At 42.4% G+C, this 57,671-nt stretch carries 53 protein-coding genes and 4 tRNA genes (1 of these 57 running past the window's edge); 25 read left to right on the top strand and 32 right to left on the bottom strand.

The features are described from left to right. The 4 genes from P0M11_RS08495 to P0M11_RS08480 all read right to left on the bottom strand — a co-directional run. Nucleotides 1–1,056, bottom strand: partial view of a glycosyltransferase family 4 protein gene (locus P0M11_RS08495; RefSeq protein ID WP_275625272.1) — the 5' portion only. It extends 168 nt beyond the left edge of the window; the window shows 1,056 of its 1,224 coding nt (coding positions 1–1,056); it begins with the start codon at nucleotides 1,054–1,056; its stop codon lies off the left edge, out of view. Nucleotides 1,057–1,102: 46 nt separating this feature from the next. Continuing rightward, nucleotides 1,103–1,176 (bottom strand) — tRNA-Arg (locus tag P0M11_RS08490). A gap of 48 nt (nucleotides 1,177–1,224) precedes the next feature. Then, nucleotides 1,225–1,299: transfer RNA gene (locus tag P0M11_RS08485), tRNA-Pro, on the bottom strand. Nucleotides 1,300–1,319: 20 nt separating this feature from the next. After that, nucleotides 1,320–1,404: transfer RNA gene (locus P0M11_RS08480), tRNA-Ser, on the bottom strand. 134 nt (nucleotides 1,405–1,538) lie between these two features. Between P0M11_RS08480 and P0M11_RS08475 the strand changes: the two genes are divergently transcribed. The 6 genes from P0M11_RS08475 (at nucleotide 1,539) to P0M11_RS08450 (ending at nucleotide 8,199) form a co-directional block, all read left to right on the top strand. After that, nucleotides 1,539–2,567, top strand: coding sequence for an N-acetylmuramoyl-L-alanine amidase (locus P0M11_RS08475; protein WP_275625271.1), 1,029 nt, complete (start codon nucleotides 1,539–1,541; stop codon nucleotides 2,565–2,567). A gap of 92 nt (nucleotides 2,568–2,659) precedes the next feature. Further along, nucleotides 2,660–4,057 carry an aspartate ammonia-lyase gene (aspA, locus tag P0M11_RS08470; protein WP_275625270.1) on the top strand — a complete coding sequence of 466 codons (1,398 nt, stop codon included), beginning with the start codon at nucleotides 2,660–2,662 and terminating at the stop codon, nucleotides 4,055–4,057. Between the two features lie 9 nt (nucleotides 4,058–4,066). Next, nucleotides 4,067–4,954, top strand: a complete 888-nt coding sequence (locus P0M11_RS08465; protein ID WP_275625269.1) for a glycosyltransferase family 2 protein — start codon at nucleotides 4,067–4,069, stop codon at nucleotides 4,952–4,954. Nucleotides 4,955–5,022: 68 nt separating this feature from the next. Beyond that, nucleotides 5,023–5,505, top strand: a complete 483-nt coding sequence (locus P0M11_RS08460) for a transposase (protein ID WP_275625268.1) — start codon at nucleotides 5,023–5,025, stop codon at nucleotides 5,503–5,505. 1 nt (nucleotide 5,506) lies between these two features. Further along, nucleotides 5,507–7,165 carry an amidohydrolase family protein gene (locus P0M11_RS08455; RefSeq protein WP_275625267.1) on the top strand — a complete coding sequence of 553 codons (1,659 nt, stop codon included), beginning with the start codon at nucleotides 5,507–5,509 and terminating at the stop codon, nucleotides 7,163–7,165. Beyond that, nucleotides 7,162–8,199 carry a hypothetical protein gene (locus P0M11_RS08450; RefSeq protein WP_275625266.1) on the top strand — a complete coding sequence of 346 codons (1,038 nt, stop codon included), beginning with the start codon at nucleotides 7,162–7,164 and terminating at the stop codon, nucleotides 8,197–8,199. The genes P0M11_RS08455 and P0M11_RS08450 overlap by 4 nt, the downstream gene beginning before the upstream one ends. A gap of 3 nt (nucleotides 8,200–8,202) precedes the next feature. Here the strand turns inward: P0M11_RS08450 and P0M11_RS08445 are convergent, their stop codons facing one another. Next, the gene (locus P0M11_RS08445) at nucleotides 8,203–9,687 is read right to left on the bottom strand and encodes a lipopolysaccharide biosynthesis protein (protein ID WP_158063447.1); all 1,485 of its coding nucleotides are present in this window, start codon (nucleotides 9,685–9,687) and stop codon (nucleotides 8,203–8,205) included. Nucleotides 9,688–9,951: 264 nt separating this feature from the next. Between P0M11_RS08445 and ribB the strand changes: the two genes are divergently transcribed. After that, nucleotides 9,952–11,076 carry a 3,4-dihydroxy-2-butanone-4-phosphate synthase gene (gene ribB / locus P0M11_RS08440; RefSeq protein WP_275625265.1) on the top strand — a complete coding sequence of 375 codons (1,125 nt, stop codon included), beginning with the start codon at nucleotides 9,952–9,954 and terminating at the stop codon, nucleotides 11,074–11,076. A gap of 9 nt (nucleotides 11,077–11,085) precedes the next feature. Further along, nucleotides 11,086–11,853: a nucleoside triphosphate pyrophosphohydrolase gene (gene mazG / locus P0M11_RS08435; RefSeq protein WP_275625264.1), complete on the top strand. Its 768-nt coding sequence runs from the start codon at nucleotides 11,086–11,088 to the stop codon at nucleotides 11,851–11,853. A gap of 84 nt (nucleotides 11,854–11,937) precedes the next feature. Here the strand turns inward: mazG and P0M11_RS08430 are convergent, their stop codons facing one another. The 18 genes from P0M11_RS08430 to P0M11_RS08345 all read right to left on the bottom strand — a co-directional run bounded on the left by P0M11_RS08430 (nucleotide 11,938) and on the right by P0M11_RS08345 (nucleotide 29,006). Further along, a complete protein-coding gene (locus P0M11_RS08430; RefSeq protein WP_158063451.1) occupies nucleotides 11,938–12,357 on the bottom strand; it encodes a DUF779 domain-containing protein in 420 nt (139 codons plus the stop codon). Nucleotides 12,358–12,427: 70 nt separating this feature from the next. Further along, a complete protein-coding gene (locus P0M11_RS08425) occupies nucleotides 12,428–13,936 on the bottom strand; it encodes an aldehyde dehydrogenase family protein (RefSeq protein WP_275625263.1) in 1,509 nt (502 codons plus the stop codon). A gap of 300 nt (nucleotides 13,937–14,236) precedes the next feature. After that, nucleotides 14,237–15,616 (bottom strand): NADH-quinone oxidoreductase subunit N, encoded by a 1,380-nt coding sequence (locus tag P0M11_RS08420; RefSeq protein ID WP_275625262.1) that lies wholly within the window; start codon nucleotides 15,614–15,616, stop codon nucleotides 14,237–14,239. Nucleotides 15,617–15,631: 15 nt separating this feature from the next. Beyond that, entirely contained in the window at nucleotides 15,632–17,125 is a 1,494-nt protein-coding gene (locus P0M11_RS08415) for an NADH-quinone oxidoreductase subunit M (protein WP_275625261.1), read from the bottom strand. A gap of 2 nt (nucleotides 17,126–17,127) precedes the next feature. Further along, nucleotides 17,128–19,041 carry an NADH-quinone oxidoreductase subunit L gene (gene nuoL / locus P0M11_RS08410; RefSeq protein WP_275625348.1) on the bottom strand — a complete coding sequence of 638 codons (1,914 nt, stop codon included), beginning with the start codon at nucleotides 19,039–19,041 and terminating at the stop codon, nucleotides 17,128–17,130. Between the two features lie 6 nt (nucleotides 19,042–19,047). Further along, on the bottom strand, nucleotides 19,048–19,377 hold the full coding sequence (gene nuoK / locus P0M11_RS08405; protein WP_275625260.1) for an NADH-quinone oxidoreductase subunit NuoK: 330 nt from the start codon (nucleotides 19,375–19,377) through the stop codon (nucleotides 19,048–19,050). Nucleotides 19,378–19,381: 4 nt separating this feature from the next. Then, nucleotides 19,382–19,879 (bottom strand): NADH-quinone oxidoreductase subunit J, encoded by a 498-nt coding sequence (locus P0M11_RS08400; protein ID WP_275625259.1) that lies wholly within the window; start codon nucleotides 19,877–19,879, stop codon nucleotides 19,382–19,384. A gap of 1 nt (nucleotide 19,880) precedes the next feature. Continuing rightward, nucleotides 19,881–20,429 carry an NADH-quinone oxidoreductase subunit I gene (locus P0M11_RS08395; protein WP_158063457.1) on the bottom strand — a complete coding sequence of 183 codons (549 nt, stop codon included), beginning with the start codon at nucleotides 20,427–20,429 and terminating at the stop codon, nucleotides 19,881–19,883. 47 nt (nucleotides 20,430–20,476) lie between these two features. Further along, a complete protein-coding gene (gene nuoH, locus P0M11_RS08390) occupies nucleotides 20,477–21,538 on the bottom strand; it encodes an NADH-quinone oxidoreductase subunit NuoH (protein WP_275625258.1) in 1,062 nt (353 codons plus the stop codon). 49 nt (nucleotides 21,539–21,587) lie between these two features. Continuing rightward, nucleotides 21,588–22,598 (bottom strand): 2Fe-2S iron-sulfur cluster-binding protein, encoded by a 1,011-nt coding sequence (locus P0M11_RS08385; protein ID WP_275625257.1) that lies wholly within the window; start codon nucleotides 22,596–22,598, stop codon nucleotides 21,588–21,590. Between the two features lie 87 nt (nucleotides 22,599–22,685). Then, the gene (nuoF, locus tag P0M11_RS08380) at nucleotides 22,686–24,044 is read right to left on the bottom strand and encodes an NADH-quinone oxidoreductase subunit NuoF (protein ID WP_158063460.1); all 1,359 of its coding nucleotides are present in this window, start codon (nucleotides 24,042–24,044) and stop codon (nucleotides 22,686–22,688) included. Nucleotides 24,045–24,117: 73 nt separating this feature from the next. Then, nucleotides 24,118–24,627: an NAD(P)H-dependent oxidoreductase subunit E gene (locus P0M11_RS08375; protein WP_275625256.1), complete on the bottom strand. Its 510-nt coding sequence runs from the start codon at nucleotides 24,625–24,627 to the stop codon at nucleotides 24,118–24,120. Between the two features lie 99 nt (nucleotides 24,628–24,726). Continuing rightward, a complete protein-coding gene (locus tag P0M11_RS08370) occupies nucleotides 24,727–25,950 on the bottom strand; it encodes an NADH-quinone oxidoreductase subunit D (protein WP_275625255.1) in 1,224 nt (407 codons plus the stop codon). Nucleotides 25,951–25,975: 25 nt separating this feature from the next. Further along, nucleotides 25,976–26,470: an NADH-quinone oxidoreductase subunit C gene (locus tag P0M11_RS08365; protein WP_158063463.1), complete on the bottom strand. Its 495-nt coding sequence runs from the start codon at nucleotides 26,468–26,470 to the stop codon at nucleotides 25,976–25,978. 35 nt (nucleotides 26,471–26,505) lie between these two features. Continuing rightward, complete coding sequence (locus tag P0M11_RS08360) at nucleotides 26,506–27,063, bottom strand: NADH-quinone oxidoreductase subunit B (protein WP_158063464.1); 558 nt, start codon at nucleotides 27,061–27,063, stop codon at nucleotides 26,506–26,508. 65 nt (nucleotides 27,064–27,128) lie between these two features. Then, nucleotides 27,129–27,500 carry an NADH-quinone oxidoreductase subunit A gene (locus P0M11_RS08355; RefSeq protein WP_275625254.1) on the bottom strand — a complete coding sequence of 124 codons (372 nt, stop codon included), beginning with the start codon at nucleotides 27,498–27,500 and terminating at the stop codon, nucleotides 27,129–27,131. Between the two features lie 189 nt (nucleotides 27,501–27,689). After that, nucleotides 27,690–27,878 (bottom strand): hypothetical protein, encoded by a 189-nt coding sequence (locus P0M11_RS08350; protein WP_158063466.1) that lies wholly within the window; start codon nucleotides 27,876–27,878, stop codon nucleotides 27,690–27,692. 3 nt (nucleotides 27,879–27,881) lie between these two features. Further along, entirely contained in the window at nucleotides 27,882–29,006 is a 1,125-nt protein-coding gene (locus tag P0M11_RS08345; protein ID WP_275625253.1) for a GNAT family N-acetyltransferase, read from the bottom strand. A 124-nt stretch (nucleotides 29,007–29,130) separates the two neighbouring features. Here P0M11_RS08345 and P0M11_RS08340 point away from each other — a divergent pair, with 124 nt between their 5' ends. Beyond that, complete coding sequence (locus tag P0M11_RS08340; RefSeq protein ID WP_275625347.1) at nucleotides 29,131–29,823, top strand: zinc metallopeptidase; 693 nt, start codon at nucleotides 29,131–29,133, stop codon at nucleotides 29,821–29,823. Here the strand turns inward: P0M11_RS08340 and P0M11_RS08335 are convergent. From P0M11_RS08335 to rbfA, 8 genes are all read right to left on the bottom strand, one after another. Further along, on the bottom strand, nucleotides 29,820–30,422 hold the full coding sequence (locus P0M11_RS08335; protein WP_275625252.1) for a YigZ family protein: 603 nt from the start codon (nucleotides 30,420–30,422) through the stop codon (nucleotides 29,820–29,822). The two genes, P0M11_RS08340 and P0M11_RS08335, sit on opposite strands and share 4 nt — an antisense overlap. A 2-nt stretch (nucleotides 30,423–30,424) precedes the next feature. Beyond that, on the bottom strand, nucleotides 30,425–31,444 hold the full coding sequence (ribD, locus tag P0M11_RS08330) for a bifunctional diaminohydroxyphosphoribosylaminopyrimidine deaminase/5-amino-6-(5-phosphoribosylamino)uracil reductase RibD (protein ID WP_275625251.1): 1,020 nt from the start codon (nucleotides 31,442–31,444) through the stop codon (nucleotides 30,425–30,427). Between the two features lie 58 nt (nucleotides 31,445–31,502). Continuing rightward, complete coding sequence (locus P0M11_RS08325; protein ID WP_275625250.1) at nucleotides 31,503–32,024, bottom strand: hypothetical protein; 522 nt, start codon at nucleotides 32,022–32,024, stop codon at nucleotides 31,503–31,505. 17 nt (nucleotides 32,025–32,041) lie between these two features. Continuing rightward, nucleotides 32,042–34,093 (bottom strand): DUF349 domain-containing protein, encoded by a 2,052-nt coding sequence (locus P0M11_RS08320; protein WP_275625249.1) that lies wholly within the window; start codon nucleotides 34,091–34,093, stop codon nucleotides 32,042–32,044. A gap of 143 nt (nucleotides 34,094–34,236) precedes the next feature. After that, complete coding sequence (locus P0M11_RS08315; protein ID WP_275625248.1) at nucleotides 34,237–34,971, bottom strand: shikimate dehydrogenase; 735 nt, start codon at nucleotides 34,969–34,971, stop codon at nucleotides 34,237–34,239. Between the two features lie 66 nt (nucleotides 34,972–35,037). Continuing rightward, entirely contained in the window at nucleotides 35,038–36,810 is a 1,773-nt protein-coding gene (locus P0M11_RS08310; protein WP_275625247.1) for an endonuclease, read from the bottom strand. 60 nt (nucleotides 36,811–36,870) lie between these two features. After that, nucleotides 36,871–38,082 carry an ABC transporter permease gene (locus tag P0M11_RS08305; RefSeq protein WP_275625246.1) on the bottom strand — a complete coding sequence of 404 codons (1,212 nt, stop codon included), beginning with the start codon at nucleotides 38,080–38,082 and terminating at the stop codon, nucleotides 36,871–36,873. Between the two features lie 8 nt (nucleotides 38,083–38,090). Then, nucleotides 38,091–38,453 (bottom strand): 30S ribosome-binding factor RbfA, encoded by a 363-nt coding sequence (gene rbfA, locus P0M11_RS08300; RefSeq protein ID WP_158063475.1) that lies wholly within the window; start codon nucleotides 38,451–38,453, stop codon nucleotides 38,091–38,093. A 208-nt stretch (nucleotides 38,454–38,661) separates the two neighbouring features. Between rbfA and mce the strand changes: the two genes are divergently transcribed. From mce to P0M11_RS08240, 12 genes are all read left to right on the top strand, one after another. Next, entirely contained in the window at nucleotides 38,662–39,060 is a 399-nt protein-coding gene (mce, locus tag P0M11_RS08295; protein ID WP_275625346.1) for a methylmalonyl-CoA epimerase, read from the top strand. A gap of 74 nt (nucleotides 39,061–39,134) precedes the next feature. Further along, nucleotides 39,135–39,208, top strand: a tRNA-Ile gene (locus P0M11_RS08290). 86 nt (nucleotides 39,209–39,294) lie between these two features. Then, nucleotides 39,295–40,158 (top strand): hypothetical protein, encoded by an 864-nt coding sequence (locus P0M11_RS08285; RefSeq protein WP_275625245.1) that lies wholly within the window; start codon nucleotides 39,295–39,297, stop codon nucleotides 40,156–40,158. 119 nt (nucleotides 40,159–40,277) lie between these two features. Then, nucleotides 40,278–40,553: a helix-turn-helix domain-containing protein gene (locus P0M11_RS08280; protein ID WP_275625244.1), complete on the top strand. Its 276-nt coding sequence runs from the start codon at nucleotides 40,278–40,280 to the stop codon at nucleotides 40,551–40,553. Between the two features lie 119 nt (nucleotides 40,554–40,672). Beyond that, entirely contained in the window at nucleotides 40,673–41,947 is a 1,275-nt protein-coding gene (locus P0M11_RS08275) for a DUF3987 domain-containing protein (protein WP_275625243.1), read from the top strand. 94 nt (nucleotides 41,948–42,041) lie between these two features. Continuing rightward, the gene (locus P0M11_RS08270) at nucleotides 42,042–43,250 is read left to right on the top strand and encodes a site-specific integrase (protein ID WP_275625242.1); all 1,209 of its coding nucleotides are present in this window, start codon (nucleotides 42,042–42,044) and stop codon (nucleotides 43,248–43,250) included. Between the two features lie 90 nt (nucleotides 43,251–43,340). Beyond that, nucleotides 43,341–44,219 carry an ATP-binding protein gene (locus tag P0M11_RS08265; RefSeq protein WP_275625241.1) on the top strand — a complete coding sequence of 293 codons (879 nt, stop codon included), beginning with the start codon at nucleotides 43,341–43,343 and terminating at the stop codon, nucleotides 44,217–44,219. Beyond that, nucleotides 44,197–45,279, top strand: coding sequence for a DUF3871 family protein (locus P0M11_RS08260; RefSeq protein ID WP_275625240.1), 1,083 nt, complete (start codon nucleotides 44,197–44,199; stop codon nucleotides 45,277–45,279). The genes P0M11_RS08265 and P0M11_RS08260 overlap by 23 nt, the downstream gene beginning before the upstream one ends. A 48-nt stretch (nucleotides 45,280–45,327) precedes the next feature. Further along, the gene (locus tag P0M11_RS08255) at nucleotides 45,328–45,471 is read left to right on the top strand and encodes an ATP-binding protein (RefSeq protein WP_275625239.1); all 144 of its coding nucleotides are present in this window, start codon (nucleotides 45,328–45,330) and stop codon (nucleotides 45,469–45,471) included. A gap of 364 nt (nucleotides 45,472–45,835) precedes the next feature. After that, a complete protein-coding gene (locus P0M11_RS08250) occupies nucleotides 45,836–46,372 on the top strand; it encodes a hypothetical protein (RefSeq protein ID WP_275625238.1) in 537 nt (178 codons plus the stop codon). A gap of 74 nt (nucleotides 46,373–46,446) precedes the next feature. After that, complete coding sequence (locus P0M11_RS08245) at nucleotides 46,447–47,316, top strand: hypothetical protein (RefSeq protein ID WP_275625237.1); 870 nt, start codon at nucleotides 46,447–46,449, stop codon at nucleotides 47,314–47,316. After that, on the top strand, nucleotides 47,306–48,400 hold the full coding sequence (locus P0M11_RS08240; protein ID WP_275625236.1) for a hypothetical protein: 1,095 nt from the start codon (nucleotides 47,306–47,308) through the stop codon (nucleotides 48,398–48,400). The genes P0M11_RS08245 and P0M11_RS08240 overlap by 11 nt, the downstream gene beginning before the upstream one ends. Here P0M11_RS08240 and P0M11_RS08235 read toward each other — a convergent pair. Next, nucleotides 48,393–49,136, bottom strand: a complete 744-nt coding sequence (locus tag P0M11_RS08235; protein WP_275625235.1) for a sce7726 family protein — start codon at nucleotides 49,134–49,136, stop codon at nucleotides 48,393–48,395. The genes P0M11_RS08240 and P0M11_RS08235 overlap by 8 nt on opposite strands. 310 nt (nucleotides 49,137–49,446) lie before the next feature. Between P0M11_RS08235 and P0M11_RS08230 the strand changes: the two genes are divergently transcribed. The 4 genes from P0M11_RS08230 (at nucleotide 49,447) to P0M11_RS08215 (ending at nucleotide 57,613) form a co-directional block, all read left to right on the top strand. Beyond that, nucleotides 49,447–49,767 (top strand): DUF6660 family protein, encoded by a 321-nt coding sequence (locus tag P0M11_RS08230; RefSeq protein WP_275625234.1) that lies wholly within the window; start codon nucleotides 49,447–49,449, stop codon nucleotides 49,765–49,767. Nucleotides 49,768–49,879: 112 nt separating this feature from the next. Continuing rightward, nucleotides 49,880–54,208, top strand: a complete 4,329-nt coding sequence (locus P0M11_RS08225; protein WP_275625233.1) for a CusA/CzcA family heavy metal efflux RND transporter — start codon at nucleotides 49,880–49,882, stop codon at nucleotides 54,206–54,208. A gap of 20 nt (nucleotides 54,209–54,228) precedes the next feature. Further along, a complete protein-coding gene (locus P0M11_RS08220) occupies nucleotides 54,229–55,461 on the top strand; it encodes an efflux RND transporter periplasmic adaptor subunit (protein WP_275625232.1) in 1,233 nt (410 codons plus the stop codon). Nucleotides 55,462–55,510: 49 nt separating this feature from the next. Continuing rightward, nucleotides 55,511–57,613, top strand: coding sequence for a heavy metal translocating P-type ATPase (locus tag P0M11_RS08215; RefSeq protein ID WP_275625231.1), 2,103 nt, complete (start codon nucleotides 55,511–55,513; stop codon nucleotides 57,611–57,613). Nucleotides 57,614–57,671 lie beyond the last annotated feature (58 nt).

The following is a 57,671-nucleotide window of genomic DNA, read 5'->3' as shown; positions in this document are numbered from 1 at the left end:
TTTGCTGAAGCGCTCATTTATAATTCTGAAACCGTTGTTGCGCGCAGTATCCCAAGCCGCACTGTCCCTGTAGAGATGGGCGGCTTTTTCAATAAAATCTGCTTCCTCATCAGCAATATGGCCGCTCCACGGTAATAAGCCAGGTATGGCTTCAGCACCAATTGAACTCGTAACATTAGGCAATCCCAGCGACATGGCGTCCAGTAACTTGCCTTTTATGCCGGCGCCGAAAGGGATGGGCGCCAGCAAGACGCGGGCTTTATTAAAAACTTCAGCAACATCAGATGCACGGCCTTTCACGAGAAAACCTTCTTTTACATTATGTAGTTGCATGGCTTTCTGCGGGACATAGGCGCCATAAATATGAACCTCGGCATCATGGATTTGACGTCTGATTTCCTTCCAGATTTTTTTGATTCCTAAAACTGTCTGCCAGTTGGGTTCGTGCAGGAAATTTCCGATACTTATGAAGTGCCGCCGGTGTTCAAAACCCGGACTTTCGACTGAATTTTCGGCAAACAACGGCAAGTAGTGAAGCAGTTCACGCTGTATTTTAAAGGTATTGGTAAGTAAATCCATTTCAAACTCTGAAATGATCAGGCTTAGGTCACACCTCAGTATTGAAGCCATCTCCCTTTTGAAAATGTCATTGGTCAGATGCGAAAGGCTGCATTCAACTCCCTGCTTAAATGCTTCTTCTCTGCCTTTGCGCAGAAAGTGGAGGTCTTCCGTATCAAGGATCCTGACTGCCTGCGGCACTACTTCGGCAACTTTCCAGCCGAACTGCTCTTCCGTAGTGAACCTGTCAAATAATACAGTATCCGGATTCAGTTCCTGAATCACCTTTTCAAAAGAACTGTCGTTTAATTTTACGGTTTTGGTTTGAACTCCGATCGATTCCAGATTTGTGCTGTACTCAGTGGGTAAGGCGGCGCACAGAAATGTGATTTTGTAATTTTCGGAAAGGAAAAACCTGATGAGCTGCATCATCCTGCTGCCTGCTGCCGTAGAATTGGGTTCAGGAAAAACAGTGCCGATAATTACAAGATGCTTCATAGGGCAAAAATAAAAAAGAGAAACCATTTCTGATTTCTCTTTTCAGTGAGCGCGCCAGGATTCGAACCTGGGACCGTCTGCTTAGAAGGCAGATGCTCTATCCAGCTGAGCTACGCACCCTAAAGTGCCAATAAAAAAAATTCCCGAAGGAATTTTATAAAAAAAAAGTCGGGGCGGCAGGATTCGAACCTGCGACCTCCTGGTCCCAAACCAGGCGCGATGACCGGACTACGCTACGCCCCGAGTATACTTTCCAAAGGTTGCGGAGGGTGTGGGATTCGAACCCACGCGACCCTTGCAGGTCGACAGTTTAGCAAACTGCTCCGTTAACCACTCCGGCAACCCTCCTATTGCAATATTTTGATGACCTTCTGTTCTGTAATTGCGAGTGCAAATATAGAAATGATTTAGTTACGAACCAAAAAAATTTACTTATAAATTTTCGTATTTTTGATAAAATTAAACGAATAAAAAGAGAAAATATGACTAAGGCATTATATATCATGGGATTAAGCACGCTGATCGTTTCGTGCACTTCTCAGAAAAGAACTACGGTAAGGAAGACACCGGTGAAAACAACGGCGGTCCCAAAAAGTCAAACTCCAAAACCTGCACCTGCCACACCTGCAAAGTCCGGACTCACGGTGTCACACGGTGTGGAGTATTATACGCAGAACATTGGTGATATCACCAAGAATGACAATACAATAAGTCACGGCTCCATAGTGAGTGCCAGACCTGCCGGATACAATGTTGTTAAAACTTATTTTCCTGCCGTCGCCCAAAACTTCCGGCAGAAATATGTAATCCTGCATTATACGGCGCTGGATGAGGAAAAATCCAAAACCGTCCTTACACAACAGGCCGTAAGTTCGCATTATTTGGTAAATGCTACTGGGGATAATGAAATCTATCAGCTGGTTGATGAAAACAAGCGTGCGTATCATGCCGGCATCAGTGCCTGGAGAAAGGATAAGAATTTAAACGACACTTCCATTGGGATTGAAATAGTAAACACGGGCTTCACCACAGATGCATCCGGTAACCGCGTTTTTGTGCCTTACGATGAGGTTCAGCTGAAAAAAATGGCTGCGCTGGCGAAAGATATTGTTAACAGGTATCAGATTCCGCCAACCAATGTTTTGGGGCATTCAGATGTGGCGCCTACCAGAAAGCAGGATCCGGGACCTTTGTTCCCATGGAAGAGGCTCTATGACGAGTATCAGATCGGAATGTGGTATGATGATGCCACTATGATGAGTTATATGACTACAACAACACCGGAAGCCTTTATGGCAGCGCAGAACAGTTCATCTTTCATTATGCAGGTTCAGGCAATGCTGCAGCAGTTTGGCTATGATATTACTCCAACAGGAACATGGAACAGTGAGAACCGTAAGGTCGTGGAAGCTTTCCAGTATCATTTCCGCCCACAGAAAGCAGACGGCACGGTGGATATGGAAACATGGGCCATCTTACAGGCGCTGATACAGAAATATCCTCAGAAATAGGATGATGCAAATCATTTACAGAACGCATTTTCAAAGGGAAATGCGTTTTTTGCTTTATGGAAAAAGCCTTAACTTTCCCAAAATAAAAACAAATGGAAAACTATAGAAAAGAGAGTGATTTGCTGGGCGAACTCAGCGTTCCTGTAAACGCTTACTACGGCGTTCAAACCCAGCGTGCAATCGAGAACTTTAAAATTTCAGGTCAGCTTCTCTCTTCTTATCCGGAGTTTATCCGGGGTCTTGCTTTTGTAAAAAAAGCAGCGGCTAAAACCAACTATGAACTCGGCTTGCTGGACGAGCAACTGTACCATAAAATTGCCGAGGTTTGCGATGAACTGCTGGAGGGGCAGTTACATGACCAGTTTCCTATAGATATGATTCAGGGTGGCGCAGGTACTTCTGTTAATATGAATGCCAATGAAGTAATAGCTAACCGTGTTTTGGAAAAAATGGGTAAAAATCGTGGCGATTACCAGTTCTGTTCACCAAATGACCATATCAATCTTTCGCAGTCTACGAACGATGCCTATCCAACGGCCATCAAACTGGCCCTGATACAGATGAACCAGAAACTAGTTGAAAAGGTAAAAACCACAGTAAGTGCCTTTCGTGCCAAGGGTGCAGAATTTCACGATGTCCTGAAAATGGGCCGCACTCAGTTGCAGGATGCCGTGCCGATGACTCTGGGACAGGAGTTTGAGGCTTTCGCTGCAAATCTTCAGGAAGATATTGAGAAACTTAACAATAACGCCAAACTTTTTGTTGAGGTAAATATGGGTGCCACAGCCATTGGGACTGGTCTTAATGCTCCATTGGGCTATGCCCGGCTTTGCGCAGAAAACCTGGCTGAAATTACAGGCTTACCGATTGTTTCCGCTCCTAATTTGGTTGAAGCTACACCCGATACCGGCTCGTATGTGATCTATTCATCAGCCACCAAACGCCTTGCGGTAAAGCTTTCAAAGATATGTAATGATTTGAGGCTTTTGTCCTCCGGACCACGTGCAGGTCTTTTTGAAATCAACCTGCCGCCTATGCAACCGGGTTCTTCCATAATGCCGGGTAAGGTAAATCCTGTTATACCCGAAGTAGTAAATCAGGTGTGCTATAAAGTTATTGGTAATGACCTTACGGTGACATTCGCTGCCGAAGCAGGGCAGTTGCAGCTTAATGTAATGGAGCCGGTGCTTTCGCACGCCATTATGGAAAACATACAGTTCCTGTGCAACGCGCTGGATACACTCCGCGAGAAATGTATTGTAGGCATAACAGCCAATAAAGAGGTGTGCCTGAATATGGTAAAAAACAGTATCGGTATCGTAACCGCGCTGAATCCCTATATTGGATACAAAAACTCTACAGTCATTGCCAAGGAGGCGCTGGAATCGGGCAAAAGTGTGTACGATCTGGTGCTGGAACACGGTCTGCTTACCCGCGAAAAATTGGATGATATCCTGGATCCGAAAAACATGCTTCAACCGCACAAATAATCACGGGAAGTGAAATTTCTTATCATTATTCCCGCTCATAACGAGGAACAGAATATCGCTTTTTGCCTGCAATCGCTGCTGCACCAAAGCTTTACGGATTTTTCTGTCGTGGTAGTTAATGACGGATCTACCGACAATACCGAAAAAATTGTCCGTGATTTCGTGAGCAGGGATTCCAGATTCAGCCTAAAAAATCTTGATAAGTCACTGCACGAGCCCGGAGCCAAAGTGGTGCGCACGTTCAATCAGGGACTTGCCACTGCAGATCTTGATCTTTTTGATGTCATCTGTAAATTCGATGCGGATATTATATTTCCCGCAGATTACCTTCAGAAGGTTCAGCAGGTCTTCCGCGACTTCCCGAAAGCCGGTATGGTTTCGGGTTTGGTGCGGATCAAGAAATCCGTATTCGAAAAACAGCTGGCTTATGATTTTAAGGATGAAAAGCGGCAGTGGATTTTTGAGAATCTGTCGTCCAAAAACCATGTGCGCGGGCCGATAAAAGCCTACCGAAAACAGTGTTTTCTCGATATGAGCGGTCTGAGACCTGTACTTGGTTGGGACAATATAGACGTCATGCTGGCTAAAAAGAACGGCTGGGAAATTCACACTGTGAAAGCCCTCTGGGTAAAACACCTTAGACCTACGGCCTATAAATACAAAAATCAGAAAGCCAGAAAGCTGGGTGAATATTATTACAATATAGGGCTCAGTTTGCCTTTGGCGGCTATCTCATCGGCCAAATCGTCGTTGAAGAACAGATCGCTGTCGGAATTTTTCATTACAATGAATTCTTATATAAGGCAAAACAGTAATCGGGAACTGACTGAGGATGAAATAATGTATATCAGGAATTTGCGGTGGAAGGAGATGTGGCAGAAATCACGCCTGAAGTGACAGGTCGTGACCTGTCACTTTGCGCTATGGTTGACAGGTCACGACCTGTCACTAAAAAAACCACGAAAATGCAAAGCAGGAAAAGAAACAGAATGCTGAATTATGATTACAGTCAGGATGGAATCTATTTTATAACCGTTTGCACAAAAGACCGCCGCCATCACTTTGGGAAAGTACATTATGCCGAAGTTTATCTAAATGATTCCGGACTGATTGCTAAAAGGCAGATTCTTTGGCTGGCGAAGCAATATCCTTATCTGGAACTTCATAATTTTGTAGTCATGCCAAATCATGTACATCTTCTGTTTCAAATTGACAGATCAAAGGTTGAAAGCGAAGAATTAAAAATTAAGACCGTTTCGTCAATAATGGGTGCTTACAAAACCACCAGTTCTAAGGCAATTCACCTTAAAGGAAATGCTGGTTTTAGGTGGCAGCGATCTTTTCACGATCACATTGTGCGCAGCAAGGAAGCATATGAGAAAATTTTCCAATATATTTCAAACAATCCTCAGAACTGGGAAAAAGACAAATTTAGAGATGAAGAATAAAATGAATATAGTTTTCACCCATACGGACAAGTCGAGACTTGTCCCTACAGTAATCCTGCTACTGTTTTCAATTTTTCTTACCGCTCAAAAACCGGCCGATCTCATTATCCACAACGCTAAGATCTACACTGTCAATCAAAATTTTGACACAGCTGAAGCCATGGCGGTTTCAGATGGTAAAGTTGTAGCAGTGGGAAAAACCAGCGAAATTCTAAACGTTTACCGTTCAAAAAACACTCAGGACCTGCAGGGAAAACCCGTTTTCCCGGGTTTTATTGATGCGCACTGTCATTTTAGCGGCTACGCAACCGATAAATGGAAATGTGAACTATGGGGCACAAAATCCTGGGAAGAAATTATCCAGAGACTGACGGCGTATTCTAAAACGGCACCTTTGGAATGGATTTACGGCCGCAGTTGGGACCAGAATAACTGGACCGTAAAGGAATTTCCCAATAAGTCGAAACTGGATCAGTTGTTTCCCGACCGTCCGGTGTACTTAAAAAGGGTTGATGGCCACGCAGCAATTGCTAACCAGAAAGCACTGGATATCGCCGGAATCACAGCTAAGACCAAAGTAAGGGGTGGGGAAATTGAAAAGATTAACGGAAAACTCACAGGTATTCTTATTGATAACGCCATGCTGTTGGTGGAAAAACATATCCCTGAAATTTCGGATGACTTGGCGATCCGGTATTTCGGTGAACTGCAGAAAGAGTGTTTTTCCTACGGTCTGACCTCGCTGCACGATTGCGGCATGTCGGTACATACATTTGGTCTTTTGGAAAAAGCCCAGGAGCAGGAAATTCTGAAAATGAAAATCTTCGCTTTACTTGAGGATAATGCTGCCACATATGATGAATGGATTGGCAAAGGAAGATTCACCAACGGTAATATCACCTTTGGAGGATATAAGGTGTATTCAGACGGTGCTCTGGGTTCGCGAGGTGCCTGCCTGCTGCATGATTATTCAGATAAGAAGGGGTGGAGAGGATTCCTGCTTAAAGATAAAAAACACTTCCTAAATCTGGCGCAGAAACTCAGCAAAAGTAATCTTCAAATGTGTACCCACGCCATCGGTGATTCGGCCAACAGGACCATTCTCCAAATCTATAGCGATGTCCTGAACGGTAAAAACGACAGACGCTGGCGTATTGAGCACGCCCAGATTGTGGATAAAGATGATGTTGGGTTCTTCGGTAAGTATAGTGTCATTCCGTCTGTGCAACCTACCCATGCAACCTCGGATATGAACTGGGCTGAAAGCAGAATTGGAAACGAACGGTTAAAACATTCGTATGCCTATCAGGATTTGCTGCAGCAGAACGGCTGGTTGCCATTGGGAACTGATTTTCCGGTGGAGGAGATCAATCCGATCAAGACTTTTTATGCGGCTGTAGCCAGAAAAGATGCTAAGCATTTACCTGTCGGCGGTTTTCAAAAAGAAAACGCGCTTACACGGGAACAGGCGCTGCGCGGTATGAGCATTTGGGCAGCAAAGGCAGCCTTTCAGGACAATGAACTGGGCAGCCTGGAAGTGGGGAAATCTGCTGATTTTGTAGTTTTAAGTGATGATCTGATGAATATTTCTGAAGACAGAATTCTGCAGACAAAAGTATTGCAAACTTTTTCCGGCGGTCAGAAAGTACACGGCCAGTGAAAAGAATTGCCTACATAGAAATGGATACCCATGCGGAAATCGCGGGTAATTTTGTACAGCTGATGCAGGATTCTGCAGAGTTTAAAGTAGATTATTATTTATCAGAAAAAGTTTTTAAGCTTATTGAGAAGCCGGCGACGGACAGCATTATTACAATACCTCCTGATCTTTTGGGAATGCTGAAAGACGCGGATTATGATTTGGTGATTATCGGTACTGTACACCGCTATTTTAATATATTTAAAAAGATTACTGAACAGTTCAATACAGCTGTGATTGTACACAATCAGAATTTCAGCCGGGCTTCTGCCTTCAAGCTGTTTGGCGGAATTTTCCAGGGTGATTATACGTACCGTTTGAAATTGTTGCTGAAAGAAGGCTTGCTGTCCGCACCACGTGTTTACAGCAAAGTTAAACATCTTTTGTTACTCAATCCTGATGGTGTAAAAGCTCCTTATAAATCTTTGCCGGTTTTGTTTAATGAATTCTCTGATAAGGTCAACCCAGACAGATTCTGCATCGTCATTCCCGGCTCTGTATCGCAAAAGCGGCGGGATTATGCCGGCATATTTCAAAAACTCAGACATTTTAGGTCGGAGGTTGAGGTCGTTTTTCTTGGTAAGGCAGCCGGCGAGGAATTGAGATGGATTGTCGAATTCGGCAAAAGTAAACCCGGTAATGTGAGTATTCAGTACTTCACGGAAAAAGTAGATTCAAAAACGTTTGAAACTTGGATGCGAAAAGCATCGGTTCTCTGGTGTCCGTTACAGTCTGAAACCACTTTTTTCAGTCAGAAGGAATTTTATGGACTTACCAAAATGACGGGTAATCTGGGTGATGCGATCCGTTTTGGCAAATGCGCTGTTTTCCCCGAAGATTATCCTGCACAGGAATTTCCTTTTATTTTTAACGAAAGAGAAAATATTGAGGAATTGTTATTAAATGCTTCGGCATGCTCATTTAATTTTCTGCAGGCGTATTCGCAAAAAGCAGTTGCGGACGCGCTGCACGCAGCATTGCGTTCAATGATTTAAAAGTTATTTACCAAGTCTAAAAATACTGCGGATAAAATTCCTGTTCACATAGTCATGGATAGGGAAAATCTTCAGGAAATGGTTCCCTACATAGATCATTATTAAAACAATGATGGGCTTGAAAATGAGGTTGATGAAGTTATTGCTGAAATCGGGCAGAATAATGGCTACGGTGATGGCCATTGTTGTAATAATGGACACAAAAATCATTTCAATTGACAGCGGATGTACGCTGAATTTATAATAATTGAAACTTATTTTTACGACGTTGTACAGTGTGAGCGATATCGCCGTGGCCAGCGCAACACCGGCTATACCCAGACCGGTATGCTCCAGGAAATAATAGTTGAGTCCAATGGTCAGTGCCGCCAGGAAAATCATGAATACGATATTATAACGGTAGTATTTGGACATTGATATAATGTTTCCGTTGAAGCCGGTAGCCAGGTCGAACAGAATTGCCGAGCCCAGGATCCAGATTACTGGTTCGGATTCGCGCAGCATGGTGCCGTTCTTAATAAAGCTTACCAGATAGGGGAAGCCAACGAGAAGGCAGGAAAACAGTACAGCACCTAAAAAGAAGAGACTCAGTGACGTCTTTTTGTGGAAACGGTCCAGTTGTTCCATATCATTTTCAGCAATGCTTTTATTGATAATTGGGGCCGATATATTGAATAGTCCCAGTTGCGGTATCGATATCAGCGAAATCATGGCGAACAGAGTAGAGTAGATACCCAGTTCTTCCATTCCCAGCGAATTGCCGATCATGAATTTATCAATTTTTATAGCGATATAGTTACCTATATTGCCCAGGAATCCAAAAAAGCTGTAGTTCAAAATATCCTTCCATAACGCATCTTTTTTTACATATGCAGTACTGAAGTCCGGCTTTATTTTTTCCAGTGAGTTGGCATACACAAAATAACCCACCGTAGACATTACAAACATGGCGAAGAAAAAGCCGAAGGCCGAGGGCTGGCTCATTCCAAAGAATATAAACAGGCAGAACGCTCCCAGATTGGCCAGTTTCGGAAATATATTCTCGAAAATATTGGGTACTACAATCCTTTTGAAATTGGATACATACCTGTTCAGTACGTGGGAGATGGACAGTACCAATACCAGCAGAAGAATAATATATTTCAACTTCCACCACTCTTCCTGTTTGTATTCGGGGAAAACATAATGGAACAGGAGAAAAAGGCCAGTAAAAACCACAAAATTAAACAGAATTCCTAACAGTGACAGCGAAAGCACATTCTGATGCCGGCCTTCTTTTTGTGTTTGGTGAAAGAATTTAACATTAGCATAGGAAAGTCCGAATACAACTACAGGGACCATGATCTCGGCAGTGGTAAGGATATAACTCAGCTTGCCGTAAAATGCAAAATCATAGGGAAAGACAAAATAAGTTGAAAGTGCGCCCAGGATAAATCCCAGATAGCCTATAACTGTATATTTAAAACCCTGCCTTGCTACTACACTCATCTACCGGAAATATAGGATCATTGTCAGAAAGCTGCGAAGTCTTTATAGTAATGAAATATACTCATCGAGACCGTACCGCAGCACCAGAACACACAAGAGGCAAAGATAGAAAAATATGTTAATAATTGTTAATAAACGGCTGCTTTGTGCATTGCGGCGATAAAAAATTCATGGGGCTACAGTCTTTTTCCAAAGTGTTGCCAATACATCAAAAATTGTCATACCCTTTTTAAATCATTATCTTTGCGCGAAATAAAAGTAAAGATGTCCGATATTAAACTCAATACTATTCCGGAAGCCATAGAAGACCTGAAAAACGGTAAGATCATCATTGTTGTTGATGATGAAAACCGTGAGAATGAAGGTGATTTTCTGTCAGCCGCGGAACTTACAACACCCGAAATCATTAATTTTATGACCATTCACGGCCGCGGGCTGATCTGCACACCGCTGCCGGAAAAACGTTGTGATGAGTTAGGCCTGGACATTATGGTTACAAGAAGCAGCGATCCCAAGGAAACAGCCTTTACCGTATCTGTAGACCTTCTGGGTGAAGGTGTTTCAACCGGTATTTCTGCCAGCGACCGCTCCAAGACCATCCTGGCACTGATGGACGAAAATACGAAACCTGCCGACTTTATGCGTCCGGGACATATTTTCCCGCTGCGCGCTAAGAAAGGGGGTGTACTGAAACGGGCCGGACATACGGAAGCAGCCATCGACCTTACAAAACTGGCCGGCCTGAAAGAAGGTGGTGTAATTTGTGAAATCATGAATGAGGACGGTTCCATGGCCCGCTTGCCGGAACTCATGGAGCTTGCAAAGAAACTGGACCTGAAAATAGTTTCCATTGAAGATCTGATTCATTACCAGCTTAAAAAAGGTGACCTTATTGAAAGAATTGAGGAGCGTAAAGTGAAGACGATGTATGGTGAGTTTGACTTTTATGCATTTAAGGAATCAAGCACAGAACAGTTACACTTTGCATTTACAAAAGGCACCTGGACGGTAGATGAACCGGTTTTGGTACGCGTGCAGGCATCCAATTCCTATTTTGACGTCTTGAGCCGTCTGATTACTGGTGAAAAACCGCTACTGGAAAAGGTGACATCTATGATTAATGAGGAAGGTAAAGGCGCCTTCATCTTCATCAACAATGTATCCAATTCCGAAAATACAATGCGCAAACTTCAGCAGTTCCTGGATTATCAGGACGGCGCCGAAAAGCGTCCGACACTGGCTTCCAATTTCCGCGATTACGGCATCGGCACACAGATCCTGAAGAATTTGGGCATCAACAAATTCCGCGTCATCACTCAGAGCCCGGATCTTAAGCCTCTTGTGGGCGGGTACGATGTTGAGGTTTCCGAAATGGTGGAACTGAAGTAGCGAAAACTGATGAACTCTAAAGCAGAAAAGTTAGAAGCTTTCTCCCGTCTCCTGGATATTATGGACGATCTGCGGGAAAAATGTCCATGGGACAAAAAGCAAACCCTTCAGTCGCTGCGCCATCTTACGCTGGAGGAAGTTTATGAACTTTCGGATGCTTTACTGGAAGAGGATCTGCAGGAAATTAAAAAGGAACTTGGCGATGTGCTGCTGCATTTGGTATTTTATGCTAAAATCGGCTCCGAAAAAGGAAGTTTTGATATTGCAGATGTCATCAACTCACTGAATGAAAAACTTATTTTCCGCCATCCGCATATTTACGGTGAAGTTGAGGTAGCTGATGAAGAGGAAGTGAAGCAGAATTGGGAAAAACTAAAACTTAAGGAAGGTAATAAGTCCGTGCTTTCCGGTGTCTCCAAAGGCACGCCGAGCATCGTAAAAGCCTACCGCATTCAGGAAAAGGTGAAAGGTATTGGGTTTGAATTTGCCAGTGCTGAGGATGCCTGGAAAAAGGTAGATGAAGAGCTTGCCGAGTTTCATGCGGAAACCGATCCGGATAAGAAAGAAGCAGAACTCGGGGATGTCTTCTTTTCGCTTATCAATTATGCACGCCTAACCGGAATTAACCCTGATTCTGCACTGGAAAGAACCAATCACAAATTTATTTACCGCTTCCAAAAGATGGAATCCATAGCGCTGCAGAGAAATTTGGTACTGACTGACCTGTCGCTTGAGGAAATGGACTTACTTTGGGACGAGGCGAAATCCCAGGAGTAAGTTTTACCGTAAAGCATAATGTTTGGTATTTAAATAAAATCTGATAAAACGAAAAGCACCCTGATTGAGTGCTTTTCGCTTTTCCTAAAAACCTTGCTTCTTCACCTTTTCATATTCCATGTATTGGTGATAAAGCAATGTGTCTTCCAAATTATCAAGTTCCTGCTGACTGAAAAGGCGGTAATTGATCTTGAAGGTCTTTTTTTTAGCTGTTTCCAGTGAAAACCCACCTGCGCCGAAGCCTTCCACTACATCCAACTCAAAATGGCTGTATTTCCAGTATTCAAATAAATCATGATCTATCCAAAAATGAAAGCCGAGTACGGTCCCGATGCTTACATCCTTAGTTCTGGGATAAAAATGACCTTTACGGAAACACTGGGGCTGTGTCCCTTCACAACATCCACCCGCCTGGTAAAACATCAGCTCGCCAAATTCTTCGGAAAGCTGTCCTATAAGCTCCAATGCTGCTGGTGTTGCTGAAAATCTTGATATCTTATTCATTTGGAATTTATTAATGTTGATTTTTAAGCAAAGAAAGGCGGATTTTTTATGCAAATCCGCCATTTGTTAATTAGAAGAACCCTAATTTTTCTTTGCTGTATGAAATAAGCATATTCTTGGTCTGACGGTAATGATCGAGCATCATCTTATGGTTTTCCCTACCAATACCGGACTGCTTATATCCTCCAAAAGGTGCACCCGCAGGATAAGAATGATATTGGTTTACCCAGACTCTTCCCGCCTGGATCGCTCTGGGAACCTGGTACAGCTGGTGAGCATCACGCGTCCAAACGCCTGCACCCAAACCGTACATTGTATCGTTGGCTATCTTAATTGCTTCGGCTTCATCCTTGAACGTAGTTACCGCCAGAACAGGTCCGAAGATTTCTTCCTGGAAGACTCTCATCTTATTATGACCTTTAAGCAGTGTAGGCTGAACGTAATATCCATTCTCTAATTCTCCTTCCAGTTTGTTGGCATCTCCACCGGAAAGAACTTCACAACCTTCTTCCTGACCGAGTTTTATATAATTGAGGATCTTATCATACTGAATTTTTGAAGCCTGTGCTCCAATCATTGTTGAAGTGTCCAGAGGATTCCCTGCTTTAATGGCTTTCACTCTCTCTACAACCCTCTCTATAAACTTATCGTAAATGCTTTCCTGAATTAGTAACCTGGACGGACATGTACAGATTTCCCCCTGGTTTAAAGCAAAGAGGGCCGCACCTTCCAGGGCTTTGTCGAAAAAGGCATCATCTTCATCCATTACAGACTCGAAAAATACGTTCGGTGATTTGCCTCCAAGTTCCAAAGTGACGGGAATGATGTTTTCGGTCGCATACTGCATCACCATTCTCCCTGTAGCTGTAGAACCTGTGAAGGCTGCTTTAGCCACTTTTTTGTTGGTTACCAATGCGTGTCCCAGTTCGCCGCCAAAACCGTTCACCACGTTCAGAACGCCAGGTGGCAGCAGGTCTCCTATAAGCTCCATCAGTACGAGAATAGAAATAGGAGTGTTTTCGGCTGGTTTTAAGACCACACAGTTGCCCGCAGCCAGTGCCGGGGCTATCTTCCATACTGCCATAAGAATTGGGAAATTCCAGGGGATGATCTGAGCAACTACACCCAGGGGCTCATTCACGATCAGGGAGACAGTATTACTGTCCAGTTCCATAAGTGACCCTTCCTCGGCGCGGATTACACCCGCAAAATATCTGAAATGATCAATTGCCAGAGGTATATCGGCATTAAGTGTTTCCCGTATCGGTTTTCCATTGTCCATGGTTTCCACCACCGCGATCTTTTCCAGATTTTCTTCCATCCGGTCCGCTATCTTATTCAGAATAATACTTCTTTCGGTAACGGACGTTTTACCCCAATCCGCAAATGCAGCTTCGGCCGCGTTAACGGCCATTTCCAGATCCTGCTCATTGGAATGGGCGGCCTGGCTCATCACGGTCCCGTCCAAAGGTGTTATTACGTCAAAATATTTTCCGCTTGCCGGTGGCGTCCAGGTGCCGTTAATGTAGTTTTCATACCTTTCTTTCAGTTCAACTCTGTCATAAATTTTTGTACTCATATTAAAATTGTTTAAAAGATTGTTTTTAAAATTACCACTTTATTTGATGATTTAAAAACAATTAGCGGCATAATACCGTTCGCACTTCAATTCGTGTTGATTGAAAATTTCAATTGAAATTGTTTGGACCGAAAAAGGCCTTCAGGAATTCCGAAGGGTTTACATTTTTAATTTGAATGCTAATCTAAATTTAGGCGTTACTGTAAGTGCGCTAATAAAGGTTAAATAATATAAATTGTTCAAAAACAAAGAGCGCAGCTCCTCTGAGCTGCGCTTTATACTATTGTTGTTTACTGTAGTCTAAAGACCAAACTGCATGGCAAAAAGATCAGGATAAACACCCAGGGCTACAATGGCAACGATTACGAAGACAGCCAGGATATTATAGGTTAAAGTAACTTTTTCAGTGGTCTTGAAGCTGCTTTCGGTGAAGAAGAACATAGCGATGATCAAACGCAGGTAGTAAGCAATCGATATTGCTGAACCCAGCACCGCCACCAGCACAAGAAACGCTGCACCGTTCATAGCCTGTGCAAACAGAGAAAACTTACCCATAAATCCGGCAGTAAGGGGGATACCTGCCATAGACAGCATTGAAACCGCAGCCACTGTAGCCAGCAATGGTTCAGATTTAGCCAGACCTTTAAAGGCTACATAGGAAGTTTCACGTTTCAATTTCTCTACCCAAATCAGACTCATCATCACTCCTACGGAAGCCAGGGCATAGGCAAACAGGTAGAAGGCGAGATTGTAGGTAGACATATTATTCATGCCGAAGAAGATCAGGGCTATATAACCCGCATGAGAAACGGAAGAATAGGCCAGCATACGCTTGGCATTGCTCTGGGCCAGAGCCATTACATTGGCGAGGAACAGAGTGATGATAAGGAAAACACCTAATATATTCACCCACTCGTCATAAACACCTGCAAATGCGATTGTCATTAGTCTGAAAAGCGCATAGAACCCGGCAATCTTAACAACACTCATCATAAAGGTAGTAATCAGCGAAGGAGATCCCTGGTACACGTCAGGACTCCACATATGGAAAGGTGCCAGAGCAACTTTAAAGGCCATTGCACAAAGCATCAGAATCATACCCATGATCAGCATTGCATCTTTTGGGAATTGCAGTGCATAAGCATGGATTGTATAAAGGTCGAAACTACCTGCGGTTCCGTAAACCAGAGTGATACCGAAAAGCAGGAATCCTGTAGCGAAACAGCCCATCAGGAAATACTTCAGAGAGGCTTCGTTGGAACGAAGATTGGTCTTGCTGGCCCCGGCCATTACATAAAGGGGAATGGACAGGATTTCAATACCCAGGAAGAGAGTTACCAGATTCTGATACCCGAAAAGAACAACCGCACCGGAAAGAGCAAAGAGCATCAGTGCGTACAGCTCCGACTGGTGGCTGCGGTGATTGCTGAATGAGAATCCACCCAGAAAAAACAGCAGAAGCGTGATGACAATTGAAATTTTGCTGAACAGCGCACTGTTGGGTCCAAACTCGTACATTGCCCGGTACTGGCTGAAGAACTGAGCTTCCGGCAGATAAGATACATACAGGGCCGCCAGCAATCCGGCAATCCCAATATACCTGGCCAGTTTACCCTGGTTAAAGACTCCCGAAAACAGGGCTACAACCGCTGTGAGAAATATAATTACTAATACACTCATTTCTTTATTATCAAATTAATTTACCATGGACTGGTAGATGAACTTCAATGAACTACTCACCATTTCAATTACCGGTTGGGGATACACACCGAAAAGGATAACCATACCGGCTAAACTGGCCAGAACTGCAAATTCCACATCGGAAAGGTCTTTTGCAGTCGCCAGAACCTCATCATCTCCGTTGGTGAACATCGCTCTGCCATAAAATCTGAAAAGATAAGCAGCAGCCAGTATGATGGTAATACCTGCAACGATAGCGGCCATCACACTGAAATCGAATATGGATTTCAGCAGGATAAATTCACCAATGAAACCGTTTGTAAGCGGTAACCCTACAGAACCTAAGACAACGATGAGGAATAGTACGGCAAACCGGGGTGCAACACGTGCAAGACCACCCATCTGGCGGATATCACGTGTCTTGAATCTTTTATAAAGGATGTCCGCACAATAGAAGAGTGCCACCACATTGATACCGTGTGCGAAGGCCTGAACCAAAGCACCGGTACCACCTTCAGTAGTAAAGGTACCCTTCATTACCAGCATTGCTGATGCAAATATCCCCGCCAGCATGAGGCCTACATGTGAAAATGAGGAATATGCGAGGATTCTTTTGGAATCATTTTGAATGAGTGCGATAAGTGCTCCGTGAAGTACGCCTATTATGGCCAGCATAATGACAATGGCACCGGAGATGCCTGCCACAGCCTCGGGTGTAACCGGCAGCAGATATCTGAGTACTCCGTACACAGCCATTTTCAGCATAATACCTGCAAGCAGCATGGTTCCCTGCGTGGGCGAAAATGTATAGGTGTCAGGCTGCCAGGTATGGAATGGGAAAACTGGCAGTTTTACCGCAAATGCGAAGAAGATAAACCAGAAGACTACCGTTTGCTGAGTAAGGTTCAGGTCGGCATTATACATATCCGTCAGTGCAAATGATGCCGAGTAATTGTAAACGTAGATGAATCCGGCCAGCATAAACAGCGATCCAACAAAGGTGTATACGAAGAACTTTGTTGTAAATTCAAACCTTTTGTTTTCCTGACCCCAAAGCCCTGCGATGAGCCAGATTGGAATAAGCGTTACTTCCCAGAAGATATAGAATAGAAGTCCGTCCAAAGCGGTGAAAACCCCTACAAGACCAAACTGCATAAGCAGGATCAGCGCATAGAAAGAATTTCTGTAGGAAGTTTTCTCATTAAATGAGGACATGATGATTAGTGGTGAAAGGATGTTGGTAAGCATCAGCATCAGCATACTCATCCCGTCTATACCGAAATGGAGTTTGCTTTTTATGGAGACAAACCAGGCCTCGTTGATTTCGTGCTGCAGTACGCTGTCTACCGTAGGTTTAGTGTCAAAGGAGTAAAGTATGGCAAACGTAACCAACATCTGAACAATTGCAGTCCCGAAGGCGAGATATTTACCGGCCTTACCTTTGAAGGCAAACAGCAATGCTGAACCGATTAGGGGTATAAGTAATAATGCTAATAGATGGTACGACATTATTATTGGATAAAAAAGTTAACAATCAAAATTATTCCTACAGCCAGGGACATGACCAGTACATAATTCTCTACATTACCGTTTTGGAGCCTCTTCATGGCTTTACCGCTGTCTTCAGCACCTTCGCCAATGAAGTTTACCAGCCTGTCCAGGACATTGTTGTCGAACATTTTGCCTGCACGACCGAAACCTTCAGTAGTCCTTACGATCAGCGCGTTATAAAGTTCGTCGACATATAATTTTCTGGCAGACAGTTTCTCCCAGCCAATGTATTTATCTTCGGGAACCGGAAGGTGGCGTTTCACAACATACCTGTTCCTTACCAGAAACCAAACTATGAAGAACATAGCCACCGTAAGACCTAACAAAATCAGTTCTGTAGTAAGGGTTATACCCTGCAGGTTGGCTTCCAGCTGGTTTTTGATATCTTCGGAAAGTAAGGGACTCAGCCATTGCTGCAGTTTTGAATAGTCGCCGTGAGCGATGATGTGCGGCAGGTTTATAAGACCACCAATAACCGATAGTACAGCCAATACCATAAGCGGCAGCGTCATGTTCAGCGGGCTTTCGTGCAGATGATGTTTCTGCTCCTCACTGCCACGGAACTCACCATGGAAGGTCAGGTAATAAAGTCTGAACATATATGTAGCAGTCATTGCAGCTATGGCGAAAAGGATTATCCAGAAAACAGGTCCTTTAGCCCACGCGGCTACAAGGATTTCATCTTTTGAGATCATACCGGAGAAAAAGGGCATCCCGGCAATGGCGAAGGTTCCGATCAGAAAGGTGATATGAGTGATTTTTATCTTGTCCTTCAGTCCGCCCATGAAACGCATATCCTGTTCGTCGCTCATTGCATGGATTACTGAACCTGAACCAAGGAAAAGCAGTGCTTTGAAGAAAGCATGTGTCATCAGGTGGAACATAGCTGCTGTATAAGCACCTACACCCAAAGCCACAAACATAAACCCAAGCTGTGAAACCGTGGAGTAGGCCAGAACTTTCTTGATGTCGTTCTGCCTCATGGCATAAAATGCAGCCAGGAAAGCTGTAAGCAAACCAATGAAGAGGATACCGTCCATCACAGTAGGTGCCAGTACATAAAGGAAGTTTGAACGGAACACCAGATATACACCGGCAGTTACCATGGTAGCTGCGTGAATTAATGCTGAAACCGGTGTAGGCCCGGCCATGGCGTCAGGCAACCAGGTATATAATGGAACCTGGGCAGATTTTCCGACAGCACCTATGAAAAGAGCTGCACATATGAAAATGATGACAGACCCGTCTGCTTCAAACTTAGATGCGTTTTGAGCTACGGAAAGGTAATCCAAAGCATTGGTATGAAAGGCGATCATAAATATACCCATGAGGAGACCAAGGTCACCGATCCGGTTCATTATAAATGCTTTTCTCGCAGCTTTGCCGTACTCCTTGTTTTTAAACCAGAAGCCAATTAACAGGTAAGAGCAGAGTCCTACACCTTCCCAACCGATAAACAGGATCACATAGTTGCTTCCCATTACAAGAAGTAGCATCATAAAGACAAAAAGGTTCAGGTAGGCAAAAAACCTGTGGAAACCTTTATCAGTATGCATGTAACCAATGGAGTACAGATGGATAAGCGAGCCGATTCCGGTAATGATCATAATCATCATCAGTGACAGCTGGTCTATCTGGAAGCTGAAGTTGATCTGGATACCATTGATGCGGAACCACTCGAAGGCCCGTACGATTATGGGCTGAGAGTCCTTGTCAAAATTCAGGAAGAGATACAGACCAATGCAGAAAGAAGCAAAAACAGCCAGGGAAGCTATTGCCCCAACGATGTTTTTTGGCAACTGCTTTCCAAAAAGTCCGTTGATCAGAAAGCCGGCTAAGGGTAAGAGTATAATTGCAAAAATCAAGTTTTCCATCATCGTTTATCCTCTTAATTTGTTAAAAATACTGACATCCACTGATTTCGTGTTTCTGTACATCATCGCAATGATGGCCAGACCTACAGCCACTTCCGCGGCAGCAACGACCATGATAAAAAATACCAGGATGTGTCCGTGACCGTCGCCCATATAACTGGAAAATGCAGCCAGTAAAAGGTTTACCGAATTGAGCATAAGTTCCACACATCCGAGGATGATAATGGCATTTTTGCGCAGCAGGACGCCCAACACACCAAGGCTGAAGAGCAGTGTACACAAAATTACGAAGTAATTGAGCGGTACCGTCTGTATAAAAGTATTCACTTCTCCCATAATATTAGATATCTTTCTTACCAATAAGAACAGCTCCTACAATACCTGCAAGAATCAGGATGGAGGCAAGTTCAAACGGAACTACATATTCGTTAAACAATAGTCTTCCCAGATTTTTGGTCAGACCTACAGAGTAATCAATATCCGGGGAAGCAAGAATTTCCTCATTGAATCCGCGGAAAGCTCCCAGCATACCTACGAGCAGTATACCTGCACTGAAGACGCCGATAAATTTAAGTGTATTCTGCTTACGGCTTTCGTCTTCCTTATTCAGGTTCAGCATCATTAGGATGTAAAGGAAAAGTACCATGATGGCGCCCGCATAAACGATTACCTGAACAATGCCCAGGAACTGAGCATTCAGCAAAACATACATTCCTGCAATCGAAAACATGGTTACGATAAGCGACAGAAGCGCATACATAGGATTTCGGGCAAAAACGAAATAGCCGGCACTGATTACTGCTATGGCAGAAACGATGAAAAATAAAATCTGTTCCATATTATTTCACTGCCTTTTTTTGAAGTTCAGACTGTCGGTCCGTGATGTCAATTCTGTTATTCACATCTTCCACCAATTTGTCTTTTCCGTAGATGAAGGAGCCTCTGTTCGTTTCAACATCTACCAGACGGTCGGTGAGGTAGATCGCAGACTTTGGACAGGCTTCTTCGCACATTCCACAAAAAATACAGCGCAGCATATTTATTTCGTACACAGCGGCATATTTCTCTTCGCGGTAAAGATCTTTTTCTTCTCTGGTCCTTTCAGCCGCCGTCATGGTTATGGCTTCTGCCGGGCAGGCTACGGCACACAGTCCGCAGGCGGTACATCTTTCGCGTCCTTCCTCATCACGTTTCAGTACATGAAGTCCGCGCCATACCTTAGCTCTGGGTTTTTCTACCTCCGGATAGGAAAATACCTTGCCTTTAGGTCCTTCTATTGCATGCCTCAAAGTGATGAACATGCCCTTCGCGATTTCCGGAAGGTATAGCTTTTCCATAAAGGTCATTTTCTTATTCGAAACAACTTTTGACCTGTTTGTAAGTTTCATTTAACTAAATTTCTTATTAATATTTGAAAATCAAATTTTCAAACTCTCTACTTTCCAAAAAGTAGGATTACAGCTCCGGTAATCACAAGATTGAGCAATGCCAGCGGAATTAAAGTTTTCCAACCTAAATGCATCAGCTGGTCATAACGGAATCTCGGGATGGTCCATCTTATCCACATAAATATCATAATACCGATGATCGCTTTGGACAGTATGGAGACAATGCTCAGGATCCCGGCCACGTTTTCGCCCCAGTTTTCGGCTACCCAACCCATTCCCGGATAATTGAATCCACCAAAGAACAGCGTCGCAATCAGTGCGTTGGAGATGAACATATTCACATATTCACCGAACATATACATTCCGAAGTTCATGGAAGAATATTCCGTCATATAACCGTTTACAAGTTCGGATTCACATTCCGGTAAATCGAAAGGGTGACGGTTGGTCTCTGCCATTGCAGCTACGAAGAAGATGATGAATGCCAGAGGCTGATAGAGGATGTTCCAGTTTAAACCGTCTACGGCAAACAGTCCCCAAAGCTTACCTGAACCCTGGTCCATTACAATTTTGTTAAGATCCAAACTACCGCTCATCATAATGATGGAAAGTAGGGAAAGACCCATGGCAAGTTCGTATGAAATCATCTGCGACGAGGCGCGTATGGCTCCTATAAGTGAATATTTATTGTTGGAGGCCCAGCCACCGATCATCATGCCGTAAACACCTATGGAAACCATTCCAATCAGGAACAGTACACCTACGTCGATATTTGCAATCTGAAGGCTGAAGGACTCGCCACCGATGTTAAGTGTATTCCCCCAGGGAATCACTGCTCCGGTAACCAGAGCGATAAACATTGTGATGGACGGTCCCAGTATGAAAAGGAACTTCTCGGCACCTGCCGGAATAAATCCTTCCTTAAAGAAAAGTTTACCGCCATCGGCCAGTGGCTGCAGCAAGCCGAAAGGTCCGGCTCTGTTCGGACCGATACGGTCCTGAAGAACAGCGGCAAGTTTACGCTCGCCCCAGGTAGAATAAGCTGCTATTCCCAGTGATACAGCAAATAATGCTAGTACCAGTATAATTTTAAAAGTGATTAATTCCATAAAAAATGTTCAAATGTTGGGATGTTCAGAATCCCTTTCCCACAATTTATTATTTTTCTGTTCTCTGATCGTCGGCTGTACTTATTTCCTTTGCATGCGAATTGTTGAGCAGGGTATGCTCGTCGGCAGGCTTCTGATAGTGGTTCAGCGAGATTACCGAGTGGCGCGAAATATGGCGCGGACCTTCGATAGTCCACTGCGAAAGGTCTTTACGTTCGAAACGGCATTCGTTACAGATCCAGTCTTCCACCTCGTCATACTGGTCTTTCCTGGCTGTAACACGTACGATCTCATCTCCCTTCATCCAAAGCACCGCTTTTCCGGCACATTTACCGCAGTTGCAGGTAGCATTCATCGGTTTGGTGAACCACACACGGCTTGCAAATCGCGCAGTTCTGTCGGTAAGTGCTCCCACCGGACAAACGTCAATTACATTACCGATGAAGTCATTGTCCAAAGCTTTGTTCAGGTAAGTTGAAATTTCAGCATGGTCGCCGCGGAACAGGATGCCGTGCTCCCTTTCTTCGGTAAGCTGATTGGCAGCCAGTACACATCTTGCACACAGGATGCAGCGGTTCATGTGAAGTTTTATATAAGGACCGATATCTTCCGGTTCAAATGTTCTTCTTTCAAAATCAGTACGTGTAGCCTGAACTCCATGCTCATAGCCCAGATCCTGAAGGTGGCATTCGCCGGCCTGGTCACAGATAGGGCAGTCCAGCGGATGATTTACAAGTAAAAATTCGGTTACGGCTTTACGGCCTTCCTGAGTTTTTTCCGAGGTCAGGTTCTTAACTTCCATCCCGTCCATCACGCCTGTACGGCAGCTGGCTACAAGTTTGGGCATCGGGCGCGGATCCGCTTCGGAGCCTTTGGAAACTTCCACCAGGCAGGTACGGCAACGACCTCCACTGCTTTCCAGCGGTTTGTAGTAGCACATGGCCGGGGGAACGGATTTGCCACCGATCTGTCTGGCGGCTTCCAGTATAGAAGTGCCGGGCATAACTTCAGTAGTCTGTCCGTCTATGGTTATCTTGAATTTTTTAATTTCTGTGCTCATATTTATCAGCTTTAAGCCTGCTCATTGGGCTATATTGTCCCTGTAAGGGGTATTTGCTATTTAAAAATTCCGCTGGTGGACCCGCGTTTATATATTGGCGGCAGGTACCGGAATTGGGTCTGCATATCCGGCCAGACCGTAATTCTGAGTCTGGGCAAGCTCAGGATTGTTGATATGCCACTCAAATTCATCGCGGAAATGACGTATGGCCGCGGCAACAGGCCAAGCAGCTGCATCTCCAAGCGGGCAGATGGTGTTTCCTTCAATCTTTCTCTGAACGTCCCATAGAAGATCAATGTCTTCCATTCTTCCTTCGCCACTGTTTATTTTTTTCAGGATCTTATACATCCACGGTGTTCCTTCGCGGCAAGGTGTACACTGACCACAGCTTTCGTGCGCGTAGAAGCGCGCTAATGTCATCGTGTGCTCTACAATGCACTGGTCTTCATCCAATACTTCGAAACCTCCGGAACCCATCATGGTTCCCGTGGCGAATCCACCGTCGGACAGGGATTCGTAATTCATCAGTCTTGGTTCACCGTTGATGGTTTTCAGCATCAGGTTAGCCGGCAGGATGGGAACGGAGCTTCCGCCCGGGATACAGGCCTTGAGTTTCTTACCGTTAGGTATGCCGCCACAGTATTCATCAGAATAAATAAATTCCTCTACAGTGATCGTCATGTCAATTTCGTAAACCCCCGGTTTGTTGATGTTACCGCAGGCAGAAATCAGTTTTGTACCGGTAGATTTACCCACACCGATCTTGGCATACTCCGCTGCGCCGATGTTGATGATTGGAACTACTGCTGCAATTGTTTCTACATTGTTCACTACAGTCGGACTTTCCCAAAGACCTTTTACAGCAGGGAAAGGTGGTTTCAGACGCGGATTTCCTCTTTTACCTTCCAGAGATTCCAATAGGGCGGTTTCTTCACCGCAGATGTAAGCTCCTGCGCCACGCTGAACATAAATTTCACAGTCGAAACCGGTACCCAGGATGTTCTTGCCTAAAAATCCGTTGTTTCTGGCTTCTTCAATAGCTTCCTCCAGAATGTCGGGAATCCAGGAATATTCGCCGCGTATGTAGATGTAAGCTGTGTTGGCACCCAAAGCAAAGGAAGAGATTATCATTCCCTCAATAAGGATATGTGGCAGGAATTCCATAAGGTATCTGTCCTTAAAGGTTCCCGGTTCGGATTCATCAGCATTAACTACCAGATATCTGGGTACGCCTTCCGGTTTGGCCAGGAAACTCCATTTCAGTCCGGTAGGGAAGCCTGCACCTCCACGGCCACGAAGACCGGAGGCCTTAACTGCTTCCACAATTTCTTCCGATGACATTTTCAGGGCTTTTTCCACTGCTTCATAACCTCCCTGCTTGCGGTAAGTATCGAAGTAGCGAATCCCTTCTATGTGTGCGTCCTTAAGTAAAAGTTTTTTACTCATTTTATTTATATTGCCAGAGTCAGAACTCTGCATTGATTATTGTTAATGAAAAAACTGATTTGAAATATGAATTCTAGTCCAGCGCAATGGCACCCTGACGGCATAATTCAATAATTTCATCTACTTTTTCAATGGTCAGATTTTCGTGATAAAATTTGCCCAACTGCATCATTGGCGCATATCCGCAGGCACCCAGACACTCCGCAGGCTTTAAGGTGAAAAGGCCGTCTGCAGACGTACCGCCGTCGCTGATGTTCAGTTTTGTTCGGATATGATCCAGGATTTTCTCACTGCCTCTTACCATACAGGGACCTGTCCTGCAAACTTCAAGAACATACTTACCCACAGGTTTCATGTTAAACATGGTGTAGAAGGTCGCAACTTCGTAAACCTCTATAGGTTTCAGCTGAAGCACCTGAGCTACATAGTCCATAACGGGAACATCCAGCCAGCCGCCAAATTCCTTCTGCGCAATATGCAGAACAGGAATCAGGGCAGATTTCTGTTTGCCTTCCGGATATCTTTTGGTTATTTTTATAACCTGTTCTAAAGTTTCAGGTTTGAAAGCTATAGTATCGCTCACTTTTTTAAATTTTAAATTTTAGATATCGAATCTAAACCATTTCAATTTTTACATTGGTTCGGATCATTTTAAAACATCATCCAAAACCGATAATTATTTCTACGCGTCCAGTTCGCCGGCGATCACGTTCATTGAACACATCGTTACTATGGCATCGGAGATCATGGATCCTTTTATCATTTCGGGGTACGCCTGATAATAGATGAAGCATGGTCTGCGGAAGTGAAGCCTGTAAGGAGTTCTGCCGCCATCGCTCACCAGATAGAAACCAAGTTCGCCGTTTCCGCCTTCCACCGCGTGGTAGACTTCACCTTTTGGAACATCGGTTTCACCCATCACAATCTTGAAGTGATAGATCAGTGCTTCCATATTATTGTATACTTCAGCTTTCTCAGGCAGATAAAATTCCGGAACATCAGCATGGAAAGGTCCTTCAGGCAGGTTTTTATAAGCCTGCTCAATAATTTTCAGACTTTCCCAGACTTCCTGCTGGCGCACCATGAACCTGTCGTAGGTATCGCCCGCACTGCCTACCGGAATGATGAAGTCAAAATCCTGATATGAAGAATACGGACTTGCTACACGTACGTCGTAATCTACGCCCGCTGCACGAAGGTTAGGACCTGTAAAACCGTAGCTTAGAGCGCGTTCTGCAGAAATCGCACCTACCTTGATGGTACGGTCCATGAAGATTCTGTTTCTTTCGTTAAGTGCACAGAATTCGCCCCAGATCTTAGGAAATTTCTTAAGCCAGTTTTGCAGAAGTTCATGGAATTTTGGGTTAAAATCCCTTTCAAATCCCCCAATGCGGCCCATGTTGGTAGTCATCCTGGCACCGCAGATCTGCTCGTACATTTCATAGATGGCCTCTCTTTCGCGGAAGAGGTAGGTAAGACCGGTAATCGCTCCGGCATCCATGGCCGTAACACCGTTACATACCATATGGTCGGCTATACGTGCTAGTTCCATCATGATAACGCGCATATAATCTACACGTTTTGGAACCTGGCAGCCAATCAGTTTCTCAACCGTCATGTGCCAGCCCATATTATTGATGGGTGCTGAACAGTAATTCATACGGTCGGTGAGGGTAGTAATCTGAGCGAAATTCCGTCTCTCGGATATTTTTTCAAAAGCACGGTGAATGTAACCTACGGTCTGTTCGGAGTGCAGGATTCGCTCGCCGTCCATGGTAAGCACATTCTCAAAAATTCCGTGGGTAGCCGGGTGGGTGGGTCCCAAATTCAGCGTGTATAACTGCCCGTCTATATGCTCAGAAGAGTCGTACTGTGTGATTATATTTGATAGTGCGTTGTCTTTCATTATATTGACTTTAAGTCATGAACATTTATCTGCCGAACATTTTATCTTCCTTGTCCGTTCTGGTTCCGTCTTCCAGGCGGTATTCCTTGTACATCGGGTGATACCCAATATCTTCCATATTAAGGATGACACGCAAATCAGGATGACCTTTGAATTTAAATCCGTAAAAATCGTATGTTTCCCTCTCCATCCAGTTGGCTCCTGCAAAAAGGTCGGTAACTGAGTCGAATTCTGCGCCTTCCCTTTTTGTAAAGGCCTTCAGCCTTACACGAACTCCCTGACGCATATTATGCAGATGGTAGATGACACCAACCTCTTTTTCATGGTCTTCGGGATAGTGGATTCCGCAAATATCGGTAAGGAAGTTAAAATCCAGCGAAGAATCCCTGAGGTGGTGGATAACCTTCTTGATGTCTTCCTTCTTAATCTCAAGGGTCAGCATGCCGTAAGGTTCAGAAGCAGAAATGACACTGTCCGGAAACTCTCTTTTTATCGCATCTAATACAAAATCGTTAGTCATAATTGGTTTCAGAAGGGTTGCTGTATTCAGGCAGATTATTTAATTCCGTAAGATTCCAGAAGATTTTGATATTCAGGCATATCTCTCCGGCGGATGCTTTCGCTCTCGGCCAGTGCCTGCACCTGCATCACGCCTTCAATGATCTGCTCCGGTCTTGGCGGGCAGCCGGGTACATAAACATCTACAGGAATTATTTTATCTATGCCCTGCAACACGGAGTACGTGTCGAAAATTCCTCCACTGCTCGCGCAGGCTCCCACAGCAACTACCCAGCGTGGCTCTGCCATCTGTGTATATACCTGCTGAAGAACAGGGCCCAGCTTCTTGGATATTGTTCCGCACACCATAAGCATATCAGCATGTCGCGGCGAGAAGGAGTTTCTTTCCATCCCGAAACGTGACCCGTCGTAGGTAGGATTCAGGAAAGCCATATATTCAATACCACAGCAGGAGGTGGCAAACGGCAAAGGCCAAAGTGAGTGCTTTCTGGCCAGGCCTACAACACTGCTGAGCTGGGTGGCGAAGAACCCTTCGCCCTCAAGTCCTGCAGGAGGTTGGGCATCCATACGGATTACCGGTTTATTATCAGACATAATTATTTCTTTAAAAAGTTAAACATATCCACGGAAATACCTAAGTAGTTTACCCGCGAATTAATTTATTTGTCCCAGTCCAGGGCGCCGCGTTTCCAGACATATACAAATGCCATAAAGAAAACGGATACAAACATCAGTACTGCCAGAAACCCTTCTATCCCGAACTCACGGAAATTGACCGCATACGGATAGAAGAAAACGATCTCAATATCAAACAGAACAAAGAGAATGGCTGTAAGGAAATATTTAACTGAGAATGGAGTTCTTGCATTCCCCTCAACTTCAATACCGCACTCAAAACTTTCGTTTTTACGGATATTGGATTTTTGCTGTTTTGGTCCCAGAAAATGGGTTCCTGCCAGTGAAAGCAAAACGAAACCAAGGCCAACTGCTGCCTGTATGAGGATGGGAATATAAGATTCAGGTAAACTCATGTAAATTATTTTTTAAATTTAATTAACAGCGGAAGAAGGTTCCTAAACCCCAGTTTCCGCAGTTACAACCTAGTCCTGGTAAATACAAGATGCAAATTTAGGTATTTATAGGCAACAGGCGAAATATAACCATCATAAATAATCCGACACTGAAAAAAGAGAGAACTAATTTAGAATAATTCCAAATAATTACTTTTTTGAAATATTCCTGATCTTTTTGAGAGCCAGAAAAGCCAGATAAGCGATATAAAGAAACAGTATGCTGGCAAAAAGTATATTGACGATTTCGTTGAGCCGCGGATCCTGCAACTGAAAAAACCGGTTGTAAAGGATATACGCCGCAATGAGAACTGCGTAAATGATAAGTTGTTTTTTCATTATCTATACTAATTTTGAAAATGTGGCCCGGCGTTTATGATTTACCGGATTATAATCCTGCCAAAGCAACTGTATGGCTTTATTATCTGCCAGTTCAGGATTGGTTTCCAGGTACTTCACACCTTTACGTTTGAAGATGTCATAGATCTCCTTGAAAATGATGGACGTTACCCCCCGCTTCTGGTAATCGGGATGGATACCGATCAGGTAAAAGTTCGCTCTTTCATTCTTTTTGCCAGCCTGCAGGAAATGCCACCATCCAAACGGCAGCAGTTGGCCATTGGCCTTTTGAAGAGCCTCGGAATAAGAAGGCATTGTAACTGCAAAAGCAATTAGTTTGTCATCTTTGTCCGCGATGCAGATGATGAAGTCCTTATCCAGCAGTGAAAAGTACTTATCCTTATAACTCTGAACCTGTTCCGGCGTAAGCGGTGTGTAAGTGGACAGCGTGCTGTATGTTTGATCCAGAAGTTTGAACATAGGGTCCACCAGTGGCAGAAATTCCTTCTTCGACCTGAATTTCATTACCCGGAGTTGGTATTTTTCTTTTATCAGTTCGTTGAACTTCACCACTTTCTCCGGCAAAACTTCAGGAAAAACAATTTCATACTCTACCCATTCCTTTTCTCTGGTCAAGCCCAGTTTTTCAAAATGAAGCGGATAGTAATCGTGGTTATAAATGCCGATCATTGTGGCCATTTTGTCAAAACCCATGGTCAGGGTTCCGGCCTTGTCCAGATTTGTAAATCCCATGGGACCTTCAATTTTTGAAATACCGTTAGCCTTTGCAAATTCTTCTGCTTTCTCCAGAAGTGCCCTGGATACATTTAAGTCATCGATAAAATCGATCCAGCCAAACCGTACTTTGCTGATTCCCAATTCCTCCTTTTCCTTTCCGTTGATGATTACTGCAATCCGTCCTACAGTTTTACCGTCTTTCCTGGCCAGAAACTGTTTGGCTTTGCAATAGGCCAATGCAGGATTTTCGCGGGGATCCCACGTCTCCCGTTCGCCCTGTATGAGGGATGGTACGTAATTTTTATTATTTTTGTAGAGTTCCATCGGGAAGCGGATAAATTCCATTAATTCTTTCCCGGATTTTACTTCCATCACCTGGATTTCAGACATCGTTTTCGTACTTTGTTTTGTGATGAACAAATATAACGGAAAGCATGTTAAAAATGCTGGTATTTGGCATAGTTTTTAGAGGAAAAGAGGTACAGAAAAGACAGATAGAAAAGATAAAGTTATGATGACGTATTATTTAATTATTGGTGTAGTATTTATCATCAGTATGATCGTTCAGAACCGTTTGCGGTCAAAATTTGAGCATTACTCAAAAGTACATCTCAAGAACGGGATGTCCGGAAAGGAAATTGCAGAGAAAATGTTGCGTGACAGTAATATTCACGATGTGCAGGTAATTTCGGTTCCCGGCCAGCTTACCGATCATTACAATCCTATGAACAAGACAATTAACCTTTCGGAAGGTGTTTATATGCAGCGAAATGCAGCGGCTGCAGCGGTTGCAGCTCATGAAACGGGCCATGCAGTTCAGCATGCGGTAGGTTATTCCATGCTGCAACTCAGATCCAAGATGGTACCGATGGTAAATGTTGCCTCCAGACTGCTGCAGTTTGTACTGATGGCTGGTATTGTGTTGATGGCAATGAGTGGCTCCAAGACGGTATTACTGATCGGAGTTATTCTATTCGCAGTAACTACAGCGTTTGCCTTTATTACTCTACCGGTAGAATATGACGCAAGCAAAAGAGCCTTGGTTTGGCTAAAAACATCGGGTACACTGGCCAATAATGCAGAGTATGCAGGGGCGGAAGACAGCCTGAAATGGGCAGCACGTACTTATGTGGTGGCAGCCCTGGGATCTCTTGCGCAACTCATTTACTTCGCATCCATGCTTGCCGGAGGAAGAAGTAATGATTAATTCCGGAACTTAAATGAAACATGCTTCATCTCCGATAACTGATCGGAGATGTTTTTTTTATGGGTGAGCGTGAGCGAGGCGGTGATCATACATGAATTTGCTGACCTGAAATCCAGAATCTTTGCACCATATCTGTTCAGCAGGGTGAACACCGTATTCTGCAGACCGAACGGAAATTCAACGTCCAGTTCATATTCCAGTTCCCGGGCAATTATAATTCCCGCTTCCAGTGTGGCTTTTGCACATTCCTTATAGGTCTTCACCAGGCCTGAAACTCCAAGTTTTGTTCCGCCGTAGTAGCGCACGACCACCACCAGGATATTAGTCACACCGTGGGCGAGCAACTGATTGTAAATGGGAAGACCCGCACTTCCTGAAGGCTCACCGTCATCATTTGCACGGTATTTTTCCCCATTGATGCCAAGCCGATAGGCATAACAATGATGGGTGGCTTTTGGATGTTCATCTTTCAGGGTTTCCAGGCGTCCGCGAATTTCCGTTTCACTCTGCACATTCCACGCAAATCCGATGAATCGGCTGCCTTTCTCCTTCAGAATGATGTCTTCAACACGCTCCTGAAGGGTATTATAACTGTGCATGATCAATTTCGGTAAAATTCAATGATATTATCACGGTAAATTTCTTTCTTTTCAGGAAGTGCATTCCACAAGGGTGCTTTCGTCCCGGATTCCAGAAGCAGGCCTGGATCACGGATTAGAATGGCTTCGTCCCAAATATCGGCATCAATGAACTGCTGAAGGGTAAAACTTCCGCCTTCAACGATCAGCGACTGTATTTCCAGGGTGTAAAGTGTTTCCAACATTGCCTGAAGGAAGTTTTCGCCAGGTATTTTAATCAGCCTGAAATTATCTTCAGTTCCGCTTTCAAGAAAATTAAATATAATTGTGGGGGCTTCGCCGTCATAAATCTTTTGATGCCGCGGAACAATCAGATGCGGGTCTATAAGGATTCTAACCGGATGGTTTCCCGGAATATGCCTTACTGTCAGTCCGGGGTTATCGCGCAGGGCAGTGGTGGCGCCTACAAGTATGGCATTTTCGTCTGCGCGGAGCTGATGGGTGAACTGGTTCACAAGATCGTTGGATATACGCGCCGGTGTAAAGCCCTGATCCAGGAATCCATCGGCCGACTGTGCCCATTTCAGAATAATGTGCGGACGTTTCTTCTCATGGAAAGTAAAAAATCTTCTGTTAAGTTGGCGGCAGTCTTCTTCCAGAATACCGGAAATTACCTCGCAGCCGGCATCTCTCAGGATTTGTATCCCCTTACCGTCTACTTTATCATGCGCATCACGCGCGCCTATCACCACTTTTTTAATGCCTGCCTCTACAATAGCATTCGCGCATGGCGGGGTGCGCCCGTAATGAGCGCAGGGTTCCAGTGAAACATAGATGGTTGCGTTCTTCAGAAGTTCAGGATTCTTAACGGAATGAATTGCATTGATTTCCGCGTGTGCTTCGCCGGCTTTGTGATGGTAGCCCTCGCCGATAATACGGTTGTCCGAGACAATCACACTTCCCACAAGTGGATTTGGGTAGGTCTGTCCGCTGGCTTTCCGGGCCAGCTCAATACATCTGCGTATATAAAATTCGTGGTTCATGGTTATAAAAAACACCCAACTTATGTTGAGCGTTATTACTGATAAATTTAGGTTGGCCTTAATATTCCGGCTTGATCTGAATCATTTCCGGCAGCTTAGTTACAACTGATTCTTTATCGGGATTACCACCGAAATACTCAATCACAAAACTTCCCTTGGACTTTGCATCGACGGCATTCACATTTCCGATCAGGATTTCCCTTCTCTCGGCTTTCTTATCTGTTGTATAAAGATATTTGATGCTGTGAAATCCTTCATTATCACTGTTCATCTCAACCTCAGATAATTTTTTATCGTCACTACCTTTAATTTCCTCGGCTTTCAATTCCCAAATTTGCACAGCTTCCTGACCAGGATGAAAGGACACCATTACACGGTCACCGGCAGGGGATTTAGGTTGATATTCCTGCGTAATCACTCTGGTCTTCGGATTAACGCTGCTTTTTGTAAGCTTATATTCTACTGTAGCGTCGGCAGTTTCAAGTTTGAGCGGGCCCGGTACCCCGAGTCTGTCCTTCTGTTGTGCAAATGCGGTTAATGCAGCGAAGATGAATAATGTTTGTAAGGTTTTCTTTAGCATAATATTTCTGTAAATGATTATTCGCCGGTGATCATATGATGAAGGCTTTGCTTCATTGATTCAAGCTGGGACTTCTTTTCTTCGATTTTCTTATAAGTATCCTTTAATAACGGATTTTCCGGCGTGGGATTGTGGAAGAAACCAAGATTATTTTCCAGTTTAACAATTTCAGCTTCCAAATCGGCAATTTGGTTCTTGATTTTTCTGGCCTTATCGGTTACCTGATTTTCGGATAGACCCTCCTCTTTCAGGTCGTAATCGTGGATTTTGTTGAGTTTCATCTTCTCTCTCAGCACCCTGTTAAAATCTGTGTTGATGGATAATTTCTCACGGGGAACTTTGCCGATACTGTTCCAGCTGTTTTTGATCTGTTCAATTTTTTCCACGCTGCCTTCAGCTTCCTGCACTTCAGACAATTCGTCCAGCAACGCTTTTTTCTTCTTATAGTTTTCCTTCCAGTTATCACCGCCTGAATCATTCTTGGCGCGGTAATTTTCAAAAAAAACATTGCAGGTATTTCGGAATTCATCCCAAACTTTGTTGGTCATGCTTCGCGGTACGTGGCCGATTTTTTTCCAGTCTTCCTGCAGTTTTTTGAACAGAGGTATCGCGGTTTCCCAGTCTTCCGTGTTCATATGGGACTTAGCCGTCTCTATTAGCTTCAGTTTTTCATCCAGGTTGTGCTGCTGACTGTTTTTCAGACCTTTATAAAACTCATTCTTACGGTTATTAAAAGTGCGAAGTACCTGCTTAAAGTCATTCCAGTTCTGATTGGAGATCTTGCGAGGTACGCTGCCGGTTTTCAGAAACTCAGTACGCAATTCCTCTACCTGCTTTATTGCATTTTGCCAATAGTTGTGATTGGGATCTTTTTCCGGCTGAACCAGTTTCTTAATCTGCTCTATAATGCCGTTCTTCTTTTCCAGATTGGCGGTTTGCTCACTTTCTATCTGGCTGCTTAGTTCGGCCCGGCGTTCGTGCACCCTGTTGGAAATTTCCTTAAACAGCTGCCAGGTTTTCTCGCGGAATTCCTCTGCTACGGGTTCTGCCTCTTCTTTCCAAAGTTTGTGCAGATACTGCAGTTCATTCAGTGCTTTCTGTACAGACGGCTCGTTTTCCAGTTCCCGGGCGCGGGCAATTATATGTTCACGCTTTTCCAGGTTGTGAGCATATTCCTGTTCCAGATATTCTTTGTTCATATCAAGCATCTGGTAAAACTGATTAAGATGGTGGAAGTAATTATTGTTCAGTAATTTGAATTCCGATTTTGGAACCTGTCCGGCCTGGCTCCAGGCCTCCTTAATCTCACGAATCTCCCGGAAAAAGTTGGTACCTGCCTCCGAGTTGGTATACAGATTTTTTAACCGTTCAATAACGGCTTGGCGTGTTTCCATGTTTTTCGCATGTTCTTCTTCCTGCTTTTTGTGGAATTCGTCCTGTTTTTCCCGATAAATGTTACTCAGGCCCGAAAGTTTCGCTTTGTAAGGATGTTCATAGCTGAAGTCCTCCTCACCATTTCCCGCGGATGCCAGTTCCTGCTTCTTCTCTTCGGTTTCGTCATGAATAATTCGTGAAGCCTCATCCCGGAGTTTGGCAAATAATTTAAAATCCGCGCCGCCATCCTTGCTGTTGATGACCTTTTCCATCCGGTCAAAAATTTGCGTCAGGGACAGGCACGAAACTTCGTCGTCAGCAGCGTGCATTTCCTCCTGATTTTTCTCAGCTGCGGTATTTTCTTCTTCAGACGTGGCAGTATTGTTATTTACTGATGCTCCAGTTGCCGGTGTTGGGGTTTCTGGCTCCTGCACAGGCATCGGTTCAGTATCGGTTGTTGGTGCTTCAACGGGCGTTTCGGAAACACCGGGACTGGAAGGTTCCTCCTCGCCAGAGCTGCTTTGCTCAGCCGAAACCTGCACATCAGGTACAGTTACACCTGATTCGGCAGTTGCTTCACTGACCTGTGGGGTCGCTGTGTTAGGCTCAGTTGGTAATTCGGAAACAGTTTCCGGCTGTTGTACATCAGCAGGTTTTTTTTCTTCGTTCTCGGAGTGGGATGGTTCCGGTGTCATAGCCAGTCTTTTTTAGTTATATTTCGTTAAATGGTGATTCAGGTGCTTACAGCAACTGTTTTGTGCAATAAATATAAACAAAAATTATAACTCACAGAAAAGGTAACCTCAAACGTGCACTGATTGTTTGTGGATCATCCTGTTCACGCCTCCCTATTCCAAATTTCCCAGGCTTTTTCTGCCTGCTGCTCCAGCATCATCTGTCCGTTAGCAGTTATGGCGCCCCTTGATGCGGATTCGCGCAGAAAAAGGGTTTGGGCAGGATTGTAAATAAGGTCTATTACCACATGTTGAGGGGAAAGGGCTTCAAACGGAAATTTTAGACAGTCACCAATATTGGGATAAGTGCCCACAGGTGTGGTTTGGACAATGATTTTGTGGGTCTGTACCTCTTCAGCGGTAAGTGTATCGAAATTAAGCGCGCCCTTTCTATAAACGGTTTTATAAGTTATTTGATTGTGCTTTAGCACATATTGAACAGCTTTAGCAGCACCTCCATTACCTAAAACAAGTGCGGATCGGTGATGATCCCGTTTCAGCCTCATCAGGGTAGCCTCAAATCCTGCTGCGTCGGTATTGTACCCCCTCAGATGACCGTCCAGGACTGCAACAGTATTTACGGCACGAATCATCTTTGCTTCTTCGCTGAGGCTGTCCAACAGCGGAATGATCTTTTCCTTGAACGGAATGGTGACGTTAAAACCACTTAATTTTTCTTTTTCACAAAACTGTCTCAAACCACTGAGGTCATTAAAATCATATATTTTGTATGAATAGTTATCCAGACCGAGCTGCCTGAATTTCTCTGTAAAGTATTTTCCTGAAAAAGAATAGGAAATATTCTGTCCGATCAGACCAAACTTTTTTGCTGCACCCATGATTCAAAAGTACAAAAAAGGCCGGTTAAAATGCCGGCCTCACTTTTTTTGGATGTACAGTAAATGCTATCTCACAATGAATTGGATTGATTTACCGTCCATGGTCAGGAAATAGACTCCTGATTTTAACTTTTTCAGTTTAATGCTGTCCGATTTTAGAAAAGGTTTGGCCACACTTTGCACTAACCTCCCGTCTGCACTGTAGATATCTGCTTTGAGGACCTTCTTCAAATCAGTACCTTTTACAAAGATCTCATCGTTTACCACAGGATTTGGATAAAGGCTGAGGTTCGGCACTGTGGAAGTTTCGCCTGTACTAAGAGTATAGCAAGTCCAGCTAAGGTCATCAAAGGCCACACGGTTACCGGTGATGCTGTTGTCGGTGATGCTGATCACGGCATTGCCGGAGATATTCAGGTTGCTTACCGTAGTGGTTACCGACGTGTCCGGTGTACCGCTGTAAGGGATGGTTCCTACAATATTGCCGTTAACGCGAAGATTGAATGTTCCTGCAGTACTGCCGAATTTAAGTTGGGTAGTTACTGTAATGCTGTTGATTCCGCCGGAAAGAATGGAAGAGGTCAGGGATCCGTTTCGTATGGTGACAGCACGGCCGTTAATGGTTTGGTCGGTACGGGCATCGGTTGCTGTCCAGGTAATATTGTTGGAGGTCCAGGTACGGACTGCATAACCGCTGTTGTTAGCCGGCATTCCGTCAAAAGTTTCTGTTCCGCAGCTGCCACCCGGCGTACCTGCGCCAGTTGTAGCCGTTACGGTATTGCTCGCAGGTGAAAGATTACCCGCCAGATCTTTGGCAATCACGTGAAAAGTGTAGGCGGTAGCAGGTGCAAGTCCGCTAACCGTTGCCGATGTTCCTGAAACAGTAGAATGGTACACACCGTTTACATAAATATCATAAGCCACCACAGCAATATTATCGGTAGAAGCAGTCCAGCTTAATGGAACCGAAGAGCTGGTAGGAGTACCTGCGGTAAGTCCTGCGGGCGCGCTGGGAGCAATAGTGTCTGAAGTTCCCCAAATGGTATTTACCCATTGAGGGTTGTCAATAAAGGGATTTCTGTTACCCTGAAAGGTGTATGAAGCATTGTTTCTGGCAATTTCTACCTGTGAAACAGGATCCTGCGCGTGCCACAGCAGGAGCTGCTGCAATTGCCAGGACTGCAGGCCCGGGTAAGCAGAGCCACCCAGCATATCGCCTGAACTGAAGCTGCTTAGCTGGTTTTCATATCTTGTTACGAAATAAAAGATCATTCTGGCTACGTCACCTTTGAACGCGTCAATGGGCTCGAAAACCGTACCGCTGAAGCCCGGAGAAACCGAGTTCCCCAGTCTTGACCCGTTTAACGAAGTGAATGTAGCTGAACCTACCATTCCAAAAGGGAAGTTGTTTCTCATTCCGTTTACCTTCCCATCAGTAGCGCGAACGAAATGAATGTCATTTTTCATGGGGCTGGCTTCATTGAAAAGACTTTGTGGTACAATGTGTTCACGGTTGTAACAGTCGCCTTCATTGGAGTAATTGCCGCACTGATCTGTTATGGGTGTAAAAGTATAGGGATCCGGACCTGCTACGTTTTCGGAATAGATGTCCAGAATAGTACCGTCATTTTCGTAAAAATAATCGCGGTCTGTAGTCAGGTAGCCGGTCCAGAGACCGCCGTAACCCATGTCCGAGTGCCCGTTGGTAATGATGGTGCTTAGCTGCGTTTTCAACTGTGCGCCGGTGCCTGTAGCGCCGTTGTAATAGCCTGCAGGTGGCTGTGCGGAAAGCAGGCCGAAAAACAGACTCAGAATAAATATTACTGATGACTTTTTCATAATGTCTTGAACTGTAAAAAATTGGAAGGCAAAATTACTAAAAAAATAAGTAGCAGGGTGTTAAGCTTTAGTAATGTGCTGCCTGTTGATTTTGGAGAATGCCCACGAGATCAGCAGGCCAAAGGTTGCTGCCGTAGTGGCTACAATAAGATAGTTAATGGGCAGTATACGCACCGGAAATGCCAGGTCTATGGCCGCGTTGGCTTTAAAGAAACCGGTTTGAAGCTGTATGAAACAAACCACTGTTCCTATAAAGAGTCCCGAAATAATGCCTGTTAAAACGATTAGCATGCCCGTAAAGAAGTAGGTTCTCCTTAATTCGCGCAGCGGCAGACCCAGTGAAAGCAGCGAGCGCGCCTGTTCTTTTTTGTCCAGTTGCAGGATAATAATTGCGCCCGCAAGGTTAAAGGTAGTAATGAATATTACCAGAACGAAAATGAAGTAAATAAACAGTTTTTCAATATTGATCATTTTCCAGAAAGCAGCATTCTCTTCCTTTTTGGTGGTGATTATATAATTGCTGCCCACCTGCTTCTGAAGCTCATTCCGAACCGAATCGGCCTGGTCGCCGTTGCGAAGCTTCACCAACAGTTGATAAGCCGCGCTTTCCGGAAGATTCAGAAGTTGCTGTGCCAGTGTTATGGGCGCAATGATATAATTGTTAAGCTGATCGTTGCCCGAGAATACCCCGGTTACATAAATGTCCTGCCTGTTAAAAATATCTTCTTCCTTATTGATAAGTCCCGTTCCGGCTTTGGGCATGAAGACGGTAGCAAAATCTGCCTGACTGCCCACCGGGATGGAGAGCCGATTGCCAAGCTGGTTTTCCATTACCACCTCGTTCGGAAACTCAAAAGTGGGGTAGGAGCCGTAAAAAATGTTTTTATTAACCGGATTTACAGAAATGTAAGCTGAATCTACACCACGCAGGTAGGCAATATCGCCTTTTCCGCCGTAATCAATATAGACTTTCTCTTCAATGGCCTTGGAAAGTCCGGCCACATCCTCTCTTTTGCTTATTACTTCCTGGAGTTTGGCCACATCCTTCAGGACTTTACCCTGTGTGCTTTTCACCGTGAGATCGGCGTGCAGGTCGGAGATCAGTTCACGGTTAAGATCCTCCAGGCCTGAAAATACCGAGATGATAATAAACATCGCGGCAACCGCCACCGTCATGGCAAGTGCGGCCAGCCAGGTAATAAAAGTTACGGCCGTACTGCCTTTTTTGGCAATAAGGTAACGTTTGGCTATGTAAAAGGCAGTTCCGGACACTTTAGGAATTAAAGCATTGGATTATCACCTTCGCCCCGAAGTTCTTTTTCAATCTTTTCAACATCGTCCAGCGACGTATCAAGATAAAAGTTAAGCTGGGGAATGACGCGTACCTGCTTGCCCATTTTCTGGCCAATAAAATTACGGTACTGGGATTTGTTCACCTCAATTTCCTGCATAATCGGTTTACGGAATTCCTGGGGGAAAATACTCAGGTAGATTTTGGCAATGCTGAGGTCGGGAGTAACTTTTACATCAGAAACACTCACCATAAAGCTTTCCTTACTCTCGGATGACTGCTTGCGGAAGAGTTCAGCAAAATCTTCCTGGATAATCTGTGCTACTTTTCGCTGTCTGTTACTTTCGTTCATGGGGCAAATTTACTACTTTTGTTTCAATTATCAGGGCGTGTCCATCCTGTTGCGCGGCCGCAGGCCGCGCAACAGGATGGCCGGTCTCCGTGCAGTCGCTTTTTATCTGTTTGGGGGCGGCGGCGAAGCCGCCGCCCCCAAACAGATAAAAGAGCTCCAACAATGCACTCCGCCCTCACGCGCAGGAAGTCATCAAAACAAATTCAGCATGAAAATAGAACATTTAGGAATCGCCGTAAAATCACTTGAAACATCAGATAATTTATTTGCCCGCCTTTTGGGAAAAGACAGTTATAAAAAAGAGTCCGTGGAAAGGGAAGGCGTAACTACTTCCTTTTACCAGGTAGGTGAAAGCAAAATTGAACTTCTGGAAGCAAGCAGTACCGATAGTCCCATCGCTAAGTTCCTGGATAAGAAAGGGGAGGGAATACACCATATCGCTTTTGGCGTAGAAGATATCCGGCTGGAAATCGATAGATTAAAGAAGGAAGGTTTTACATTTATCTCCGAAGAGCCTAAAGACGGTGCCGACAATAAACTGGTGGTTTTTCTTCATCCAAAGTCAACGAATGGTGTATTGGTAGAATTATGTCAGGAAAAGCCCTGAAAAATTTTTACAGATTCAAAAAAATATTTACATTTGCAACTCGCAAAACAAAAGGTTTAGTCCGATTGTTTTCTGGCCTTGTAACTCAGCTGGTTAGAGTAGCTGACTCATAATCAGCAAGTCCTTGGTTCGAGCCCAAGCTGGGCCACTTAATTATCAACCACTTACAGAATTGTAGGTGGTTGTTTGTTTTTTGCCGTCAACAATACGCCAACAATTTGCTATTTTTGGTTTGTGGAGAATATTCTGATACAACCTTTCACTAATCTCGCTTCAGCTGTCAAATCAATTGACGATGAAGTGCAACTCTTTTATTCATCATTCGCTGTGGAGGCATTTGCACCTCGTGTAAGTATCAATAATGAAACAAGGGTGGTTTCAATGCTTAAAGATTTTCACACTGAAGGTGAAGATGAAATGCAATATTTCTATTTCGATGATTATTTCGGGATGAAAATTCTTGCATTGATTCAGGAAGGTATCAAAAATCTCCAAACAGCAATTGAATTTCAAAAGAAATTAAATAATGACTTAGCAAAGTACTTGGAAATTGTTAAAAGCGATGTTCGTGAAATATTTACAGAGACTATAGTTTCAAAGTTTAATTTTTTGGAGAAATACAAAATCATCTTAAATGATAATATTGAACTATGTTTTTCAGCGTATCAAAGGAAAAAACGAATTCGCCAACCCATTGAATTTATTGACGCTGTGGCAAAATCAGGAAGTGCAAAAATAGAGCTATTATATACTGGCCTTTTTGAAGCTGATTTTATTAACTGTTCCAAGCAGCAATTTTTGAATATTCTCGCCGACCCAGAATCAGGATCTGGTATTCCTTGGTTAGCTAAAAGTTCAAAGAATAATACCACAAACAAGGCACTGTTGATTTACCTATTTAGACGGTTAATTGACGAGAAACACATACGTTCAACATTTTTGAATGATGAGAATTATTATCTAACTTCCATTTTTAGAAATAGAGACGGTTCCCATTTTACATCACAGCAATTGTCAACGTCTAAGTATTCCCTGATTGACAAGAAGAAAAAATCTTCTCAAGAAGAAGTAATCGATACTATTATTGATACCCTCTAAAATCTTTTACCCTGATATAAGGGTATAACCTTGTATCTCAGGGTATACCCCACTTAGGTTTGCATCTGTTTAATCGAAGCCTCAATTTAATGGTACCAAGGCTTCATAAATAAAATCAAATGCAAACAATAAACAAAGGACAGATATATAGTCCGCAATTCCTTTACAAGGAAATTCTCAGCTTTCAAGAGGCTTTACAATATCTTGACATCTCTTCAGCGTCATTATACAAAATGACTTCCGAGAGTAAAATCACATTTTATAAACCCAATGGCGGAAAGCTCTACTTCAGAAAAGTAGACCTTGATAACTGGATGCTTCAGAATGAAAAAAAGAGTATATCTGATCTTCAGGACGACTTAATTTTAAAAATTTCTGATCATGGGAAGCATTAGTATCATTTTACAAGACAGTAGAGGTGAAAACTACTGCGCTAGTATTCCACTGGGACTTAGAATACAACAGGTTCCAAATTCCACAAACAAAAATATTCAACAAGTAAAAAATGACAGTGATGGAGAATAGATTAATTGATAACACCATATATAATAATCTACCAGAGGATTTAAAAATTCTGACAAGTAATTTTGAAGGACGCGAAAAGGATATAGTTTTACTATCTAGTTTAGGAGTAATAAGTAATGTTCTCCCCAATATTAAAGGGACCTATGATGGAGATATTGTATATCCGCACATGTATGTCCTTATAGTTGCTCCGCCTGCAAGTGGAAAAGGAGTGATGAACTATTCTCGGATGTTAATTGAACCAATCCATCAAGCGATTTTAGCAAATAGTAAACAAGAAAAATCAAGTTGTGAAGATTCAAAAAAGAAGGACAAACAAGGTAAAAAAGAGCCATGTCCAAATATTCGATTAAAGATTGTTCCTGCTAACATCAGTACCTCAGAACTATATACCTTTTTAGGAAATTCAAAAGATGGACTTTTGATCATGGAATCCGAAGCAGATACACTATCTGTAATGATGAATAATGACTGGAGCAATTACAGTGATGTCCTACGAAAGTGCTTTCATCATGAGCCTTTATCTATTGCACGTAAAATAGAAGGCCTATATGAAGAAATTTCAGAGCCGAAACTATCAGTAGTTATCAGTGGTACACCAGGACAATTAAAACCCTTTTTAAAAAGTCGAGAAAATGGATTGTTTTCCAGATTTGCGATTTATACTTTTGATGAGGTATCACAGTTTAAAAATGTTTTTGAATTAAAGTCCAATGACAATAAGGAACTGTTTTCTAGCTTGGGTAGTAAGTTGTTTAACCTTTACGGTGACTTACATAGTTTGACAGAGCCCGTTGATTTTGAGTTGACAGAAAATCAGCGAAGGAAATTCTTAAGCTCATTTGGCTACATCTGGAGTGATATTGTGTCAAATCATACTGCATCTTTCTTGGCAAATCTCAACAGACATGGCTTAATGCTGTACAAAATAGCGATGATATTAAGCACCCTTCGAAGGGGTGATGATATTGTCAATTCAGATAAAATCGTTTGCGAACACAGGGATTTTCTGGTTGCATTACGCTTAACGCAGACAATATTACGGCATTCAAAGGTTGTTTTTGATTCAATGGATACAGGTTTTTTATCGATGAAAGATGAGGAAATTATTGATTCTTTGTCACCTGTTTTTACAAGAGAAGATATTGTGAAAAAAGGGACTGAATTAGAAATTCCAGTAAGAACAATTGATGACAAACTACGTCAATTTCAAGTTAAAAAAGTAATCAAGAAGGTGTCTAAGGGAGTTTATAAGAAGCTATAATGTAGTACCTGTAAAACCTGCAACACTTGCATTAATTCTATTCAGCTGCCCATCTACCATGGGCAGTTTTTTAATCAACTTATAACTAATCATAATGAATACAAGTATTAAAATAATTCTTGACAGTAAAGCTGCGTCCAATGGCCAGCACTCAGTCTATCTGCGAATAATTAAAGAAAGAAAATCTAAGAAAATAGCACTAAATCTCAGGTGCGAAAAGAAATATTTTGAGAACGAACAGTTTTTAAAAGGACATCCAAATTACAAAGAGCAAAATAAGCTGCTGACTAGTATGAAAGCAAGGGCGGACAAAGTTATCAGAGAGCTCCAGTTAGATACCATTAACTTCAGTTTAGACGATTTTGAAAATAAGTTTAGAGGTAGGTCTGGAATTCCGGATTTAAAGATATCACCTGTATACGAAGAGATTATTACTGAGCTAGAAAAGGCTGGTAGGATGAGCTATGCTAAATCCTTTAAGGATACTCGAAATTCATTTTTAAAGTTTACTGGTAAAAATATACTGTTTAAAGATATAAATTTTAGGTTAATAGAGAAATGGGAAATATATCTTCGAGAGAATAATAATCATAATGGTGGTATTGCTTTCAAAATGAGGCATGTGCGAAGATTTTTTAACATAGCGATTAAGCGAGGATACATGTCCAAGGATAATTACCCTTTCGAAACTTATCAAATATCCAGGATTAAAACCAATAGCAATAAAATCGCGATAGATGTTGAAGAGTTTAAGAAGATTAGAGATGTGAACCTGGAAGGCAGACCTGAACTTTTAGAAGCATATAACTACTTTATGTTCTCTTTTTACAGCCGGGGGATGAACTTTGCTGATATGGCCAATTTGAAATGGGAAAATATCATTAATGGTAGAATTATTTATAGAAGATCAAAAACAAATCACCATTTCAACATCTTGTTAAGTAAAGAGGCACAGGAGATTATTGATTATTATAAAGGTAATCCTAAATGTAAAGAGTATGTCTTTCCAATCCTGTTGCATACTGATCTCACTCCAAAACAGGTAGCTTACCGGAAACAGAAAGTTTTGCAAAGATATAATTCCAAACTAAAGGAAGTTGCAGCTCTTGCAGGTGTAAATCGAAAATTGACGTCCTATGTTGCCAGACATAGTTTTGCTACAATTTTAAAGAATTTAGGAACCTCTATAGACAAAATTTCAGAGATGATGGGGCATAGTAACGTTGATATTACAAAAAGTTATCTTAAGGACTTTGGGGATGCAGTGCTTGATTCCGAAAGTGAAAAATTGTCCAATTTATAAAGTAAACGTCGAAAAAAACAGGGGTTAATTCACTACGGATTAATCCCTTTGTTTTTAGATGAATTTGAAAACCATTAAACCAAAAATATTATGCAGTTAAGACAAAGTGAAAGAAAAAGAGCCAAAATTAAAATGGCTCTACAAGGTGCATCCGGAACAGGGAAGACATACTCCTCCCTCCTCATTGCGCAAGGATTGACTAATGGTAACCTGTCAGGGGTTGCAGTGATAGACACAGAGAATGGCAGTGCTGATTTATATGCCCATCTAGGTAACTACAATGTATTAACCATGACACCACCATTTACTCCGGAAAATTATATTAAAGCAATAGAAGTCTGCGAGGAAGCAGGGATGGAGGTCATTATAATAGATTCTATTTCACATGAGTGGGATGAACTGTTGGATTTTCATTCAAAGTTAGCCGGGAACAGTTTTACAAACTGGGCAAAAGTTACTCCCAGGCAAAAAGCTTTTGTAAATAAAATACTTCAGACCCAAGCTCATGTCATTGCTACAATGAGGACCAAACAGGATTATGTACTTAACCAGAAGGACGGTAAATATATACCTGAGAAAGTAGGGTTGAAATCTGTACAGAGGGATGGTCTGGACTATGAATTCACATTGGTATTTGACATTGACATCAAGCATTTTGCTGTATCAAGTAAAGATAGAACCGGGCTGTTTATGGGTAAGCCGGAATTTCAGATAAGTGAGCAGACAGGACAGCGGATCTTGGAATGGTGTAACAGTGGATCATCACCAATCTCAGAGACACCAACTGAAGAGCAGGTGATTCATAAGATTCAGCAGTGCAATAATATAGCTGAATTAATTGCCCTCTATAAACAGCATCCTGACTATCAGGAGAACCTGAAACCTCATTATGAGGAGAAGCGGAATTTTATTTTACAATTAACTAATCCCAAAAATCATTCAACCAATGGACACACTAAGACATATTAAGCCTGCCACTTTAGAGCAGGCTTTTGATTTAAGACCAGTTACCAATACAAATTTTGATCAGGTGAGTGCAGAAGCAGAGATCATTCAGAAGCCAGTTATCAGCCTGGACAGATCAAAATCTTTTGCAAATCAAATAGACAAACCAGACTTACCTTTTATTGTAGCTAATACAGTAGAAGTACCTTTAAGGCATTTGCAGCAGGATTGTATAATCCCGGTATTTTCCAAGGATAATGAAAAGACTATTGCGCATCAGGAATTTATTGAAGTGATATTGGAAGCTGTGACCAGGGTTTTCCCCCAGCACAGCATCTCTGCTCCGGAAATCAGGGTGTCTCATCAGATTAAGGGCAGAACACCATTAGCGATCCATAAATCAGCAAAGGATCTCCTGGAAGAGGACAAGACCATCTATTACGAGAGAATGGCTTTTATGGTCAAGATACCCACCATCACAGATACCATTAATGGTAATATGCTGTCATTATGTGTGGGTGGTGTAAGGAGCTACAATCAGGAAAATCTGTATTCTAAAAAGTCACTGGAGAAATTTAAGTTCTTTATTGGGTTTCAGAACTGGGTCTGTATGAATATGTGTATTTCTACTGACGGATTTCTGGAAAATCTTAGAGTATCCAATGTACAGGAATTGGAGACTAAGGCTATTGAAGTTATGCGGAATTATGATGCAGAACTGCACCTGATGGAGATGAAGGAACTGACACAAGACTATCTATCTGAGCACCAGTTTGCACAGCTTGTAGGGAAATCAAAACTCTACCATTATCTGCCAAAAGCTGATAAGCTGAAAATTCCTTTACTAAACTTCAATGACAGTCATATCAGCACTATGGCAAAGGACTATTATGAAGATCAGAACTTCTGTAGGCTTGAAGATGGAAGGATAAACTTATGGAATGTGTTTAATCTCTTCACACAAGCCAATAAGAGTAGCTATATAGATACTTTCCTGGATAGGAATCTGAATGCCTTTGAATTTTCAAAAGGACTTCAGAAAACGCTCAATGGTCATTCAGATTATCATTGGTTTTTGAGTTAAGGACAGGCCGTCAGAAGAAAGACGGCCTGTTATTTAGGAGGTTGCCGGGTGGCGCTCAACAACTATTTGTTTTTTTTACTCACTGAAAGAGCCATTGCAGATGCTATTCTGGACAGACTAATCCATCAGTCTCACCGCCTGGAACTACAGGGAGAGTCTATGAGAAAGAAAAGAGGATTGAACAGGGAGTAATAATTTATATATTTGAAAACAAATAACACATGAATAGCAAGAGTATTTATCAAAATTACAGGTGGTCAATTTAAACCGAAATCACATGGTCACTTTGAATTGAAAATGGGTGGTCAATATGACCGAAATTTACACTATACCGCAAGTTCACGATTAGAAACAAAGAACTCGGGGAATTTTTCAAACGAGAAACCAAAGACATCCTCACTCAACTGTACGACGATTTCGAACGAACATTAAAACCGGAGTACGAAATAAATAATGGTGGGGAACTGGGTATGGTAGCAGAGGAAAAACCGTAAAATACTTTCTGATAGTCGCATCTCAGTACTAAGTAATCTTAAAAACAAAAACGGCAAAAACAATGAAAAAACTATTTATTTTTATTTTAATCAGTATAACGAGTTTTGTGTTCGCACAAATTGAAAATTTCTCTGTTGCAAATAGGCAGATTACTTGGCAGAAAATATTCAGTACAGAATTGAAATTCGAAGATTTAGCTTCTACCTTAGAAAATAACGGACTTTTCTATGATATTATAAAAGATGATAATTCTATTCGGTTTAAATTTAAGGATCACAAAATTGATTATAAAGGATTTGGTAAAACCTTAATGTCTACTCCCAACTATATAGCGGGTGGCCAATATGCCGGTAATGGAATTGTTGATTACAAGGACGGAAAATACAGAGTGACAATCAATAATATAAGTTACATTTATACATCCCTGGACTTATCTTTCGGAATGAATCAAAGCAAATTTTTACTCGAAGACGGGACACTGAAAAAAGGAACAGATGATTTCAATAAAAGATTTACAACAGACGCCCCACTATTTGATTACTCCTTCTCAAACCTTTTCAAATTCGAAAAATACAAGCCAAAAAATGATGATTGGTAAAAACGTTGATCACATTTCCACCCATGTCATTTTGAGAAGATCAGTACTTATATAAAACGTAAAAGTAATTGTTAATGAACACCGAGGAACGATACATATATTCAAATCGTGCTGTAGCATTTTTAGACGTATTAGGTTTTCAAAACAAATTACAAAGTTTTGAAGAGGAAGCTGTTGATTTTCATAATGTAATGAAAGAGGAGGGGGAATTGTCAGAAACAGAAGAGGATGACGAACAATTGGGACCATACTATTACTCAAAATCTGCAACCGAATTTATTGAGACCTTTAACTATGCAATTTCAAAGTTAGATACAGAAAAATTCAGTTATTATTTATTTAGCGACAACATTTGCATAACAGCAAAAAATATCAATAGCAACGGTGAGAAATCTCTAATCGAATTATTATTAGTGATTTCGGAATTATATTTCGAGTTTGTCCAAAAAGGCTATTTTTTAAGAGGTGGAATCGATTATGGTTTATTTATAGACCAGTCATCAATTGCCTTAGGGGTTCCCTTAGCTACGGCCTACAAAATTGAAAGTAGTTTAGCGGTATTTCCAAGAATTATACTATCGAACGATTTTGTGAAGCAGCTGGAAATTTATCCTTCAGAAGATGAAAAGGTATTTTCATCAGTTTTGGAAAATAGTTTAATTAAAAATAGCTGTGAGTTTCAGTACTTGAACATTTTTAATCATATCTTTAAAATTGAACAAAAAGAAGAATTTTTTGAAATATTCAAAAAAAACATCTCAGATAATCTCTTACTGTCGGCCCAAAAAGAACACATCTTTGTAAAATATAAGTGGCTTGCCGATGAATTCAATGATTTCATTGAAAAGTACACTGGGAGATTGGCTTTTTTGGATGAGAATTATGAGGCTACAGACGAACATATTGATAACGTAAAAAAAATGAAAATCTCCTATGGACACTAATTTAATTTATATGCCGGTTTTTCGAGTAAGACAGCAGGAAGTTTTAGCAATGAAACATTTTGATTTTGGTAATTCAATGTACCCCTTGTTGGAAATCGTTAAAGAAAAGACAAGGAAAAATGATCAAAATTCTTTTGTTGAAATCTATTCTGGACTGATAAATGAAATTTCAGCTCAAAAAGTTTTTGTTGATCTCCCGATATATATTAATCAGTCAGGTTCTGTTCAGGATGAAGTGGTAAAATTTTCGTTTTCTGTAATAAATAATCTTGAAAAGCGCGTTGCTCATTTAAATATGTTCTCCGATATTGAGAAAGTAATACCCGTGATATCATCTTATTTGCTGAAAACCGGTGAAGAAAATACAATCGCAGGCCAGGAAAGACTGTTACGGCCAAGGTTTAATAGTATTGGATTTCGAATATATATAAATTCTTTTAAAGAAGACTTTGAAGAAGTAATGCAGTTGGCTACAGAAAATGATTTTTTAATTATTGATCTTGATAAATTAGGACCGTTCAAAACTCCGCCATTAAAACCTGTTATTAATGCCCTTCGGGATTTTAATATTTGTAAAAAAGTACTGCTTCGAAGCGCAATTAATCCCGATATAGAGAACGTGAAGTTGGATCATGGACAGGTAGTTATGGAGGCGGATAATAGTCAAATCGATACAGATATTATGAGTACGTTTCAGGTTAATGCAACAGGTGATTATGCAGGTATTAAGAAAGATAATTTGACAGCAGGAGGAACAATCAGTCCCGGGTTTCTATATTATGATGCCGTAGAAAATCAGTATTATGGCTACAAGGCTTTAATAAAAGGATCAATAGACGAGTTTGACAACACCATTATACCTGCAATTTTAGCATCTGACTCTACCTCAAGTATGCTGCAGTCAGAACCTCCTTTTTTATCCACGGATAATTGGGGTTATGATACATTATTAAAAATTTCACGAAAAGAGGAAAGCGGCAGAAGTCAGGCAAAATTCAAGCGTATTGCCATAGAACACTACTTATATTGTATGAAGATTCTCATTGAGAAGGGGGAGCTGACGCAGACTAATTTGCCTAGTTGATATTGTAGATTATTTGCGGATCTACATTTGTGTTGAAAAAGAACTGTAGGTCAATGGGAACAATCTTTTCAAAGTTATCCTGAATAAAACTCCAACGATCATTGTATCTTTTCTTAAGCATGTTTTTTAATGCGCAGTTGATTGCGTAGGCATCATGCGTATTTAAAATCGTTTGGATAGAAGCAGTGGAAAAGGCTGTTGTGAGTTCTTTTTTATTAAACAGCGATAGTTGCTCACGAGAATTAATATTGGGACTGTAGGAAGCTTCTCTAAAGATTATTTTTTCATCACCCTCATAATACCAAATTCCGTAAAATTCCGGAAGTGCTTTGATTACCTTGGACAAATGACACTTGTCGATCAATACAGTATTATATTCAAATACATTTCCGTAGTCTGCTGTCTGTTTAGCCAATCTCTGAAGGGTATCTATTTTGGACTTAATTTCGAAAGATTTTGTATCGCCATTAATAACTAGAAAATCATTTCTACTGCTTTTAACTTTTACCTCAAATGCAGCCACATATTGTCCATTAATAAACTCCTTTGCAATTTTATATTTAAGAACCTGCTCTCCGTTATAATTTTGAAATATATCATCATTGATAAGCAAAGTCAGTTCATGTTTTGATAATGCACTAAATTCAGGATTGTTGCGAAAAGTACAGTACATTTCCCTAAGTTCCTTTTCGTAACTTAAAGTTTTATATGAACGAGCAAGTACTGAATAATCCATAAAATGCATCCGTTTTCACTCTATAAATATACAAAATATATTTCAAAAAACAAGCTATATTGTTGATAAATAGGTTGTTGTGTTTGTTTTATCCATGTATTTTAGAGTTTTCAAAGATATTGCTAATATATCAATTATATGAATTTTGAAATTTTTTATTTTATATAGTTTTGCTATGTGAAATCCCCGACCGCCACAGCAATTAACATAATGAACATTCAGTTTGCGCGTTGCCTACTACAATATCATTATCCATTCCTATTCTAACTAAACAGAAAGAGTTAAATTATTTTTTTGTTAAATTAGCCCCGTGAAAATTTTCGCCTTTCTTTTATCCTTATTCTTCATGGTACTTACGATGGTACCATGCAGCGATGCTGCGAAAGGTTTAGGCGAAAAAGTTTGTTTGGCAGAAAACGTTCATTTAGAGCAAGGTCAGGATCAGCATGCTGATCTTTGTACGCCTTTCTGCGTTTGCAACTGTTGTGGAATGTCAATGACTGTCATGCTGCTGAAAAAATTACTCCCTGAGAAGATTGCTCTTTTAATTAAAGACACTCTTCCTGAAAAGAATTACAACTACGCAGTCCTCCATACTGTCGGTATCTGGCAACCTCCCAAAATAGGTTAATTCTCTTTCCTTCGGTTTGCTTCCGTAGGACATTACGACTATCTGATAGTCGCTCATTTTCGTAGACAATACGGAACATGCTTTTCTTGTCAATTAACCTTAATTTTTACAAATGCTATATAAAATTATACAGTTTAGTGTAAAGAATAAGCTCATAATTGGGCTCATGACTTTCGCACTAATCATCTGGGGCGTGTATAGTGCTACTAAACTCCCGCTGGATGCCGTACCGGATATTACAAATAATCAGGTTCAGATCATTACCAGTACACCCACATTAGCCGCACAGGAAACAGAACAGTTGGTCACCTATCCAATTGAACAGAGCCTCGCCAACATACCGGGAATTACCGAAATGAGGTCTATTTCACGATTTGGATTGTCCGTGGTTACTGTAGTCTTTGATGAAAGCGTGGATATTTACTTTGCCCGTCAACTGATTACTGAAAAACTGAAAGAGGCCGAGGAAAACATTCCACAAGGTATCGGTACGCCAGAAATGTCTCCGGTATCCACAGGCTTAGGAGAAATTTATCAATATGTTATTCACCCTAAAAAAGGGTCAGAAGACAAATACTCCGCTACCGATCTTCGAACAATGCAGGATTGGGTTGTGGCCCGCCAACTCTACGGTACACCTGGTGTAGCTGAAATTAATAGTTTCGGCGGTAAGCTTAAGCAGTACGAGGTGGCAATCAATCCGTACAGACTTAAAGCAATGAATGTGACCATTGCAGATATTTTCACCACCCTTGAGAAAAATAACGAAAATACAGGTGGTGCTTACATCGATAAAAAACCCAACGCTTATTTCATCCGTGGAATCGGACTTATTTCCTCTTTAGATGATATTTCCAATACCGTTATTAAAACTGTTAATGGCATTCCGGTACTTATAAAAGATGTTGCAGAAACCCGAATCGGCAGTGCTGTAAGATATGGAGCCTTAACTTATAATGGCGATAAAGAAGCGGTAGGGGGTATTGTTATGATGCTGAAAGGCGAAAATTCAGCGGATGTGGTGAGCCGGGTCAAAGAAAAAATGAGCACCATACAAAAATCGCTGCCGCCTGATATTATCGTGGAGCCTTTTCTGGATCGAACGAGTTTAGTGGACCGTGCTATACGCACCGTAGAAACCAATTTGGTCGAAGGTGCACTCATTGTCGTTCTTGTGTTAGTTCTGTTTCTGGGTAACTTACGGGCCGGGCTTATTGTGGCGTCGGCAATACCACTGTCACTTCTTTTTGCGCTTGGAATGATGAATGTATTTGGCGTTAGTGCAAATTTGATGAGTCTTGGTGCTATTGACTTTGGACTTATTGTAGATGGTGCCGTTATTATCGTTGAAGCCACTCTACATTTTCTTGCTGTCCATCACCGTTCCCAGAAACTGTCTCAAGATACGATGGACCAGGCTGTGCAGTCAAGTGCAAAAAAGATGATGAGTTCTGCGGTGTTTGGTCAGATCATTATCCTCATTGTATATCTCCCGATTCTTTCACTTCAGGGGATTGAAGGTAAAATGTTCCGCCCAATGGCAGAGACCGTGTCTTTTGCAATTATAGGGGCATTAATACTCTCGCTGACCTATATACCAATGATGTCCGCCTTATTCCTGTCTAAGAATATAAGTGCCAAAAAAACTTTTGCAGATAAAATAATGGCGAAGATCCGCAATTTTTATCTACCCCTTTTGCAGAAAGCGATTGCGTTTAAATATGCGGTGGTCGGTGCAGCGGTGGCACTCCTCGCTGTTTCACTATTTTTATTTTCCCGAATGGGAGGCGAATTTATACCGCAGTTGCAGGAAGGCGATTTTGCCGTCCACTGCATACTGCCACAGGGTACCTCACTTTCACAAAGTATAGAGACTTCTATGCAGGCAAGCCGAATTCTGAAATCTTTTCCAGAAGTGAACACGGTGGTGGGTAAAACCGGTAGTGCCGAAGTTCCCACAGACCCCATGCCGCCCGAGGCAACTGACCTTATTGTGACCCTGAAACCCAAAAAAGAATGGAAGGACAGCAATAAATCTTATGAGGATTTGAGCGCTGAGATGATGGAGAAGCTTGAAATGATTCCGGGAGTATTCTTCGAAGTATCCCAACCAATACAGATGCGCTTCAACGAGTTAATGACGGGAGTGCGCCAGGACGTAGCGGTTAAAATATTTGGTGAAAACATAGACACCCTTGCGAAACTGGCACCAGAAGTTGCCAAAATAGTACAGACAGTAGAAGGTGCCACCGAACCACAAATTGAGCAGACGGTGGGTTTGCCCCAGATAACCATTACTTACGACAGGGCGAGGCTGGCCTCTTATGGATTGAATATTAAGGATATAAACCATACAGTGAGCACAGCCTTTGCGGGCGAAACCGCTGGGGTGGTATTCGAGGACGAAAGAAAGTTTAATTTGGTCGCACGGCTCGACAGTGTTAGCCGAAGTTCTATCGACGACGTGAGTAACCTGTTTATTCCAACTGAAAACGGCGTGCAAATTCCGCTTTCTCAGGTAGCAAAGGTTGAATATAAAGACGGACCGGCACAAATCAGTCGTGAAGATGGCAAGCGCCGGATTGTTGTAGGCTTTAATGTAAAAGATAGAGATGTAGAAAGTGTAGTAACTGAAATTCAGAGCAAACTTAATGATGCAAACATCTTACCCGCCGGCTATTACTATACATATGGTGGAACATTCGAAAATTTGAAGCAGGCCTCTTCACGATTGCAAATAGCGGTTCCTGTAGCCTTAGCTCTTATTTTTCTTTTACTGTACTTCACCTTCCGTAACTTCAAAGACAGCATACTTATTTTTACCGCAATACCAATGAGTGCTATCGGTGGGGTCTTTGCACTGCTGATTAGGGATATGCCTTTCAGTATTTCAGCGGGAGTCGGCTTCATTGCGCTATTCGGGGTAGCAGTACTTAATGGAATTGTTTTAGTCAGTACCTTCAAGGATCTACAGAAATCCGGCGTTAACAATATTATCAGGAGAGTCATTCAGGGTACAACCACCAGGCTTCGTCCTGTGTTGATGACGGCGGCAGTCGCATCATTCGGATTCTTTCCTATGGCTTTTTCAAATGGTAGCGGCGCAGAAGTACAGAGACCGCTGGCAACCGTGGTAATTGGAGGTCTCGTAACAGCAACCTTCCTTACCTTATTTGTCCTTCCTCTACTGTATATCATATTTAATTCTAAGAATCAAATCAAAAACAAATTGAGAAATAGTAAAAACAAATCGTTTTTAACGCTAATAATTTTACTGTGCTCTTCCGTAGGTGCACTCAGTGCGCAGGAAAGAATTTCACCAAATGACGCGGTAAATATAGCGCTGGAAAATAATCTGCAGTACTCGGTAAACACTGCCCAGGTAACTAAAGCTTTACTGGAAACTAAAACCGCACGTGAAATCCCTAAGACCGGCATCTTCGTGGAAAACGACGATATGAGACCAAGTGATCCGGACGGCGATTTTAAAATTGGCATACAGCAGTCCATCCAGTGGCCCGGGTTATATAAGGCGAAAAGAAAATATTTCGAGGAGCAGCTGAAATTTCACCAACTGAACAAAAACATGCTGGACGCGGTGATAAAAAGGGAAGTAAATACCGCTTTTTACCAGCTATGGTACCTTCAGGATGTGGGTAAACTCTACCACAAACTGGATGAGTATTATACGTCCATGTACAAAGCTGCTAACCTTCGTTTCAAAACGGGCGAAGTGGCGGGTCTTGAAAATATTGCTGCAGAAGCACGGATGAAGGAGCTTCAGGCCCAACGCCAGCAGAATTTACAGAATATTGCAGCACAACAGCAACAATTAAGTCTTTTTCTTAACAGTCAATCGCTATATCTGCCGAAAGATACAAACCTGGAGAAACTGGAGCTCGATGATTTACCATCAGACAGTCTTCACCCTTCGCTGGCAGTACAGCAGCAGAATATAGAAATCGCACGGGCGAATATAGATGTTCAGAAAATGCAGAACAAACCTGACTTTTCCGGAAGGATATTTTCTCAGAGATTATACGGAATGAAGGATCCGATCACGGGCTTTTCTGTAGCTGTAGATTTTCCCATTTTTGGAAAAACTGCTTATAAAGCCAAATTACAATCTGCAGAAGCCGAGGTAGAAATTCAACAGTCTCAGCTGCGTTATCAGCAAAATCAGTTCGCGGCACAAGCTCGCACCACCTATACAGAAATTCTGAAAGCTGCTGAAATGCTTAAATATTATGAAGGCATAGGTTTACAACAGGCAGATCAAATTTTTGATGCGGCAATGCTCAGTTACAAAGCTGGGGAAATAGGGTTTTCTGAAATGCATCAGTTTTTTACCCAGGCGATAGACATCAGAAAAAATTATTTGATTGCATTGAACGAATACAACATGGCAATAATACAATACAACTACTATATTAAAAATTAAATACCAAAAGAGAATATCACATGAAAAAGTATATCACCCTTATTTTTGCAGTCTCTGTCTTGTTGACAGGATGCAAAAAAGAGTCAGAAGTTACTGAAACCCCAAAAGCACCTGAAGTGGAGAAGGTTGATGAGCATGAAGATCCTAACGTCGCACATTTCACGGAGGAACAGATTGAGACAGTTGGAATTCAAATGGGCAGTATTGAAAGTAAGGAGCTTTCAAATACCATAAAAGTAAGCGGTATGCTGACGGTTCCTAATCAGAATAAGGCGTTTGTAACACCCTCATACAGCGGTATAGTACGCTCCCTGAACGTACAACCTGGAAGTTATGTATCAAAAGGAAGAGTTATCGCAACCATATCAAACCCTGATTTAATTGTGATGCAGCAGCAGCTTCAGCAAGTCAATGGTCAGATCAGGATGGCAGAACTGGAAGTTACCCGTGCACAGCAGCTTTATAAAGGTAATGCCGCGCCGCTAAAGAAATTTCAGCAGGCACAGACAGATCTTGCAACATTACGCAGCCAGCGCTCGGGACTTCAGAAACAGCTCGGCAGCATTGGTGCCGCTCAGGGTTACAGTTCGGCACTTGCGGTACGGGCACCCATCAGCGGAACAGTAAGTAAAGTGATCGCGCAAATAGGCAGCAATGTTGATATGGCCACTCCAATCGCCGAAATTGTAAGCAACTCAGCGCTTCATTTGGATATCTATGTATATGAAAAAGACTTGAGTAAAGTGCAGCCGGGGCAAACCATTCACTTTACACTAACCAACAGTCCAGGAAAGGAGTACGATGCAAAAATAACTTCAATAGGTACAGCCTTTGAAGGAGAAAGCAAAACCGTTCCTGTTCACGCACAGGTCATAGGGGACCGCGTGGGTCTCATTGATGGCATGAATGTAACCGCCGTTATCAGTCTGGATAACCAAACTGCAGCCTCGGTTCCTACGGACGCCATAGTTAATGATAAGGGACAGGATTATATCTTTATTATGCAAGATGATAAAAACGAAGAAGATCGGGGAAATGTACCGGAGTCAGGAGAAAAAAGCAATAAAAAAGAATCTGAGGAAAAGGAAGTACGATTTGAAAAAATTCCAGTGGCTAAGGGAGTTACCGATTTAGGTTATACTCAAATCACCCCTTTAAAACCAATTCCTGACAATGCCCAAATAGTAGTTAAAAATGCCTTCTTTATCTTGGCTAAAATGAATAATAAGGGAGAGGAAGGTCATGGACATTAAGAAATAGTACGTCAAAATAAAAACTACAATACATTATTAAATATAACTTATGTCAAATAATAAATTACATATACATACCTACGACGAAAATGGCAATCAATTGTGCTGCACGCCGCAGGAAGGCAAGATATACAAAGATGCAGGCGCTAAAGTTCTGATCGAGGATAGCTGTTGCAGTATCACTGACAAAGCATATCGTTCCGCAAAAAAATCGCCGTCAGGGTCTAAGAAACTGAGCGAGGATGATGAACATACGGAGGATGATGGTCACGACCATTCAGCACAGGGGAAATCAACGTTTCAGCTGTTTCTGCCTGCAATTATTTCCTTCGTGATTTTGATGGTGGGATTAGCGATGGATTATTTGATCCCTCAATCCTGGTTCAAGGATTGGGTACGGATTGGCTGGTATGCAGCAGCATATCTTCCGGTAGGTTTGCCGGTTCTTAAAGAAGCGTTTGAAAGTATCCGGAAAGGAGATGTGTTTTCGGAGTTTTTCCTCATGTCCATCGCCACTATTGGGGCTTTCGCCATTGGCGAATATCCGGAAGGGGTGGCAGTGATGCTGTTTTACTCCGTGGGGGAAGTATTCCAAACTTTGGCCGTTCAGCGGGCAAAAGGTAATATCGCTGAATTGTTAGATCAGCGTCCTGATGAAGTGACCATCTTAGTAGATAATCGCCCACAAACGGTAAAAGCTGCAGACGTCGCACTAGAATCGGTCATCCAGTTGAAACCGGGAGAAAAACTAGCTCTGGATGGAATTTTGATTTCAGACAGTGCGTCGTTCAATACTTCAGCACTTACTGGCGAAAGCAAACCGGATACAAAACAGAAAAATGATGCCGTCCTTGCAGGGATGATTAACCTGAATACTGTTGCGCAGGTAAAGGTCAATACCCTTTACAGTGATTCGAAACTTTCAAAGATTCTGGAATTGGTACAGAATGCTACGGCCCAGAAAGCACCCACTGAATTGTTCATCAGGAAATTTGCACGCATCTATACCCCAATTGTGGTGTTTCTCGCCGTGGCAATTTGTCTGGCACCGTATTTTTTTGTGGATGAATATATTTTCCGGGACTGGTTATACCGCGCCCTTATATTCCTGGTAATATCCTGTCCATGTGCATTAGTGATTAGTATTCCACTCGGATACTTTGGTGGAATTGGTGCCGCAAGCAGAAATGGAATTTTATTTAAGGGTAGTAACTTTTTGGATGCGTTAGCAGAGGTGAAAAATGTGGTAATGGATAAAACCGGAACCATGACTGAAGGTGTTTTCAAAGTACAGACCGTAAATCTGAAACCGCAATTCGACCGGGAGTTAATTCTGAAATTAGTGAATGTAATCGAAAATTCATCCACCCATCCGGTGGCAACTGCAATTCATGAACACCTGGGTGAACCCGACCATACTGTTATTCTCGACAATGTAGAGGAAATAGCAGGACATGGCTTGAAAGGATCATATCAGGGAAAAGAGTTGCTTGTAGGAAACTTTAAACTGATGGATAAATTCAATGTCCAATATGATGTAAATCCAAATGATATTGTAGAAACAATAATTGCCGTTGCTTATGACGAAAAATTTGCTGGATACCTTACCATTGCAGACAGTATTAAGGAAGACGCAGCTGACACAGTGCAAAAACTTCACAGTCTGGGAGTAAAAGTCACGATGCTGAGCGGCGATAAATCAACTGTGGTCAAAGCCGTGGCAGAAAAACTGGGAATCACGAATGCTTTCGGCGATTTATTGCCTGAAGATAAAGTGAATAAAGTCAAAGAAATAAAAGCACGGAATGAAACGGTTGCATTTGTTGGCGACGGAGTCAACGATGCGCCGGTTGTAGCTTTAAGTGATGTTGGCATAGCGATGGGTGGCCTTGGGAGTGATGCCACCATTGAAACCGCTGATGTGGTAATTCAGGACGACAAACCTTCAAAAATCCCAATGGCCATTAATATTGGCAAGCAAACAAAAAAAATTGTTTGGCAGAACATCGCGTTGGCCTTTGGAGTAAAAGCAGTGGTGTTGGTATTAGGAGCAGGGGGGTTAGCCACGATGTGGGAAGCAGTCTTTGCAGATGTGGGCGTAGCATTGCTTGCCATACTAAATGCGGTAAGGATTCAGAAAATGAAATTTTAAACAAAGCGGGCTTCGGTCCGTTTTTTTATGGGAGATATTGTGCAAAAATAATGAGCCT

Source organism: Kaistella sp. PBT33-4, assembly GCF_029194425.1.
Lineage (GTDB): Bacteria > Bacteroidota > Bacteroidia > Flavobacteriales > Weeksellaceae > Marnyiella.
The sequence above is the reverse complement of the archived record's forward strand: the minus strand, read 5'-3'. Positions and strand labels throughout refer to the sequence as shown.

Bases quoted from the DNA above. Each gene is read 5' to 3' on its own strand.
- P0M11_RS08400 (WP_275625259.1), bottom strand. From the start codon at position 19,879: ATGGAACAGATTTTATTTTTCATCGTTTCTGCCATAGCAGTAATCAGT.
- P0M11_RS08320 (WP_275625249.1), bottom strand. From the start codon at position 34,093: ATGACACCGGAACCATCCCACTCCGAGAACGAAGAAAAAAAACCTGCT.
- P0M11_RS08475 (WP_275625271.1), top strand. From the start codon at position 1,539: ATGACTAAGGCATTATATATCATGGGATTAAGCACGCTGATCGTTTCG.
- P0M11_RS08220 (WP_275625232.1), top strand. From the start codon at position 54,229: ATGAAAAAGTATATCACCCTTATTTTTGCAGTCTCTGTCTTGTTGACA.
- P0M11_RS08345 (WP_275625253.1), bottom strand. From the start codon at position 29,006: ATGTCTGAAATCCAGGTGATGGAAGTAAAATCCGGGAAAGAATTAATG.
- nuoF (WP_158063460.1), bottom strand. From the start codon at position 24,044: ATGAGTAAAAAACTTTTACTTAAGGACGCACACATAGAAGGGATTCGC.
- P0M11_RS08340 (WP_275625347.1), top strand. From the start codon at position 29,131: ATGACGTATTATTTAATTATTGGTGTAGTATTTATCATCAGTATGATC.
- mce (WP_275625346.1), top strand. From the start codon at position 38,662: ATGAAAATAGAACATTTAGGAATCGCCGTAAAATCACTTGAAACATCA.
- P0M11_RS08350 (WP_158063466.1), bottom strand. From the start codon at position 27,878: ATGAAAAAACAACTTATCATTTACGCAGTTCTCATTGCGGCGTATATC.
- P0M11_RS08265 (WP_275625241.1), top strand. From the start codon at position 43,341: ATGCAGTTAAGACAAAGTGAAAGAAAAAGAGCCAAAATTAAAATGGCT.
- P0M11_RS08355 (WP_275625254.1), bottom strand. From the start codon at position 27,500: ATGAGTTTACCTGAATCTTATATTCCCATCCTCATACAGGCAGCAGTT.
- P0M11_RS08365 (WP_158063463.1), bottom strand. From the start codon at position 26,470: ATGACTAACGATTTTGTATTAGATGCGATAAAAAGAGAGTTTCCGGAC.
- P0M11_RS08455 (WP_275625267.1), top strand. From the start codon at position 5,507: ATGAATATAGTTTTCACCCATACGGACAAGTCGAGACTTGTCCCTACA.
- aspA (WP_275625270.1), top strand. From the start codon at position 2,660: ATGGAAAACTATAGAAAAGAGAGTGATTTGCTGGGCGAACTCAGCGTT.
- ribD (WP_275625251.1), bottom strand. From the start codon at position 31,444: ATGAACCACGAATTTTATATACGCAGATGTATTGAGCTGGCCCGGAAA.
- P0M11_RS08225 (WP_275625233.1), top strand. From the start codon at position 49,880: ATGCTATATAAAATTATACAGTTTAGTGTAAAGAATAAGCTCATAATT.
- P0M11_RS08270 (WP_275625242.1), top strand. From the start codon at position 42,042: ATGAATACAAGTATTAAAATAATTCTTGACAGTAAAGCTGCGTCCAAT.
- mazG (WP_275625264.1), top strand. From the start codon at position 11,086: ATGAACTCTAAAGCAGAAAAGTTAGAAGCTTTCTCCCGTCTCCTGGAT.
- P0M11_RS08415 (WP_275625261.1), bottom strand. From the start codon at position 17,125: ATGTCGTACCATCTATTAGCATTATTACTTATACCCCTAATCGGTTCA.
- P0M11_RS08425 (WP_275625263.1), bottom strand. From the start codon at position 13,936: ATGAGTACAAAAATTTATGACAGAGTTGAACTGAAAGAAAGGTATGAA.
- P0M11_RS08385 (WP_275625257.1), bottom strand. From the start codon at position 22,598: ATGAGCACAGAAATTAAAAAATTCAAGATAACCATAGACGGACAGACT.
- P0M11_RS08250 (WP_275625238.1), top strand. From the start codon at position 45,836: ATGAAAAAACTATTTATTTTTATTTTAATCAGTATAACGAGTTTTGTG.
- ribB (WP_275625265.1), top strand. From the start codon at position 9,952: ATGTCCGATATTAAACTCAATACTATTCCGGAAGCCATAGAAGACCTG.
- nuoH (WP_275625258.1), bottom strand. From the start codon at position 21,538: ATGGAATTAATCACTTTTAAAATTATACTGGTACTAGCATTATTTGCT.
- rbfA (WP_158063475.1), bottom strand. From the start codon at position 38,453: ATGAACGAAAGTAACAGACAGCGAAAAGTAGCACAGATTATCCAGGAA.
- P0M11_RS08280 (WP_275625244.1), top strand. From the start codon at position 40,278: ATGCAAACAATAAACAAAGGACAGATATATAGTCCGCAATTCCTTTAC.
- nuoL (WP_275625348.1), bottom strand. From the start codon at position 19,041: ATGGAAAACTTGATTTTTGCAATTATACTCTTACCCTTAGCCGGCTTT.
- P0M11_RS08460 (WP_275625268.1), top strand. From the start codon at position 5,023: ATGCAAAGCAGGAAAAGAAACAGAATGCTGAATTATGATTACAGTCAG.
- P0M11_RS08430 (WP_158063451.1), bottom strand. From the start codon at position 12,357: ATGAATAAGATATCAAGATTTTCAGCAACACCAGCAGCATTGGAGCTT.
- P0M11_RS08370 (WP_275625255.1), bottom strand. From the start codon at position 25,950: ATGAAAGACAACGCACTATCAAATATAATCACACAGTACGACTCTTCT.
- P0M11_RS08325 (WP_275625250.1), bottom strand. From the start codon at position 32,024: ATGCTAAAGAAAACCTTACAAACATTATTCATCTTCGCTGCATTAACC.
- P0M11_RS08420 (WP_275625262.1), bottom strand. From the start codon at position 15,616: ATGAGTGTATTAGTAATTATATTTCTCACAGCGGTTGTAGCCCTGTTT.
- nuoK (WP_275625260.1), bottom strand. From the start codon at position 19,377: ATGGGAGAAGTGAATACTTTTATACAGACGGTACCGCTCAATTACTTC.
- P0M11_RS08315 (WP_275625248.1), bottom strand. From the start codon at position 34,971: ATGGGTGCAGCAAAAAAGTTTGGTCTGATCGGACAGAATATTTCCTAT.
- P0M11_RS08260 (WP_275625240.1), top strand. From the start codon at position 44,197: ATGGACACACTAAGACATATTAAGCCTGCCACTTTAGAGCAGGCTTTT.
- P0M11_RS08445 (WP_158063447.1), bottom strand. From the start codon at position 9,687: ATGAGTGTAGTAGCAAGGCAGGGTTTTAAATATACAGTTATAGGCTAT.
- P0M11_RS08335 (WP_275625252.1), bottom strand. From the start codon at position 30,422: ATGCACAGTTATAATACCCTTCAGGAGCGTGTTGAAGACATCATTCTG.
- P0M11_RS08215 (WP_275625231.1), top strand. From the start codon at position 55,511: ATGTCAAATAATAAATTACATATACATACCTACGACGAAAATGGCAAT.
- P0M11_RS08360 (WP_158063464.1), bottom strand. From the start codon at position 27,063: ATGTCTGATAATAAACCGGTAATCCGTATGGATGCCCAACCTCCTGCA.
- P0M11_RS08245 (WP_275625237.1), top strand. From the start codon at position 46,447: ATGAACACCGAGGAACGATACATATATTCAAATCGTGCTGTAGCATTT.
- P0M11_RS08240 (WP_275625236.1), top strand. From the start codon at position 47,306: ATGGACACTAATTTAATTTATATGCCGGTTTTTCGAGTAAGACAGCAG.
- P0M11_RS08395 (WP_158063457.1), bottom strand. From the start codon at position 20,429: ATGAAACTTACAAACAGGTCAAAAGTTGTTTCGAATAAGAAAATGACC.
- P0M11_RS08275 (WP_275625243.1), top strand. From the start codon at position 40,673: ATGGAGAATAGATTAATTGATAACACCATATATAATAATCTACCAGAG.
- P0M11_RS08310 (WP_275625247.1), bottom strand. From the start codon at position 36,810: ATGAAAAAGTCATCAGTAATATTTATTCTGAGTCTGTTTTTCGGCCTG.
- P0M11_RS08235 (WP_275625235.1), bottom strand. From the start codon at position 49,136: ATGGATTATTCAGTACTTGCTCGTTCATATAAAACTTTAAGTTACGAA.